Source organism: Helicobacter sp. MIT 21-1697, assembly GCF_026241255.1.
Lineage (GTDB): Bacteria > Campylobacterota > Campylobacteria > Campylobacterales > Helicobacteraceae > Helicobacter_C.
The window spans coordinates 1-57,671 of the sequence record NZ_JAPHNC010000008.1 but is presented as its reverse complement, the minus strand read 5'-3'; the positions used below and the strand labels follow the sequence as shown (position 1 = coordinate 57,671).

The 57,671-nt window shown below is 37.2% G+C and carries 61 protein-coding genes and 1 pseudogene (1 of these 62 running past the window's edge); 39 read left to right on the top strand and 23 right to left on the bottom strand.

The window, feature by feature from the left end; genetic code table 11:
* From pseC to OQH61_RS07960, 3 genes are all read left to right on the top strand, one after another.
* Window positions 1–643, top strand: the 3' portion of a protein-coding gene (gene pseC / locus OQH61_RS07970; protein ID WP_266026898.1) for a UDP-4-amino-4,6-dideoxy-N-acetyl-beta-L-altrosamine transaminase. The gene continues 536 nt to the left of window position 1, outside the view; only the last 643 of its 1,179 coding nucleotides appear in the window; its start codon lies beyond the left edge, outside the window; its stop codon occupies window positions 641–643.
* Between the two features lie 87 nt (window positions 644–730).
* Complete coding sequence (locus OQH61_RS07965; RefSeq protein WP_266026897.1) at window positions 731–2,395, top strand: hydrogenase small subunit; 1,665 nt, start codon at window positions 731–733, stop codon at window positions 2,393–2,395.
* 584 nt (window positions 2,396–2,979) lie between these two features.
* The gene (locus OQH61_RS07960) at window positions 2,980–3,144 is read left to right on the top strand and encodes a hypothetical protein (protein WP_266026896.1); all 165 of its coding nucleotides are present in this window, start codon (window positions 2,980–2,982) and stop codon (window positions 3,142–3,144) included.
* A gap of 53 nt (window positions 3,145–3,197) precedes the next feature.
* Here OQH61_RS07960 and OQH61_RS07955 read toward each other — a convergent pair whose 3' ends face one another.
* From OQH61_RS07955 to OQH61_RS07945, 3 genes are read right to left on the bottom strand one after another with little or no spacing between them, the layout of a single operon-like run.
* Window positions 3,198–3,683, bottom strand: a complete 486-nt coding sequence (locus tag OQH61_RS07955) for a phosphatidylglycerophosphatase A (RefSeq protein ID WP_266026895.1) — start codon at window positions 3,681–3,683, stop codon at window positions 3,198–3,200.
* The gene (locus OQH61_RS07950; protein ID WP_266026894.1) at window positions 3,658–4,590 is read right to left on the bottom strand and encodes a response regulator; all 933 of its coding nucleotides are present in this window, start codon (window positions 4,588–4,590) and stop codon (window positions 3,658–3,660) included. The genes OQH61_RS07955 and OQH61_RS07950 overlap by 26 nt, the downstream gene beginning before the upstream one ends.
* Before the next feature lie 47 nt (window positions 4,591–4,637).
* Window positions 4,638–5,807 (bottom strand): bifunctional 2-C-methyl-D-erythritol 4-phosphate cytidylyltransferase/2-C-methyl-D-erythritol 2,4-cyclodiphosphate synthase, encoded by a 1,170-nt coding sequence (locus tag OQH61_RS07945; protein WP_266026893.1) that lies wholly within the window; start codon window positions 5,805–5,807, stop codon window positions 4,638–4,640.
* Window positions 5,808–5,988: 181 nt separating this feature from the next.
* Here OQH61_RS07945 and thiC point away from each other — a divergent pair, with 181 nt between their 5' ends.
* A complete protein-coding gene (thiC, locus tag OQH61_RS07940; RefSeq protein ID WP_266026892.1) occupies window positions 5,989–7,362 on the top strand; it encodes a phosphomethylpyrimidine synthase ThiC in 1,374 nt (457 codons plus the stop codon).
* Between the two features lie 11 nt (window positions 7,363–7,373).
* Window positions 7,374–7,679, top strand: coding sequence for a YciI family protein (locus OQH61_RS07935; protein WP_266026891.1), 306 nt, complete (start codon window positions 7,374–7,376; stop codon window positions 7,677–7,679).
* A gap of 4 nt (window positions 7,680–7,683) precedes the next feature.
* Here the strand turns inward: OQH61_RS07935 and OQH61_RS07930 are convergent, their stop codons facing one another.
* The 7 genes from OQH61_RS07930 to OQH61_RS07900 all read right to left on the bottom strand — a co-directional run bounded on the left by OQH61_RS07930 (window position 7,684) and on the right by OQH61_RS07900 (window position 14,021).
* Complete coding sequence (locus tag OQH61_RS07930) at window positions 7,684–8,436, bottom strand: energy transducer TonB (protein ID WP_266026890.1); 753 nt, start codon at window positions 8,434–8,436, stop codon at window positions 7,684–7,686.
* Entirely contained in the window at window positions 8,436–9,323 is an 888-nt protein-coding gene (locus OQH61_RS07925) for a flagellar biosynthetic protein FliO (RefSeq protein ID WP_266026889.1), read from the bottom strand. The genes OQH61_RS07930 and OQH61_RS07925 overlap by 1 nt, the downstream gene beginning before the upstream one ends.
* A gap of 18 nt (window positions 9,324–9,341) precedes the next feature.
* Complete coding sequence (fliN, locus tag OQH61_RS07920; RefSeq protein WP_011116417.1) at window positions 9,342–9,695, bottom strand: flagellar motor switch protein FliN; 354 nt, start codon at window positions 9,693–9,695, stop codon at window positions 9,342–9,344.
* A gap of 16 nt (window positions 9,696–9,711) precedes the next feature.
* The gene (locus OQH61_RS07915; RefSeq protein WP_266026888.1) at window positions 9,712–10,116 is read right to left on the bottom strand and encodes a chemotaxis protein CheX; all 405 of its coding nucleotides are present in this window, start codon (window positions 10,114–10,116) and stop codon (window positions 9,712–9,714) included.
* Window positions 10,117–10,197: 81 nt separating this feature from the next.
* Window positions 10,198–10,872, bottom strand: a complete 675-nt coding sequence (gene nth / locus OQH61_RS07910) for an endonuclease III (RefSeq protein ID WP_266026906.1) — start codon at window positions 10,870–10,872, stop codon at window positions 10,198–10,200.
* A gap of 27 nt (window positions 10,873–10,899) precedes the next feature.
* Window positions 10,900–11,130, bottom strand: a complete 231-nt coding sequence (locus OQH61_RS07905) for a FeoA family protein (RefSeq protein ID WP_266026887.1) — start codon at window positions 11,128–11,130, stop codon at window positions 10,900–10,902.
* Between the two features lie 95 nt (window positions 11,131–11,225).
* Window positions 11,226–14,021 (bottom strand): DUF3971 domain-containing protein, encoded by a 2,796-nt coding sequence (locus tag OQH61_RS07900; protein ID WP_266026886.1) that lies wholly within the window; start codon window positions 14,019–14,021, stop codon window positions 11,226–11,228.
* A 91-nt stretch (window positions 14,022–14,112) separates the two neighbouring features.
* Between OQH61_RS07900 and mltG the strand changes: the two genes are divergently transcribed.
* The 14 genes from mltG (at window position 14,113) to OQH61_RS07830 (ending at window position 26,585) form a co-directional block, all read left to right on the top strand.
* On the top strand, window positions 14,113–15,042 hold the full coding sequence (mltG, locus tag OQH61_RS07895; RefSeq protein WP_266026885.1) for an endolytic transglycosylase MltG: 930 nt from the start codon (window positions 14,113–14,115) through the stop codon (window positions 15,040–15,042).
* A gap of 127 nt (window positions 15,043–15,169) precedes the next feature.
* Window positions 15,170–16,126: a malate dehydrogenase gene (locus OQH61_RS07890; protein ID WP_266026884.1), complete on the top strand. Its 957-nt coding sequence runs from the start codon at window positions 15,170–15,172 to the stop codon at window positions 16,124–16,126.
* Between the two features lie 36 nt (window positions 16,127–16,162).
* Window positions 16,163–16,474 carry a 4Fe-4S dicluster domain-containing protein gene (locus OQH61_RS07885; RefSeq protein ID WP_266026883.1) on the top strand — a complete coding sequence of 104 codons (312 nt, stop codon included), beginning with the start codon at window positions 16,163–16,165 and terminating at the stop codon, window positions 16,472–16,474.
* Between the two features lie 9 nt (window positions 16,475–16,483).
* Window positions 16,484–17,608: a 2-oxoglutarate synthase subunit alpha gene (locus OQH61_RS07880; RefSeq protein WP_266026882.1), complete on the top strand. Its 1,125-nt coding sequence runs from the start codon at window positions 16,484–16,486 to the stop codon at window positions 17,606–17,608.
* A gap of 1 nt (window position 17,609) precedes the next feature.
* Window positions 17,610–18,437 carry a 2-oxoglutarate ferredoxin oxidoreductase subunit beta gene (locus tag OQH61_RS07875; protein ID WP_266026881.1) on the top strand — a complete coding sequence of 276 codons (828 nt, stop codon included), beginning with the start codon at window positions 17,610–17,612 and terminating at the stop codon, window positions 18,435–18,437.
* Window position 18,438: 1 nt separating this feature from the next.
* The gene (locus OQH61_RS07870) at window positions 18,439–18,996 is read left to right on the top strand and encodes a 2-oxoacid:acceptor oxidoreductase family protein (RefSeq protein WP_266026880.1); all 558 of its coding nucleotides are present in this window, start codon (window positions 18,439–18,441) and stop codon (window positions 18,994–18,996) included.
* Between the two features lie 150 nt (window positions 18,997–19,146).
* A complete protein-coding gene (locus OQH61_RS07865) occupies window positions 19,147–19,446 on the top strand; it encodes an ATP-dependent Clp protease adaptor ClpS (RefSeq protein ID WP_034364865.1) in 300 nt (99 codons plus the stop codon).
* 13 nt (window positions 19,447–19,459) lie between these two features.
* The gene (locus tag OQH61_RS07860) at window positions 19,460–21,736 is read left to right on the top strand and encodes an AAA family ATPase (protein WP_266026879.1); all 2,277 of its coding nucleotides are present in this window, start codon (window positions 19,460–19,462) and stop codon (window positions 21,734–21,736) included.
* Window positions 21,717–22,481, top strand: coding sequence for an ATP-binding protein (locus OQH61_RS07855; RefSeq protein ID WP_266026878.1), 765 nt, complete (start codon window positions 21,717–21,719; stop codon window positions 22,479–22,481). Before OQH61_RS07860 ends, OQH61_RS07855 begins: the two co-directional genes overlap by 20 nt.
* 106 nt (window positions 22,482–22,587) lie before the next feature.
* On the top strand, window positions 22,588–23,247 hold the full coding sequence (locus OQH61_RS07850; RefSeq protein WP_266026877.1) for a DUF305 domain-containing protein: 660 nt from the start codon (window positions 22,588–22,590) through the stop codon (window positions 23,245–23,247).
* Entirely contained in the window at window positions 23,210–24,202 is a 993-nt protein-coding gene (locus tag OQH61_RS07845; RefSeq protein ID WP_266026876.1) for a S1-like domain-containing RNA-binding protein, read from the top strand. Before OQH61_RS07850 ends, OQH61_RS07845 begins: the two co-directional genes overlap by 38 nt.
* On the top strand, window positions 24,199–24,951 hold the full coding sequence (locus OQH61_RS07840) for an SDR family NAD(P)-dependent oxidoreductase (RefSeq protein WP_266026875.1): 753 nt from the start codon (window positions 24,199–24,201) through the stop codon (window positions 24,949–24,951). Before OQH61_RS07845 ends, OQH61_RS07840 begins: the two co-directional genes overlap by 4 nt.
* A gap of 62 nt (window positions 24,952–25,013) precedes the next feature.
* Window positions 25,014–26,357 carry a class II 3-deoxy-7-phosphoheptulonate synthase gene (locus OQH61_RS07835; protein ID WP_266026874.1) on the top strand — a complete coding sequence of 448 codons (1,344 nt, stop codon included), beginning with the start codon at window positions 25,014–25,016 and terminating at the stop codon, window positions 26,355–26,357.
* A gap of 63 nt (window positions 26,358–26,420) precedes the next feature.
* Complete coding sequence (locus tag OQH61_RS07830; RefSeq protein WP_266026873.1) at window positions 26,421–26,585, top strand: hypothetical protein; 165 nt, start codon at window positions 26,421–26,423, stop codon at window positions 26,583–26,585.
* Here OQH61_RS07830 and acpS read toward each other — a convergent pair.
* Genes acpS through OQH61_RS07795 form a run of 7 tightly spaced genes read right to left on the bottom strand, consistent with a single transcriptional unit; the run spans window position 26,578 to window position 31,074 of the window.
* On the bottom strand, window positions 26,578–26,940 hold the full coding sequence (gene acpS, locus OQH61_RS07825) for a holo-ACP synthase (RefSeq protein ID WP_266026872.1): 363 nt from the start codon (window positions 26,938–26,940) through the stop codon (window positions 26,578–26,580). The two genes, OQH61_RS07830 and acpS, sit on opposite strands and share 8 nt — an antisense overlap.
* A gap of 3 nt (window positions 26,941–26,943) precedes the next feature.
* Window positions 26,944–27,534 (bottom strand): flagellar basal body-associated protein FliL, encoded by a 591-nt coding sequence (gene fliL / locus OQH61_RS07820; RefSeq protein WP_266026871.1) that lies wholly within the window; start codon window positions 27,532–27,534, stop codon window positions 26,944–26,946.
* Window positions 27,535–27,536: 2 nt separating this feature from the next.
* Window positions 27,537–28,127, bottom strand: coding sequence for a 16S rRNA (guanine(966)-N(2))-methyltransferase RsmD (gene rsmD, locus OQH61_RS07815; RefSeq protein ID WP_266026870.1), 591 nt, complete (start codon window positions 28,125–28,127; stop codon window positions 27,537–27,539).
* 17 nt (window positions 28,128–28,144) lie between these two features.
* Window positions 28,145–28,588, bottom strand: coding sequence for a hypothetical protein (locus OQH61_RS07810; protein WP_266026869.1), 444 nt, complete (start codon window positions 28,586–28,588; stop codon window positions 28,145–28,147).
* Between the two features lie 55 nt (window positions 28,589–28,643).
* Window positions 28,644–30,590: a primosomal protein N' gene (locus OQH61_RS07805; RefSeq protein WP_266026867.1), complete on the bottom strand. Its 1,947-nt coding sequence runs from the start codon at window positions 30,588–30,590 to the stop codon at window positions 28,644–28,646.
* The gene (locus OQH61_RS07800) at window positions 30,587–30,853 is read right to left on the bottom strand and encodes a hypothetical protein (RefSeq protein WP_266026864.1); all 267 of its coding nucleotides are present in this window, start codon (window positions 30,851–30,853) and stop codon (window positions 30,587–30,589) included. Before OQH61_RS07800 ends, OQH61_RS07805 begins: the two co-directional genes overlap by 4 nt.
* On the bottom strand, window positions 30,853–31,074 hold the full coding sequence (locus OQH61_RS07795; RefSeq protein ID WP_266026862.1) for a hypothetical protein: 222 nt from the start codon (window positions 31,072–31,074) through the stop codon (window positions 30,853–30,855). Before OQH61_RS07795 ends, OQH61_RS07800 begins: the two co-directional genes overlap by 1 nt.
* Window positions 31,075–31,142: 68 nt before the next feature.
* Between OQH61_RS07795 and uvrB the strand changes: the two genes are divergently transcribed.
* A complete protein-coding gene (uvrB, locus tag OQH61_RS07790) occupies window positions 31,143–33,119 on the top strand; it encodes an excinuclease ABC subunit UvrB (RefSeq protein WP_266026860.1) in 1,977 nt (658 codons plus the stop codon).
* Between the two features lie 209 nt (window positions 33,120–33,328).
* Here uvrB and OQH61_RS07785 read toward each other — a convergent pair whose 3' ends face one another.
* The 5 genes from OQH61_RS07785 to OQH61_RS07765 all read right to left on the bottom strand — a co-directional run bounded on the left by OQH61_RS07785 (window position 33,329) and on the right by OQH61_RS07765 (window position 38,853).
* Window positions 33,329–34,972: a cation acetate symporter gene (locus OQH61_RS07785; RefSeq protein WP_266026858.1), complete on the bottom strand. Its 1,644-nt coding sequence runs from the start codon at window positions 34,970–34,972 to the stop codon at window positions 33,329–33,331.
* A gap of 3 nt (window positions 34,973–34,975) precedes the next feature.
* On the bottom strand, window positions 34,976–35,362 hold the full coding sequence (locus tag OQH61_RS07780) for a DUF485 domain-containing protein (RefSeq protein WP_266026856.1): 387 nt from the start codon (window positions 35,360–35,362) through the stop codon (window positions 34,976–34,978).
* Window positions 35,363–35,633: 271 nt separating this feature from the next.
* Window positions 35,634–36,230, bottom strand: a complete 597-nt coding sequence (locus OQH61_RS07775) for a peroxiredoxin (RefSeq protein WP_266026854.1) — start codon at window positions 36,228–36,230, stop codon at window positions 35,634–35,636.
* Between the two features lie 98 nt (window positions 36,231–36,328).
* Window positions 36,329–36,832, bottom strand: a complete 504-nt coding sequence (locus OQH61_RS07770; RefSeq protein ID WP_266026852.1) for a hypothetical protein — start codon at window positions 36,830–36,832, stop codon at window positions 36,329–36,331.
* Window positions 36,805–38,853, bottom strand: a complete 2,049-nt coding sequence (locus OQH61_RS07765; RefSeq protein ID WP_266026850.1) for a TonB-dependent receptor domain-containing protein — start codon at window positions 38,851–38,853, stop codon at window positions 36,805–36,807. The genes OQH61_RS07770 and OQH61_RS07765 overlap by 28 nt, the downstream gene beginning before the upstream one ends.
* A 192-nt stretch (window positions 38,854–39,045) precedes the next feature.
* Between OQH61_RS07765 and metK the strand changes: the two genes are divergently transcribed.
* Entirely contained in the window at window positions 39,046–40,206 is a 1,161-nt protein-coding gene (metK, locus tag OQH61_RS07760; protein ID WP_266026849.1) for a methionine adenosyltransferase, read from the top strand.
* Between the two features lie 9 nt (window positions 40,207–40,215).
* Here metK and der read toward each other — a convergent pair whose 3' ends face one another.
* On the bottom strand, window positions 40,216–41,820 hold the full coding sequence (gene der / locus OQH61_RS07755; RefSeq protein ID WP_266026847.1) for a ribosome biogenesis GTPase Der: 1,605 nt from the start codon (window positions 41,818–41,820) through the stop codon (window positions 40,216–40,218).
* Between the two features lie 153 nt (window positions 41,821–41,973).
* Between der and OQH61_RS07750 the strand changes: the two genes are divergently transcribed.
* The 18 genes and pseudogenes from OQH61_RS07750 to OQH61_RS07665 all read left to right on the top strand — a co-directional run.
* Entirely contained in the window at window positions 41,974–42,684 is a 711-nt protein-coding gene (locus tag OQH61_RS07750) for a hypothetical protein (RefSeq protein WP_266026845.1), read from the top strand.
* 56 nt (window positions 42,685–42,740) lie between these two features.
* Window positions 42,741–43,670, top strand: a complete 930-nt coding sequence (locus OQH61_RS07745; protein WP_266026843.1) for a ribose-phosphate pyrophosphokinase — start codon at window positions 42,741–42,743, stop codon at window positions 43,668–43,670.
* Between the two features lie 6 nt (window positions 43,671–43,676).
* Window positions 43,677–44,411 carry a sulfite exporter TauE/SafE family protein gene (locus OQH61_RS07740; RefSeq protein WP_266026841.1) on the top strand — a complete coding sequence of 245 codons (735 nt, stop codon included), beginning with the start codon at window positions 43,677–43,679 and terminating at the stop codon, window positions 44,409–44,411.
* Between the two features lie 79 nt (window positions 44,412–44,490).
* Complete coding sequence (locus OQH61_RS07735) at window positions 44,491–44,823, top strand: methyltransferase domain-containing protein (RefSeq protein ID WP_266026839.1); 333 nt, start codon at window positions 44,491–44,493, stop codon at window positions 44,821–44,823.
* Window positions 44,824–45,007: 184 nt separating this feature from the next.
* The gene (locus tag OQH61_RS07730; RefSeq protein WP_266026837.1) at window positions 45,008–45,304 is read left to right on the top strand and encodes a hypothetical protein; all 297 of its coding nucleotides are present in this window, start codon (window positions 45,008–45,010) and stop codon (window positions 45,302–45,304) included.
* A gap of 39 nt (window positions 45,305–45,343) precedes the next feature.
* On the top strand, window positions 45,344–45,889 hold the full coding sequence (gene gmhB / locus OQH61_RS07725) for a D-glycero-beta-D-manno-heptose 1,7-bisphosphate 7-phosphatase (RefSeq protein ID WP_266026836.1): 546 nt from the start codon (window positions 45,344–45,346) through the stop codon (window positions 45,887–45,889).
* Entirely contained in the window at window positions 45,886–46,893 is a 1,008-nt protein-coding gene (gene rfaD, locus OQH61_RS07720; protein WP_266026834.1) for an ADP-glyceromanno-heptose 6-epimerase, read from the top strand. Before gmhB ends, rfaD begins: the two co-directional genes overlap by 4 nt.
* Before the next feature lie 17 nt (window positions 46,894–46,910).
* Window positions 46,911–48,359: a D-glycero-beta-D-manno-heptose-7-phosphate kinase gene (gene rfaE1, locus OQH61_RS07715; RefSeq protein ID WP_266026833.1), complete on the top strand. Its 1,449-nt coding sequence runs from the start codon at window positions 46,911–46,913 to the stop codon at window positions 48,357–48,359.
* Entirely contained in the window at window positions 48,344–48,934 is a 591-nt protein-coding gene (gmhA, locus tag OQH61_RS07710) for a D-sedoheptulose 7-phosphate isomerase (protein ID WP_266026832.1), read from the top strand. The genes rfaE1 and gmhA overlap by 16 nt, the downstream gene beginning before the upstream one ends.
* Complete coding sequence (locus OQH61_RS07705; protein WP_266026831.1) at window positions 48,909–49,571, top strand: hypothetical protein; 663 nt, start codon at window positions 48,909–48,911, stop codon at window positions 49,569–49,571. Before gmhA ends, OQH61_RS07705 begins: the two co-directional genes overlap by 26 nt.
* A gap of 73 nt (window positions 49,572–49,644) precedes the next feature.
* Window positions 49,645–52,674 carry an acyl-CoA dehydratase activase gene (locus OQH61_RS07700; RefSeq protein ID WP_266026829.1) on the top strand — a complete coding sequence of 1,010 codons (3,030 nt, stop codon included), beginning with the start codon at window positions 49,645–49,647 and terminating at the stop codon, window positions 52,672–52,674.
* A gap of 21 nt (window positions 52,675–52,695) precedes the next feature.
* Window positions 52,696–54,033 carry a 2-hydroxyacyl-CoA dehydratase gene (locus tag OQH61_RS07695; protein WP_266026828.1) on the top strand — a complete coding sequence of 446 codons (1,338 nt, stop codon included), beginning with the start codon at window positions 52,696–52,698 and terminating at the stop codon, window positions 54,031–54,033.
* A gap of 94 nt (window positions 54,034–54,127) precedes the next feature.
* A complete protein-coding gene (locus tag OQH61_RS07690; protein ID WP_266026827.1) occupies window positions 54,128–54,508 on the top strand; it encodes a hypothetical protein in 381 nt (126 codons plus the stop codon).
* 190 nt (window positions 54,509–54,698) lie between these two features.
* Window positions 54,699–54,986, top strand: coding sequence for a hypothetical protein (locus OQH61_RS07685; protein WP_266026826.1), 288 nt, complete (start codon window positions 54,699–54,701; stop codon window positions 54,984–54,986).
* Window positions 54,987–55,079: 93 nt separating this feature from the next.
* A complete protein-coding gene (locus tag OQH61_RS07680; protein WP_266026824.1) occupies window positions 55,080–55,808 on the top strand; it encodes a hypothetical protein in 729 nt (242 codons plus the stop codon).
* 161 nt (window positions 55,809–55,969) lie between these two features.
* Window positions 55,970–56,701 (top strand): hypothetical protein, encoded by a 732-nt coding sequence (locus OQH61_RS07675; RefSeq protein ID WP_266026823.1) that lies wholly within the window; start codon window positions 55,970–55,972, stop codon window positions 56,699–56,701.
* Window positions 56,702–56,931: 230 nt separating this feature from the next.
* Window positions 56,932–57,231, top strand: a complete 300-nt coding sequence (locus OQH61_RS07670; RefSeq protein ID WP_266026822.1) for a hypothetical protein — start codon at window positions 56,932–56,934, stop codon at window positions 57,229–57,231.
* A gap of 17 nt (window positions 57,232–57,248) precedes the next feature.
* Window positions 57,249–57,671: pseudogene (locus tag OQH61_RS07665) on the top strand (hypothetical protein); the annotation flags it as partial.

Sequence of the window (57,671 nt, the reverse complement as noted above, 5' to 3'; positions counted from 1 at the left end):
TTCATTTGGGGGGAGTTATAATGGAGACACCATAGGCTCACTTGCTGATGCAACTATTTTTAGCTTTCACGCGCTTAAATCCATTACCACAGCAGAAGGTGGAGCATTGCTCACCAATGATGAAGAATTAGCGCACTATGCGCGCCTTTTGCTCTCTCACGGCATAGAAAAAAAATCCTTGTGGAATTATGATTGTTTGCTTGCGGGTATGAATTTTCGCCTTAGCGAAGTGGGTGCAGCACTTGGTCTTAGCCAACTTAAAAAGCTTGATGCCTTTATCACTCATCGGCATAATATCGCAACACTCTATGATGAAGCGTTTAGGGATAATGCTGATTTTGGCATTATTCCTATACCTACACATATTCGTAGCTCTCATCATCTCTATCCTATTTTGCTTTATCCACATTTATGGTGTCAAAAAGAGCATATTTTTCAACAGCTACAAGCACAAGGTTTGGGTGTGCAGGTACATTATAAGCCTATTCATCAATTTAGTCTCTACAAGAATCTTTTTGGAGACATATCCCTGCCAAATGCAGATAGATTCTATCTTAGCGAAATATCAATTCCTTGTCATCAAAGCCTTAGCACCCAACAAGCACAAAATATTATAGAGATAATTACAAAAACTTGCAAATAATACTATGACAGCAAAAACAAGGTTGTTTTTTACTTAGCTTTTAAAGAGAGTGCGTTACAATAGCTTATTTACACTATGGAGTTTGCTATGGATAAAACACAAATACTTGAACGATTAACAACACATCTCCATACCCTTAACAGCATACATAAAGAAACTCGTTGTAAGGTAAATATAGAGTGGCTCACTCGTATCTGCTCTCTTATAGGTATCCCCAAAGAAGGCGTAGAACTCTGTGCCCAAATCCTCGCTCTTAAGCCACCCACGCGGCTTGTATGGCTTCACTTGGCAGAATGCACAGGTTGTAGCAGCAGTTTTTTGCGCCTTGATAAACCAGACATAGAATCTGTCCTCCTTGAATACATCACCCTTGAATATCATGAAACGATTATGGGAGCAGTGGGCTTTAGCGCGAAAAAATCCTTACACGATGCTTTAGACAAAGAGTTTATCCTCGTTATTGAAGGTGGCATATCGCTGGGAAATAATGCACATTTTCTTACCTCTGGCGCAGATAGTATCACAGGCGAGCAAGAATGCAAAGAAGTAGCACAAAAGGCTCAAGTTATATTCGCAGTGGGCACTTGCTCAAGCTTTGGTGGAGTGCAAGCAGCATATCCCAATCCTACGCAATCCATAGGGGTAGATTCTGCTCTTGCGCAACGCATTATTAATATACCGGGCTGTCCGCCAAGTGAGGCAAATATTATCGGCAGTATCCTCTATTATATTCTTTTACAAGAGCTTCCCCCAACAGATTCTTTGCATCGTCCGATATGGAGCTATGGCAAGAATCTACACGATATGTGTGAGCGTAAGGCAAAATTTGAATCTGGCGATTTTGTGCAGAGCTTTGATGATGTGCATTTACAAGATGGTTATTGTCTCTATAAAGTCGGATGTAAGGGACCTTATGTGTTTAATAACTGCCCTAAAGTCAAATTTAATGCTAAAACAAGTTACCCTATTCAAGCAGGACACGGCTGTATTGCGTGTAGTGAGCCTGATTTTTGGGATAGTTTTGGGCGCATAGAAGAACCACTGAATAATGCAAATGCGTATCTCACGAAACAAAAGCCTCTCAAAACACTTCCTTGCACACACACTTTGATAGAATCTATACCAAAAAATACGCTGTGTCTTGAGTTTGATACACTCTCTCCCACGCGTATATATACGCACACACAATCAGCACAAGATAACCTAATCGCACTTTGCTTCCAATCTCATCTCCCTACCCTACTTATGCAAATCGCAAAAAGAAATAAGCTCGGTGCGCGACTTGTGGAAAACTATCAACAATGGCGTGTGCAACAACAACTCCCTCATATAAACACAGATGAAGATTCTCAAGGTGAGCTCTCCCGTAATGCAAGTGATATTTTAAAGCTAGTGGGTGAAATGTTTGGTAAGAGCAATCCTAACGCACTTGATACTCTCCAAAGCGCACAAAGCTATCTTTTTCCGCATATCAGTAGGCTTGATATGAAACTTAATGGCGAAGAAAGCTGCAATATTGAAATAGATAAATCTCTGCGTTTGCCTTTATGCTATCTGCTTGGAGGATTAGAAATTGAAGGTGTAGCCTATGGTGCAGTAAGTTCTATATGCGAGATATTATCTCTTGCACTTACGCAGCTTTGCACATATTATCATTTAGAGCAAGTAGTATTCAAAGGGAATCTAATACAAAATGCACTTATACAGGATAGATTTGCCACTTATCTTCCAAAGTGGATTGAAGTAGTATAGACTAGGCATAAAAGATTAATATGGGTGATAAAAGCAATTAGATTATAGAATCTTTAGCAAGAATGCTAAGGTGATAGAAATGATAAAAAACGAAGATTTAAAAATTATCTTTGAAGTAGGTAGATTATGAGTTTTATTTATTTTTATGTCTATCAAAATTATTTTATCTTACTAATGGGCTGGATATTTTATTTCTTTATGGCATTCTTTGTGATAAAACACATCAATCAAATAGCTTTTTTTATAGAATATTTGTTTGTAAAAGTTTTTTATTTGGCTGTATATGCGGAATAGTAGCTGTGTGTTTGTATTACGCAATCATTATATATACCAAAGAAGGCATAAGGGCAATTTTTTTGATTTTGCTGACATTTATAAGTGGTGGAGGAATGCAAATCTATGGAATGCTATTAAAATTTCATTTATGCAATAACACATCAGGTATTCATTTTGGATTGACACAAAATATTATTATATTTGCTATGACTTCATTGTTGATTGGATTATTGCTAGTGGATATAATGGCTTGGCTTGCTCTCCATTTGTAATACTTGGAGCAATGCTTAAAGAAAGTATTATGAATAATGGAATATTGGCGAGATAATCTTATGTATAAAACATACAAAGACTTACCGCATTTTATAACTGCCAAAACACCCAAAAAACGCTTTCATCTCGGTTGTGATTTTCTAGCAACGAGTAAGAGTTTTAAAGAGAGTGCTTTCAACTTTCACCCTGTGTTGCTCTAAGGATTGTCCCATAACAATAGGGTTTAAAAATACAAAAATAATATAACTAAAGCTTAAGCCAAAAAGGACAAAATCCTTTGAGCGATGTGAAGCACAAGCACACTCACAATCCCTGCCAAAATCCCAGCAAGCGCATCATCACCTACCACACCTAAGCCACCTTTTACCTCTTTATCAATTCTGCCAATAAAGGAGGGCTTATAAATATCAAAGATTCTAAAAAATACAAAAGCCAAAATAAGTTCCCACACGCCAAAGCCAACAATTGACATTGCGAGCCATACACCCACTAGCTCATCAATAACGATACTTTTATCATCGTGAGTTTGAGTGCGTTGCTCATAAATATCAATATGCTTTATCGCCACAAGTGCGATAAAAATGCTTAATAAAAAAAGTGTCTCTTGAGAATAATACACGATGGGCGCACCCAAGATTAGAGCTACAACACTCCCAGCTGTGCCCGGAGCCTTAGGAGAATAGCCACTATAAAATAGGCTTAAAAATAAGTCTTTAATCAATTTGATTCTCTTGTTCATTGGGATTTTGGGGAGTATTTTTATTTTTACGAATAATGCCATATTTTTTGCGCTTTTCCCACAAGCTCTTGCGACTCATACCGAGCTTTTTTGCAAGCTCAATATCAGGATAGCGACTCTCAAATTTGGTGATAATAATTTTTTCATATTCTTTCACAGAGAGAATCTCCCCGCTTAGCTCTACACTATTGGCTTGACGCGAAATATCAATCACCTGTGGAAAAGCAATTTTCTCGCTTGAGACAACTGAAACGATGACGCTATGTTTTAAAGCCATCTCCAAAAAATCTTTTCTATCGCTCTTTTTAAGCTCCTCAAGATTGGTAATGTAATATACCTCATTCTTCTTTGGTGGCACACGAAAAATACTTTTCCAAGTTTCTTCTTTGAGTGAATAAAATTGGAAATGAATATGTTTCTCACGCGCATACCGCATTGCGTAAATATCTGCGCTTCTTTGAGTATTAGTCTTAATCACAAAAGGCGGATTATACAAAAAAGGCTCGGGTGTGCCAAGCTCACGCTCTATAAAACTAAAATAGCTCCGATAAAATTTAATTTCCTCATTAATCTCACGATAAACCTTATAATGCGTGATTTTGCGCATAAGTTCATCAACAATAAAAGGTTTAACAATATAATCTGTTACGCCATTACGCAAGGGCTTAATAACGGTATCATCATTGATATATGCAATCATAAGAATCATAATAGCTTGTGGATATGTCTTGCTTAGCTCTATATAACCCTCACCAATTGTGCCAAAAGAAGCCAAAATAACATCATAATGGTCTTTTTGAACATCTCCAAGTGAATGAGCAATAACACATTCTAAATGAGAATCACTTATTTTATTAGCAATACTTTGCGCGAGATAAATTTCATTTTCAATAATTAAAACTTTCATACAAACTCCCTTTTATAATGGATTTTATACATCGTGTAGCCTCCTTATTAACATAAATTTTGTATAGGTGTATGCCAATCTGCAAACCCCATACTTACACACACCTCTACGCATATACCCTCCTTACGCCCTATAAAGCCTAATCTCTCTGTTGTAGTTGCCTTAATATTAATACGTGAGTTTGGCACTCTCAAAATATGGGCTATACATTCACGCATTGCATTCTTATAGGGAGCAATTTTAGGCGTTTGCGCTATGATACTTATATCTGCATTATAAAGTTCATAGCCCACACTTTGGGCAAAAGTATAAATGTTATCTAGCATCATTTTGGAATCTGCATTTTTATATGTCTCATCTATATCGGGAAACCACTCCCCTATATCGCCTCCGCCGATAGCTCCCAAAATCGCATCACTTAAAGCGTGTAGTGCCACATCACCATCACTATGAGCTTTAAATCCAAATGCAGATTCTATTTGTACCCCGCCAAGCCACATTTGCTTACCTTCTTCAAATTGATGCACATCTATGCCATTGCCGACAAAAATCTTTTTTGAAGGTGGAGACAAACGCGTAATATGCGCCTTCAAATCACTATCAAAAGTCAATTTATTCATTAATGTGCTTCCTTGCACAAAAGCAATTTTTTTACCAAATGCATACAAAGCAGAGCTTTCATCGCTAAAATCTTTGTTTGTATCTTTAAGGGCTTCCCTCAAATCCTCTACTCTACTTAACTGCGGCGTTTGTATGAGTTTAATATTCTCACGCTTAAGATATTCCCCCTCATAAAAACTCGTATCTGCCACCCCGACAAAAGGCACAACACAGGCTACATTTTCATCAAGTGTAGCCAACATTGCCTTAATGACAGAATCTGAACTATCCCATCGTGCCACATCACTTACAAGAACAAGGGGTGTATCAATATATTTAAGGGCATTTCTAAGGGATTGACAGCGCGTTTGCCCACCTTGCACAACTTTATAAGGACTTATATTTTGCATATAACCACAATCTTGGCTTGAAGCAGTCAAAATCACTTGTTTAAAAGAAAAATGACGCGTAAGATTGTGCGTAGCCACAAGCCATAATGGCTCTTCCCCCACACGCAACCATTGCTTTTTGCATCTAAAGTTCTGTGCATTTGAAGCACAAAATCTTGTAGAATCTCCTGCTGCCATCATAATAAGTGAAACATTATCCAAAACCAAATTCTTATCCTAAACTCTATTTTAATCGGTATTCTATCACTCTAAAACAAAAAATAAACTAAAAATTGTTACTTAAATACCCATATTATTTAACTTTTTTTAAAGAATCTAAGGTATATTTTGGAAATTTAAATAGCATAACGCAAGTTTAAAACTAAATCATATTTTTGGAGGACTTTCAATGAGAACACAATGGGTGCAACAACGCGCAAATGATAAGATTCGCACACAGCTTCATTATGCAAAAAAAGGTATGATCACAAAAGAAATGGAATATGTAGCCAATATTGAAAATATAAGCCCTGAACTTATACGACAAGAGATTGAACGTGGAAGGCTGATTATCCCAGCAAATATCAATCACACAAATCTTGAACCTATGGGAATTGGTATAGCCACACGCACTAAAATTAATTCAAATATTGGTAGTTCCTCGCTTGCAAGCTCTATTGACGAAGAAGTAGAAAAAGTCAAAGTGTCTATTAAATATGGTGCAGATACAATTATGGATTTAAGCACAGGTGGGGATTTAGATGAAATACGCACTGCAGTTATTCAAGCTTCAAGTGTGCCTATTGGAACGGTGCCAATGTATCAGATTCTCTATGATGTAAAAAATGATGTATTACAACTTGATATTGACACTATGCTTGCCGTGCTTAAAAAACAAGCCAAGCAAGGCGTGAGCTATTTCACTATTCATTGCGGATTCTTACTCTCGCATATGCCATTTGTCGCTAAGCGAAAAATGGGTATTGTCTCGCGTGGCGGTAGTCTTATGGCAAGCTGGATGATGCACTATCATAAAGAAAATCCATTCTATGAGCATTTTGATGAGATTCTTAAAATTTGCCAAGAATACGATGTATCTCTCTCACTTGGAGATTCTTTGCGTCCGGGCTGTTTGGCTGATGCAAGCGATGAGGCGCAATTTGCTGAACTTAAAGTATTGGGAGAGCTTGCCAAAAGAGCGTGGGAAGCCGATGTGCAAGTAATGATAGAAGGACCCGGACACGTGCCACTTAATCAAATTGAACGCAATGTTGAACTTCAAAAGCAATATTGTAATCAAGCGCCTTTTTATGTGCTAGGACCCTTAGTTACAGATATTGCGGCAGGATATGACCATATTGCAAGTGCTATTGGAGCGTGTGTCGCGGCGTGGAAAGGTGTGGCTATGCTTTGCTATGTAACACCAAAGGAACATCTAGGCTTACCTAATGCTAAAGATGTGCGAGAGGGTATTTTAGCCTATAAAATCGCTGCGCACGCTGCAGATATTGCTCGTGGGCGCATAGGTGCGCGTGATAGAGATGATGCAATGAGCGATGCAAGATATAGCTTTGATTGGAATAGGCAGTTTGAACTCGCCCTAGACCCAGATAGGGCGCGTGAATACCACGATGAAGCCTTGCCTCAAGAAGTATTTAAAGATGCAGAGTTTTGCTCAATGTGTGGTCCAAAATTTTGTAGCTATAAAATTTCACAAGATATTTTCAAAGCCCACGCTCATAACGAATCTGAAGATTCTCAACCTCTAGCATCAAATCAATAAGGAGCAACACAATGACACATTTATTTGTCTGCCTTGTGCATTATACAAAGCCGCTTGAAGAAGTGCTTGCAAAGTTAGAGGAACACCGAGCTTATCTCAAAAAAGGCTATGATAAGGGTATTTTACTTGCCTCTGGTCCTAGGATTCCAAAAGATGGAGGTATTATTATTGGTAAATTTTCCAACAAAAATGAAGCTTTAAGCTTTGCTGAAGCTGACCCATTTACGCAATATAATCTTGCGCAGTATGAGATTCTTGAATTTGAGCCCATACTTCACGCACAAATACTTACAGATTTTTTGCATTCATCAATGTGAGAATCTAATATCTATAGTAAGAAATGCCATAACTGACAAAAATACGAATTTTTGTTTTGCTTATGGGGCGCGGATAGTCTTTATAGGCAATTTCTATCGTGCGCTCACTATTGCGGTCTAGTAGCATATAATTTGAAGAAACAATAACCTTAAGTCCGCTAATATCGCCATTAGGGTGGAGATAAAATTCCACCGCGCTTAAACCTTCCTGCCCTAAACGTAATGCACTTGGGGGATACTGCAAATAACGTTGTGTAATGCGCCCAATATCTCGCAAATGATTCACTAAAAACTCTTGTTCAGCCAATCCATAATCGCCAAATTCAGCTCCATAAAGCTCTTCAATATCTCTTTGTGCAAAGTTATCTACACTTGGAAACTTTGCAAGAGCTTTAATATGGCTTTTAGACTTGAGAGTTTGCTGTGCTTTGCCTTTGCCATCATAAAGACTTAAAGAGCTCAAATCAAAAGGCTGCGAAGTGCTCAATGGAGCATAGGATTTGGGAATGTATGTAGGAGAATATTCCAATGGGCTTGCTGAATGCTGCTGTGTATTTTGTGTTGATTCTAACTCTCCGCCACCTACAATTTGGAATCCTGCTACTTTCATACGCGTATCAGTAGAAGTTCCTTTTTTAAACTGCATTTGTTCAAAATGCACGAGCAAAAAAACAATAATAATCATATGAATCAAAAATGATACAATAAACCATAGCCAAAGGCGCGAGGGAGAATATGTGAGCATTTTATATGTCATTACTTATCATTATGGAGATATTTAGAAAGTCGTTCTTGCTTTTGCTCTAAAAGCTTCGTAAATTGGTCATCAAAACGTAATCTTTCTTGTGTGCTAATATTTTGTGGGATAGGATAGCGGTCAATCAAAGTGGTATTTGTAGCTCCAATAAGTATCAAATACCGATAGCCATTAGATTCTATGGTCAAAATGCGATGTTTGGAATCAAGATTTTTTTGTGATACCACTTCTATTTTGGTAGGGTCAAATGCTTCTTTTTGAGAGCCAAAACGTGCAAGATAATGCCCAAACTGCTTTTTATTTATCATATATCGTTTAACAAACCATAGTACAAGCACAAGCACACTCATCACGGCTAAAACTGCGACATACCGCCAAGTATCAATTCCTATATCATTTTTAAAAGGCAAAATACTCTGTTGTTGCTTATTTTGAGATTCTAAAGATTGGGGAATCTGATCAATAATTGGCACTTGTGATTGATGCGGTTTTTCTAAGAGTTTTTCAATCTCACTTTGTGGAGGTGTGATTTTATTAAAAGTAATTTTAAATGCACGAGATGCTCTACTGACACTCACATCTATAAACTTTGTATCCCCGATACCCAATACATAAAGATCATTTTGAATATTAAAAATTTGCATTTCATTCACAAAAAAATTCTTAAAGCTTTCATTCCGCGATTTTGCTTGCAAATCAGGAAATATAACCCCTCTATATCCATTTTGTGAGCTTAAACGCGGAGGCTTATTATAAACATCATTGAGCGTGAGAATCAACTCAATCTTATTATTTTCCTGTTTTATCTCCATATTTTGCACTTGCACTTGAGCGTAAAGTATATTTGCAAAGAATATAAACAACAAGAGAAATATATTAATTCTCATTTGTCTCTCTCACTTAGTTTATTTTTTCTCACGTGTAAGATAATACACAATTGCATTAGAATCTAAAATTTCATTAATACGAATAGCAAGATTGCGTTCATAAACCATTACTTCACCCTTTCCAATCACACGTCCATTAATGAAAATCTCAACACTCTCCCCAGCAGGCTTGCCAAGGTCAATAATTGATCCTTTTTCAAAACGCAAAATCTCACCAAGTGGAATCTTTGTGCTGCCAAGCTCGGCATTAAATAATGCCTCCATATCCAAAAGCCCTGTATAGTTTTTCATCATATCTTCAAGATATGTAGCAAGTTCTATCTCTTTGGCTGAATGAATACGTTGTTTATCTAAAATACTTTCGCCTGCCATTATAACTCCCTAAAAATTAATCTACACGTCTTATATATATACTACATCGCCCATTATTAAGCCGAAAGTGTAATCCGTGGTCATAATTTTTAATCAAACGATGCCCCAAAAAATCAGGTGTAGAAATATTAAAGCTTTTACCAAGCTCCTGCGTCATTACCTTTGCTCTACCAACGGTAAGATTTGCCAACTCTTTTGCCATATCTTCTAAGGCTTGTTCATTTGGATTTTCTTCACCCAAAAACTCTGCACAAAAAATACGCAAAAAAGCCTTGTCAAAAAGCAAATATACATTATTATGTGTGCCAATCATACTAATCCTGCTTAAATACCCCTTTTTAAGCGGCATAATTGAATCGTGGGGTGTTTTATTAATGCTATTTTGCACAATGTCAAAAAAACTACGATGAATAATATCCATACCAAACCACCTTTACTTTACAAGATAATGTTGTATAGCAAGTATTATACACTATACAATTAAAATATTGAAGTTTATATTTTAAGCAGGCTTAAAATTACATTTTTTTTGACAAAATTCACTTACAAAACAATTTTCACATATCGGTTTTAAAGCCTTACAAGTATAACGACCAAAAAGCACAAAAGCTTGATGAAGAGTGCTAAGCTGTGTTTTAAAAACCTGCGTAAGCTCCTTTTCTGTCTCAAGAGCACTTTTAGCTCTGCTCAATCCCAAACGATGGGAAACACGAAATACGTGTGTATCCACTGCCATATAATTTTGCTCAAAAAATTCTATAAGCACTACATTGGCAGTTTTTTGCCCCACACCCGCAAGAGTCTTTAACTCTGCTTGTGTGGTTGGAATTTGCCCATTAAAATCATTCATTACTTGATTTGCCATTGTGAGAAGATGTTTAGCCTTATTGTTAAAAAATGAAACAGATTGAATCAAAACCTTAATATCTTCAAGATGTGCTTGACTTAAAGCTGCCACATTTGGATAGGCTTTAAATAATGCTGGTGTTACAAGATTCACACGCTTATCCGTGCATTGAGCCGAAAGCATTACGCATACAAGCAACTCGTAAATATTACGATACACGAGTTCAGTTTTTGCATTGCCATAATGTTCTAAAAATCGTGATTTAATAATCTCAATGTCTTTTTTATTATGCTTTTTGAAAACCTTTGACTTAGGTATAGGTTTTTTTATAACTTTTTGTGTTGCCACGATATGCTTTCACTTTATGGGTTCAACAATGATTAATTTTGCTTCAGAATCTCGCAAGGCTACTTGTGTGCCTTCAATCACTACTGCCACTGCCAAATGATTGATTGAATGCCTCACTACACGACATATTTTATCTTTCACTATGCCAAAAGATATAAACCTATCTTTAAGTGCGCTATCTTGTGTATCACAGCGCACTATCTTGCACTCTTCTCCAAGATTGCAATCATAAAGTGTCATATGAATCCTTTGCCCTATCTTTGTGTTTTTTTTGAAGAGTAAGATTATAACTCAAATCAGATAACAAGATTACTCCTCATTTTTATTTGTTAGTCTTACTCTATTGTATCCAACTTTTGAGGTGATTGGCTAGAATCAAACATCTCTGGTGGGATAGATTCTACACTTTCATCAAGTGCATTGGAAAGATTATTTAAAAGTTTATCTACTGGCTTTAAGATTCTACCAACCATTTCAAAGGGGCTAAGTAAAATATCTTCAACAACACTTACTTCACTCTTTGGATTATCAAGCGTGCCCTTGAGCACAATTCCCGTAGTTATCTTACCATCACTCCCTAAAATGACATAATTAAGCAATGGAATAGTATTAATAATATCTGTTAAAGTCTTAAGCGTAGAGGCTTTTAGGACTATATCAAGTGCCTGATTCTTTAATGTAACAAGTCCTCCGCCTTCCACATCAATAGAACTGCCCACCAAATGAATATTCTCAAGCACCAAATATTCATCATTGATAAGGAGATTCACTTTACCATTTTTAATCTCATAACCATTTGCGCCAAGTCCGGGTTTGCGAAAAGTAAGCAATGCAGGAATTGTATCAATAAGTGCAAGAACATTTTGCACAATAGCCAAATCTTGATAAATCGTATTTTGCATACTAATTTCACCTTTAAGCGTGCCATCGTCATAAATACCCTTAAAATTAAAAAGCCCTCCCCGAAAAATATTACGTTGCCACACACGATTAAGAAATGTAGCACTAAAATTGCTCAAGCGCAAAATTGCTCGTGAATATGCCATATCAACATTTGCCACTCCATTACCATAAGTAACATCAGCTCGTATCATTCCATCGCGCAAAGCAACAGATGCAACATCTGATGGAATCACATATTGCTTAAGATAAAAATCCATATTGCGTGTTTCAAGATAAACAATATGTGGTGAGAGTTTATTTTCGCGCTCATATCTTTGTTTTGCTTTAATAAATTCTTCTTGTTTTCTACGTTGCTCTGGAGTAAGAATCTCTTTTTTCTCATTTTCTTGATTAATCTGTGCAAGAGCGGGAATCTTGCTGGAAAAAACCTCATCAATACGCAGATTATAACCATCAAGAATAACTTTAACAATATTGCCCTCTTTGACAAACATAAATTTTTTATTTTTTGAACCAATGAATATGCCGCGCTTATCAATTACTCCTTCAAGAAAAAAATGACTTAAACGTTGAGCATTTTTATCATAAAGTGGATAAGTTAAATTATTGACTTCGGCACTTAAACGCATAGTTTCAAAATCTTTTGTCCAAAGCTTGAGCGAACCTTTTGGTATGCCAAAATATTGCAAAATAGGGGAATAGGGATAAATTTTAGCAATATCACTCAATTCAAATACACTCTCCTCCCCTATGTAAATATTCACACCAAAATCTGGCAGAGTAATAACTTTATCTTGTCCTAAATCTCCGAAAATACTTACTTTTTTAAGATTATTTTTATCAATTTTGAGAATCTCTTCGCTCAATCCTTTTTGTGATTCGTCATAAATAGCTTGAATAATGCGCCTTGTCAGTTCATCGCTTTCTTTTGATATTTGTGGTAAAGCCTTAGCTTGAGAGAGATTGTGTGATCTCAGGGCAAATTTATCAATAAGCAAATTTCCTTGTAGCTTAGAATCTTGCAGATTCCACAAAATATTAAGTATGCCTTGAATGTCATTAGCATAATTAATCTTTGTATTAAGAAGCTGGACATAAGCCCTATTGGGAGCATTAGCAAAAATAAGGTTGAAATTATCCACTATAAGCTTTTGTCCTCCTATGTCCAATGTCGTATTTGGCGTAGCAATATTGCCATTGACAAATGTATGGAGTTGCTTGTCTTTACTCTGTATGTCAATATCAAGATTCACATCTAAGACAGAATCTACACTGCGCAAAGGCACATTAATATTATAAATTTGGAGCAAATTGCTCAACTCATTATTCAACACAGCATTATGAGAGCGAATGGCAACTTGAACGCTAGGAGGTTGGGTAAAAATATTACTTATTGTAACTTCAGAGCCATCAAGATTCATATTTGTAAAAAATGGTTCTTTGAGTAAAAAAGTGAGTTTTTCATCTCGCATATATAAAATCACACGTGTTGCCTCAATAGGCTTAAGATGGGGTGCTAGATAAACTTTTGGAGATTCTATGGCTAAGTCAAGAGCAAGCGTTTTTTGGAGCTGGGGAAAAAAATGCTTATTAAGTGTGCTTTGGAATCTAAGAGAATGAAGTTTTAACACATCATAATGCACATTTTTAAACAGCCAATCATTAAGTATTGGATTATTGAGTTTTAAAATATAGGGCTTAATACTCTCAAGATTATAAAGATGAGAACTAGAAGCCTCCATATTGATTTTATGAAAATCTGTAACACCATGCACAAAAAGTGTAGGTTGCTCTGGGTCATTAGTCTGCTCTTGAGGCGAAATTGCGATCCTCATTTCAAGTGTTTTTTTAAGCGGTTGGTAAGAAAATTTTCCTTGCATTTGCAAACCAAATTGCAAAATATCAAATTGATAAATAAAGAGTTCTATAACTTTATTGTTATCTTCTACGCCCAATCTTGCGATAAGTGCAGGTGTATTAATGACATATTCTTTACCATCATAATAAACACTTCGTTGAAGCTTATCTACTAAAACAAGATTCTTAATATCAAGCTTTTCAAAATACGAAGTAACAAATAAAAACTTCTTAATCCAGCCTAATATCTCATCGGCGCTCATAGATGTATCTTTTTTATCTTGCGATTGCGAATTATCTTCAGTCTGCCACGCCGATATATCAAGTTTTTGGACTTCTAAAACCAACTTGTTATTTAATCTAAGATACAATCCCTCAATATGAGTCTTTCCAAAACTTATAGAAGGGCTATAAATACCATTGGAAAGAACCTTATATCCTATAATTGAAAGCGAAAGTAAAATGAGTAAAAAAATAACTATACTTGCAATGCTTTTGGATTTTTTTATCATTATTGTTGTAACCGTATTGTTTTATTTGCTCCACCCTGTGCAAACTGAACGCATAGTCAATCTACCCAAAGGCTCACTACCTAGAATTATAACATACTTAAATAATAACGGGCAACACCTTAATAAATTAGATGCTCTATTCATTCGTTTCTTAGGACAACCGCAAAGTGGCTATATTGATATGAAATCTGAATTGTTACCTAAAGGTGCATTTTTTAAAGCTCTTGTAAGCTCAAAAGCTGCTACTAAAGAAGTTACGCTGATTCCGGGCGAAACCTTGTATTATTTTATTCGCATACTTGCACAAAAATTTAATCTCTCTGCAGATGAACTCCAAAGTGCTTATGATAAGTATTTCCCCTATCCTGATGGGGTAATTTTCCCAGATACTTATAATCTTCCCGTTGGTATCAAGGAAGATGAAATAATGAAGATTCTCTATGAAATCTCTATGAAGCGACACGAACAAAATGCAATAAAACTACTTGGCTCTTACAATCAAGAGCAATGGTTTAAAAATGTAAGTATTGCCTCTGTGGTGCAAAAAGAAGCAGCAAATAATGAAGAAATGCCTATTGTAGCAGCCGTAGTATTTAATCGTATCAAAAAAAATATGCCCTTGCAAATGGACGGCTCACTTAATTATGGGCACTATTCACACTCTAAAGTTACACCTGAACGTATTCGCAATGATGATACGCCCTATAATACTTACAAAAACAAAGGTGTGCCGCCCTATCCTGCTGGAAGTGTAAGCTTACAAGCCATTGAGGCAGTGCTCAAACCTGCTGATGTGGATTATCTTTACTTTGTGCGAGATAGAACTACAGGCACACATAAATTTAGTAAAACTTATGAAGAACATCGTAGCTATTTCTAAGTTTTATTTGCTTTTAAGTTAAATTGTTTCATAGTTAGCAAGTTAAATTTTTTGTTTAACTTTTTAAGTATTATCTAAAAATCTCTAAAAGCTATACAAAAAATATTTTTAGTCTTTAGGAAGAAAAATGTTTGGGAAAATCGCTATCATCGGCGGCTCTGGCAATGTCGGCTCTCATATTGCATTTTTAGGTGCTATGCGACATATTGCAAGAGAGATTCTCCTTTTTAGCAATGATATTCCTCGTTGCAAAGGTGTGGGGCTTGATATTTCACAAGCTGCAGCCATTTTTGATATTCCTACTCTTATCAGGGGTTGTGATTCTTATGAAGAAATGACTGATAGTGAAGTGGTAATAATCACTGCTGGATTCCCACGCACTCCTAATATGACGCGTAATGATTTACTACTTAAAAATGCGTTTATTTTACGAGAGATTAGCTCAAATGTGGCTAGGGTTGCTCCTCAAGCACTACTGATTATTGTTTCAAACCCACTTGATGCAATGTGTCTTGTGGCAAAACATTGGAGTGGATTTGAAAAAGAACGTGTAATTGGTATGGCAGGAGTGCTTGATAGCGCACGACTTACCTATGAAAGCAAAGCAATGCTTGGAAATTTTAATAAACATATACAATCATTTGTAATAGGGGCTCATAGTGATGATATGTTACCTTTGTTGCGTTATTGCCTTTGTGAGGGTAAAAGTTTTACTGATATTTTTACCCCTCAAATGCAAGAGGAACTCATCAGAGAAACAAAAGGTGGCGGAGCTAAAATTGTAAATTATTATCAACAAGGCTCGGCATATTTTGCTCCCGCAAGTGGAGTGATAAAAATACTTGAGGCTATTGCCACCCCAAATGAAGAGACACTCGTATGTAGCGTATTTACAGAGGGTGAATATGGAATAAAAGACATTTATCTTGGGCTTCCAATTAAACTTGGCAAAAAAGGAGTGAAACACATTGTAGAATTACCATTGAATCAGCAAGAGCAGGAAATGTTAAATATTTCCACACAGGGTATCAAACAACAAGTTGAGATTCTTAAAGATAACGCATTGTTAAACAGAGAATCTTAAAGTAACACATCTATTCTAAACGAGAAAGGAAGGGAAATGGGAATCAAAAAAGCACCGCAAAATGTGCCGGTATGGGTTGATGAGACACGTTGCAAAGCGTGTGATGTATGTGTGTCGCTCTGTCCGAGTGGCGTTTTGGGTATGAAAAAAGATGAACATAAAGTTCTAGGAAAAATCATCTCTGTGGCTTATCCAGAGAGTTGTATTGGTTGTAGAGAATGCGAGCTGCATTGTCCTGATTTTGCAATTTTTGTTGCCGATAAGGAAGAATTCAAGTTCGCCAAAGTCAGCAAAGAAGCGCAAGAACGCGCTGCAAAAATCAAAGAAAACAAATTTATGGTGATATAAGGAGAGAAAATGCGTGAGCTAATTACAGGAGGAAATGAACTTGTCGCGTTAGCTGCGATAGAATCAGGTTGTCGTTTTTTTGGTGGCTATCCCATCACGCCTTCAAGTGAAATTGCGCACGAGATGAGTGTGGAACTACCAAAAATTGGAGGAAAGTTTATCCAAATGGAAGATGAAATTAGTGGCATTGCTGTGGCATTAGGAGCATCAATGAGTGGTGTCAAAGCGATGACTGCTACTTCTGGACCGGGCATATCGCTTAAATCTGAACAAATTGGTTATGGCTTTATGGCTGAAATTCCTCTTGTGGTAGTTGATGTAATGCGTGGAGGACCTTCCACAGGATTGCCTACACGTGTATCGCAAGGTGATATTAACCAAACTAAATCTCCCAGCCACGGCGATTTTTGCTCAATCGCACTTGCAGTAGGGAATCTTCAAGAGGCTTATACACAAACTATTCGTGCATTTAATCTTGCAGAAAAGTATATGACACCTGTTTTCTTGCTTCTTGATGAAACAATAGGACATATGCACGGCAAAACGCTCATTCCTGATTTCAAAGATATTAAACCTACAATCTACAATCGCGAAGAATTTAAAGGCGACCCAAAAGATTATCAGCCTTATGGTGTTGCACAAGATAAACCTGCTGTGCTTAATCCGTTCTTCAAGGGCTACAAATACCATATCACAGGACTTCATCACGGAGCAAGCGGATTCCCAACTGAAGATGAAAAGCTATCGCAAAACCTTATTGATAGACTTTTTAATAAGATTGAATCTCATATTGATGATATTGTGGAGTATGAAGAATATGAGATAAATGATGCAGAGATTCTTATTATTGCCTATGGTTCTGTTTCGCTTTCTGTAAAAGAGGCTATTCATACTCTAAGAAAACAAGGTGTAAAAGTAGGGCTTTTCCGTCCTATCACAATGTGGCCTAGCCCCGCAAAACAACTTAAGGCACTAGGCAAAAAATTTGAGAAAATTCTTATGATTGAGCTCAATAAGGGACAATACAGACAAGAGGTGGAACGTATTATGCAAAAAGATATTGCTTTTCTAGGCAAGGCTAATGGACGCAGTATTTCACCCACAGAGATTATCACAACAATCAAGGAGATGTAAAATGGCTTTTAATTACGAAGAATATTTACGAATGGATAAAATGCCAACACTTTGGTGTTGGGGCTGCGGCGATGGTGTTATCTTAAAAAGCGTAATACGCGCTATTGATGCACTTGGCTGGAATATGAATGATGTATGTATTGTAAGCGGGATTGGTTGCTCGGGAAGATTCTCTTCATATGTGAATTGCAACACTGTGCATACCACACACGGCAGAACAATGGCATATGCTACGGGCATTAAGCTTGCCAACCCCGATAAAAAAGTAGTTGTTATCTCTGGTGATGGAGATTCTATGGCTATTGGTGGAAATCACACAATTCACGCTTGTCGGCGCAATATTGACCTTAACCTTGTGATGATTAATAACTTCATCTATGGGCTTACTAATTCTCAAACTTCACCTACTACACCTAAAGATTTTTGGACAGTTACAGCACAATATGGCAATATTGACCCTAATTTTGACCCTTGTGAAGTGGCAAGTGCAGCAGGAGCAAGTTTTGTTGCGCGTGAAAGCGTGCTCACTCCCAAAAAACTTGAAAAAGTCCTTATGGAAGGTTTTACCCATAAAGGATTTAGTTTTTTTGATATTCATAGTAATTGTCATATCAATCTTGGGCGCAAGAATAAAATGGGTGAAGCAACATCTATGCTTAAATGGATAGAATCTCGTCTTGTGTCTAAAAATAAATTTGACACGCTCTCACCTGAAGAACGCGCAGGTAAGTTCCCTACAGGAATCCTCAAGCATCAAACAGATAGAGTTGAATATTGTCAAGCATACGAAGATGTAATTAAAAAAGCTCAAGCTAAAGGGGGACATTAAAATGATGCATCAGTTACGATTTACAGGCGTAGGAGGACAAGGTGTGCTTTTGGCAGGAGAGATTCTCGCTGAAGCGCAAATTAAAGATAAAGGTTATGGAGTAAAAGCTGCAACCTACACAAGTCAAGTGCGTGGAGGACCAACAAAAGTAGATATTCTACTGAGCAATGAAGAAATCCTTTATCCTTATGCAAATGAAGGTGAAATTGAGTTTATGCTCTCCACAGCACAAGTGAGTTATGATTCTTTTAAAAATGGTGTAAAAGAAGGTGGTATCATCGTTGTTGAGCCAAATCTCGTGCGACCAAGCGAAGAAGATAGAAAAAAATTTAAAATTTATGAGATTCCTATCATCACTATCGCAAAAGAAGAAGTGGGCAATGTCGTAACGCAATCTGTTGTAGCACTTGCTATTACGACCACCTTTACTCAATGTGTAGATAGAAATCTTGTATTCCAAACGATGATAGAAAAAGTGCCAGCTAAAGTTCAAGAAGCAAATAAAAAAGCTTTTGAGCTTGGTGAAAAATATGCCAAGGAAGCTAAAATACACTCATAGGTGATATTGAGAGAGTAAAAATATGCTCTCTCATCTCCAACGATACTTTCATCTTTCTTTTTCTCTTGCTTGCTTACCCTTGATATTCTTTACATTGTTGTATTATTTTTGATAGAATCTCTAAAATATTTTACTTCATAAAGGATTCTCTTGGCGCATACAGCATTTGAAACAAGCTTAGATACTCTGCTTGAAGAACCAAAAATGTATCGTGTTTTGCTTTTAAATGATGATTGGACAGCAATGGATTTTGTAGCACGCATTCTTATGGAGGTGTTTGATAAAACTTCTGATGAAGCCACGGCAATTACGCTTAAAATTCATAATGATGGAAAAGGGGTATGCGGTATCTATACCTATGATATTGCCGAACTTAAAATGCAAATTGTAAGTCAAATGGCAAAACAGCACGGATACCCTTTACGCGTTATTACAGAGGAAATGCCTTAATTAGGGAGTGTCAATGATAGGACAAAATCTTACACTTGTATTTAATGAATCTATTGATATTGCACGCGAAATGCGACATAATATCCTTACAACAGAGCATCTTTTTCTTGCTACCTTAAATAACACGCAAGGTATGTCTATTTTAAAAAAATGTGGGGGCAATATCCAAGAAATGCGCCGAATGACAAACCTGTATTTACAAAAATATGTCCCTTTTTCTCACGAGCTTACTAAAAATCCAAAGCAAACACCAGCACTTGATAGAATCATTGAAGCAATGGTAAAACACGCACAAAGTAGTAATCGCCAAAACATAGATGTAGGCGATTTACTCGCCTCAATTATGGAAGAAAATCAAAGTTTTAGCACACAGATTCTTAAATCACAAGGCATAGATAGATTAAGTGTATTAGAAATCATTACTCACCAAGAACAAGAGCAAGACATATACCAAGAGCATAAAGAATCATCACAGGATACAAATGAGAGCTATTTAAACAAATACACGAAAAATCTTTCTATTCTTGCCAAAGAAGGAAAGATTGACCCTGTAATTGGACGAGAGGAAGAAATTTGGCGCGTAAGCGAAATTCTCACTCGGCGCAAAAAAAATAATCCTATCCTCGTAGGAGAGCCCGGTGTAGGAAAAACTGCGATAGCTGAAGGTTTAGCACTTGAGATTTATCACAAACGACTCCCAAAAGTACTACATAATGCACAAATTTTTGCTCTTGATGTGGGCGCGATGATTTCAGGGAGCAAATATCGTGGCGATTTTGAAAAACGTCTCAAAGGCGTACTGAAAGAAATAACACAAACACCTCATAGTGTGCTTTTTATTGATGAGATTCATACCATTGTAGGTGCAGGAGCGACTTCAGGTTCAAATCTCGATGCATCAAACCTCCTTAAGCCCGCCCTTGCTAATGGTTCATTGCGATGTATTGGAGCAACTACATTTGCCGAGTTTAAAACACATTTTGACAAAGATAAAGCTTTATCACGTCGCTTTAGCAAGATAGAAGTCAAAGAACCGAGCCTAGAGGATTGTTATAAAATTATTGAGGGTTTAGCTCCTATTTATGAATCTTATCATCATATTAAATATACCAAAAATGCCCTCAAAGCGTGTGTAGATTTATCTGCAAGGTATGTAAGCGATAAATTCCTCCCTGATAAAGCCATTGATTTACTTGATGAAGTGGGAGCAAATATGAGAATCTATCACAACAAAATAGATTCTACCCCAACTATCACAATCAAAGATATAGAATCTATTCTTAGCAAAAGCGTGCATATTCCTAAAAGCTCTATAAGCAAAGATGAGGGAAAATCTCTGCAAAATCTCTCCATTAAACTTAAAGAGCGGATTTTCGCACAAGATAAGGCTATTGATGATCTAAGCAATGTCATTAAAACAAACAAGGCAGGCTTAAGTGAGGGTAACAAGCCTATTGGTAGCTTTGTATTTGCTGGACCAAGCGGTGTGGGGAAAACAGAACTTGCAAAAGAGTTAGCACGCATACTTGGTATTGGCTTTGTAAAATTTGATATGAGCGAATATATGGAACCTCACTCTATCTCACGCCTTATTGGAGCGCCTGCTGGATATGTAGGCTTTGAACAAGGAGGGTTGCTTGTAGATGCAGTGCGCAAAACCCCTCATTGTGTCTTATTATTTGATGAAATAGAAAAAGCTCATCACGATATTTATAATATTCTATTACAGATTCTTGATGCGGCAAGCTTAACAGATAATGCAGGAAACAGGGCAGATTTTAAAAATGTAATTGTTATTATGACAAGCAATGCAGGAAGTCAAGAAACGAACACTCTTGGATTTAATGCCAATACACAAAGTAAAAATCACACAGCAATCAAATCACTCTTTTCACCTGAATTGCGTAGTCGCATTGATAGAATCATTGCATTTAATCCGCTTGGCTTTGAACAATACAAGCTTATTGCGCAAAAATACATTAATGACCTTGCTACTTCACTTAAAGCACGGCATATTCACCTTAAGATAGATTCCAAAGCACTCAATTACCTTGCTTCACAAAGTATGGACAAAGCACTTGGTGCGCGTGAAATGAAAAAAATTATAGACAGCCAAATTAAACTCGCTCTCAGCGATGAAATACTCTTTGGCGCACTCAAAAAGGGAGGAAGTGCTAAAATTACTCTTACTCCATTGCCAACACCTCATATCACGCTTGAGTGCAATAAATTAACATCGCACAAAAATACTTCAAAACGCACAACAAACAATGCTACCAAAGCTCTTTGATTTTTCTTGGGAAGAACATCTTGCCTGTGTGTATCGCCCTGCATTTGAAAACTTAAATGGATATTTTAAACCTATTGTAGATTTTAAGCGATGCACTCAACTTATCGGTTTAGAAAAAGAAATAAGTGCCTTAAAAAATAATACATTTGCCTTTATGCGGGGAGAAAAAGCTTCTCACGCTTTATTATGGGGAGCTAGAGGTTGTGGTAAAAGTTCTTCAATTCACTTTGTATTAAGCCATTTGCTCTCCCCCACTTCACTTTTACGCATCATAGAGATCAATAAAGAATCTTTAGGCATTATGCCTATGGTGCAAGATTGTGTGCGAGAATTACCCTATAAATTTATTATTGTATGTGATGATTTATGTTTTACTCCTTATGAAGAACATTACAAGTCGCTCAAAACACTTCTTGAAGGCTCTTTTGAAAATAAAGCACACAATATCCTTTTTTATACCACTTCAAATCACCGCCATCTCATTACAGAATCTTACCCTCAAGACACTCTTCATCTTAATGATGCTCAAGATGAGATTCTCTCACTAAGCGATAGGTTTGGACTTGTGTTAGGATTTTATGCTCCTAGTCGTGCTGAATTTATAGAGATTCTAAAAACACTTCTTGACAAGCCTTTTGATGAAAGCCTCAAGCAAAAAGCATTGCAATTTAGTGCTATCAAAGGCTCGTGCAGCCCACGAATCGCCCAAGAATTCTGCACACTCTATCGCAATGGGATTGTTTAAAATAAGCTACTTCTCTCTTCAATGCAAATCATCTCTTATATTTACACAAATAACAAATAACTTTGTTATAGTTGTTTTTGTATAAGAGTATTATAAGGAGTATATTATGAAAAATATAACTTTATCAAACCTTTTACCGAATCTAGTGGCGAGTATAAGCTTAATAAGTGCTGCTGCCATAGCAGAAGAAACTATACATTCAACTCACACTCACGAATATAAAACAAATTCCACTATTTCAGAAATAATCATAAATTCAATGCATAAGCCTATGATGGATACAGCATTTGTAGAAAGTGATAATATAGATTTAAATTATCTTTCAAATATGATTCCTCATCATCAAGGTGCGATTGATGCTTCGCAAATGCTTTTAAAATATTCTCATAATCAAAAAGTAAGAGCTCAAGCTCAAGCAATTATTAAAGAACAAAATGCGGAAATTCAAGAGTTTCAAGCCCTTCTCCCACAGCTACAAGAACAAAAAAAGCTTTATAGCCCCAAAGAAATAACACTCTTTAATAATCAAGCCAAAACAGATATGGACACTATGATGAAGGCTATGAGTGAAATTAAGCTTAGCAATCAAATTGACCGCGATTTCCTTGAGGGTATGATTCCTCATCATCAAGGTGCGATTGATGCTTCAAAACAAATTTTGATATACACACAAAATGAAGATATAAAAAACATTGCCAAACGCATTATTCAATCTCAAGGAAAAGAAATTGAGACATTCCAAGCCATTCTCAAAACAATCCGCTGAAGTGAAAAATGTAAGAGTGAATAAAACTCTTGCACACACTAAGCTTATACAACACACAAAAGCAATACAAATAGGCAAAATCCAAAGGTTACGCATTATACGTTTAAGTAAATATGGAGCATATCTTGGCGGATTACCACAAGATTCTCTACAAAATATAGAATCTGCGACACCCATTTTCACAGAAGTGCTTTTACCCAATAAATTTCTCCCTGCACAAAGTGCAATCAATGATGAATTAGAAGTATTTGTGCTTACAGATTCAGATGACCGAGTTGTTGCTACCACACAAACTCCAAAAGCACAATATGGCGATATAGCAGAGCTTGAAGTAATAGATTTTGCACCTTTTGGTTGCTTTTTAGATATAGGTGTTGATAAGCATATTTTTATGCCAACTCAAAACCCTAGACACTTTAAATTACATCAAAAAGTAATCGTGGCAATTACACTTGATAAGCAATCGCGCCTACTTGCCAAAACGAATATCAAATCCTATCTCAAACCCGCACCAAAACTATCAACACACAAAAAAATAAAGGCACTTGTCTTTGAACAAACACCCTTAGGCTTTGGTTGTGTGGTAGAAAATGCTTATTATGGCTTGCTTTATCACAATGAATTACCACAAGGAATTGTATTAAATGTAGGCACACACATTGAGGTGTATATTAAAAATGCCTCATCGTATTCACACCAACGTTCCGATGGCAAACTTGACCTCACACTCAATCCGCCACACACTCAAGAACAAAAGCAATTTTTGCTCAATTGTATGCCTTTAGCGCTTGATTTTTCTGCCTCACCTCAAAAAGTTTTTCATACTCTACAAATGAGCAAAAAACTTTTTAAACGTCTTATTAATGAGCTCACAAGAGAGGGTGAGATTAAGTTTATAAGCCATAAGCGTATGTTTGAACGCATTCACAAACCTCAAGAAAAGGAGACTTTATGACTGCACTCATCACTGGAGCATCATCTGGTTTTGGTAAAGCAATTGCTGAGCTTTTTGTCCGCAATGGGCACAAAGTAATTATTCTCGCACGAAGAGGAGAGCGAATAAATGCGATTCAAAACGAACTTGGCATATTATGTGAAAAAATTATATGTGATGTGCGAGATACACAAAAAATAGAATCTGCGCTCAAATTACTTCCTCAAGAATTTCAAAATATTGATGTGCTTATCAATAATGCAGGTTTGGCACTTGGCTTAAGCAGCGCAGATAAAGCAGATATTGCTGATTGGGAACAAATGGTAGAGGTAAATATCCTAGCTCTTATCAAGCTTACACATCTTATTTTGCCTCAAATGGTAGCTCAAGGCTATGGACATATTATTAATATTGGCTCAATCGCAGGCACTTATTCCTATCCGGGTGGTAATGTATATGGTGCGACAAAGGCTTTTGTAAAACGATTTAGTCTCAATCTTCGTGCTGATTTGTATGATAAAAATATCCGTATAAGCGACATTGAGCCGGGCTTATGTGGTGGAAGTGAATTTTCACAAGTGCGCTTTAAGGGCGATGAAAACAAGGCAAAAAGCGTATATGAAGGCACAACACCGCTTATGCCTGAAGATATTGCTCAAAGTGTATTATGGGTTGCTTCACTACCACAGCACATTAATATCAATACGCTTGAAATAATGCCCACAATCCAAGCTCCAGCAGCGCTCAATGTATATAAAAATATAAAATAGCAAAAAGTATGGTAGAATCTCATCTTTTTTAAGTTTTATACACAATAATAAAGGAGGATATTATGCAGTGGCACGCAAAAAGTTGGAGAAATAAACCCATTAAGCAGCACCCTGTCTATAAAAATCAACAGCTTTTAGAATCTGTGGAAATGCAGCTTAAATCTTATCCACCGCTTGTCTTTGCAGGTGAAGCGCGTGTATTGCAAGAACGTCTAGCTCAAGTATGCAAAGGAGAGGCATTTTTATTGCAAGGTGGGGATTGTGCGGAGAGTTTTTCGCAATTTAACGCCATTAATATTCGCGATTTATTTAAAGTTATCATTCAAATGGGTGCAATCCTTACCTTTGGTGCTTCGTGTCCAATAGTCAAAGTTGGACGCATCGCAGGACAATTTGCCAAACCTCGCTCAAGTGATACAGAATCAAATGGACATCTTGAACTCCCAAGTTATCGTGGCGATATGATTAATGATATGGCATTCACACAACAAGCGCGAGAACACGACCCAAATCGCCTTATTCAAGCCTATAATCAAAGTGCAGCTACACTCAATCTTTTACGCGCATTTGCACAAGGAGGTTTTGCTGATCTTAATCAAGTGCATAAATGGAATCTTAGTTTTGTCAAAAATAATACATTTGGACAAAAATACGAAGAGCTTGCCTCTCGTATCACTCAAGCGCTTGATTTTATGAAAGCCTGTGGCATTGATTCTGAACATTCCCCCACATTGCGTGAGACAGAATTTTACACCTCGCACGAAGCCCTTGTGCTTCATTATGAGGAACAACTTTGCCGACAAGATTCTCTCACAGGGGATTGGTATGATTGCTCCGCACATATGTTATGGATTGGAGAACGCACAAGAGGGCTTGATGAAGCACATATTGAGTTTTTGCGCGGAGTAAAGAATCCTGTGGGCGTAAAAATTGGACCAAATGCTACAAAAGATGACATTATGGGTATTTGCGATAAGCTTAACCCGCTTAATCAAAGTGGCAGACTAAATCTCATTGTGCGTATGGGGGCTGATAAAATTAAAAGCAACTTCCCTCAATTATTAGATTCTATCAATGCTGAAGGACGCGAGATTCTATGGAGCTGCGATCCTATGCACGGCAATACAATCAAAACAAATAATGGTTACAAAACGCGTGTATTTGATAGTGTGCTTGATGAAGTGAAAAGCTTTTTTGAAATACATAAAGCCTATGGAAGCTATGCTGGAGGAGTGCATTTAGAAATGACAGGAGCAGATGTAACAGAATGTATTGGCGGCTCACAAGCAATTACCGAAGAAGGGTTAGTTTGCAATTATAATACTCAATGCGATCCACGACTCAATGCGATCCAAGCGCTTGAAATGGCTTTTCTTATCGCAGATATGATTAAAAATCGCTCATAAAACTCCATAAAAGCATTCATTAAACTTTAAAATGATAGAATCAATTTTATTTTGGAGGATGGAATGGGGAAGATATTAGTTTTTATTGTCATTACTTTTGGTATGCTATCTCATAGTTTCGCAGATGAAATAACTAAAAATTACGACAAAACATACATAGAGAAAGCAAATGTTTTAAGTGATGTTGCTTGGATTAAACAAAGACCAAAGAAGCCTAAGCCTAAATAATAACTACTACAGCAATCGCAAATCCTCCATCGTGGCTGATACTTAGTGCAATATTTTTTATATTAAAATCACTTATTTTTTCGGATACAAGATGAATGCTAGGCACATTTGTGCTACTTTTGCTTATGTGCATATCCAAAAAGCTTAGCTTACTTCCTATACCCACGCCCAATGCTTTAGAACACGCCTCTTTTGCTGCCCAAAATCCAGCTACACGAGGAATATTTATAGTTTCATTGGCATTTATGCACAGAGCTATCTCTTTTTCGCAAAGAAAACGCTCCAGTGCAGCTGTGCCAAATTTTTCTACAAATTTCTGCATACGAGCAATACTAATAATATCAATCCCTATCAATCACTAACTCACCACAAACTCAACAAAAAATATATCACTCACCTGTCCATCAATCAAAAATTCATTAAGACGTTTTACAATCTCATCTTTGACACGATTTTTCCCTTTCACTGTGGCAACATCTTCAATAGATTTTGAAGAGAGAATCTCAATAATGGTATCTTGCACCATAGGCAATTTTTTATCTAACTCTGCCTTAGTGGCATTTGCTTTCAGTTCATCTTTATCAAGCTCAAATTGCACACTTGTTTTAAGATAACGTTTGCCTGTTTGTGTCATTAAATTCACCGTAAAAGGGAGGGGACCTTCTGCAGGGTAAATCAAGCCCGGAGCAAATTTATCTGTGCTACGCACCGAAACTGTGTTGCCTACAATGATTTTTGCAGCTTGTTGTGAAGGCGCACTAGCTTGAGTTTGAGTAACTTCTGCTGGTTTTTGTTCGTGCTCCTCCTCATCGTGCCCTCCACTTGTCATCACCAACACCATAACACCTACCAATAAAAGAAGCACTACCACAATGCCAATAACAACAAATAAAATTGCTTTGCTCTTTTTATCTCCACCACTTTCTGCTGCTTTTTCTTCTTCTGCCATAATTAATCCTTTAATGTGTAATAAGTCAGGCTGCTTTTACCAAATTGACGCGTTTTAAGCAGTATATATTCCCCAACAATAAAAGGCATATTATACCCACTCCAATGTTCAAAAACAATAAAATGCACATTACATCGTCCAAGATTTTCTACCATTATCAAAAGACGCTCATAAATATCCTCCATACCTTCTCTAATACAAAAGGGTGGGTCAAGATATAAAATCACATTTTCTTTCAGAGTAATCCATCTATGAAAACTTTGTGTAAAAAAATCGGTATTGTAGGCATAAAATTTTAGTGCTGTTTCTCTTTTTTGTGCAAATGTGAGATTTTGCAACAAGATATTATAGGCTCTTTTATCTATCTCATAAAATATTGCCTCACTTGCACCACGAGAAAGTGCTTCAATCCCCATTGAACCACAACCTCCAAATGCTTCAACAAATACACACTCCACAATATTTGTGCTCATTGTGTTAAAAAAAGATTCTCGCACAATAGATTTTGTTGGACGCGTGCTTTCTTGATTATTCCACACTAAAGGTAGATTCTTGAGTTTTCCTGCTTGAATGTGAAATCTTGCAATGTTCATTGTTGATTGCTTGTTCATTATTGTGTATGTTTAAGAAGGGTAAGAATCTTCTGTGTAAGCTCCTTTGCGCTCTCTTGACAGAGTTGCTCAATTTGGCTTTCAAGTTGTTTTGGAATCTTGGGCTGTGGATAACTAGGTGGCGACATAGGCGGCTCAAAGGCTTCTGGTAAAGTCTGTGTCTCTTGTAAATGTGTTGATTGATGAGATATATCTACTGCTTGAGATTGAATCTTCTCATAAAAAGCCTGTATATCTTCAGATAGACTTTGTTGTGTAAAAGGTTTGCGAATATGCGAATGCACATCATCACTTACAAGACATACTGCTTTAGTGTAGTGTTTCTGATTTATATCATCAGTGATGATAAAATCACATTCACTCTCACTACTTAAATAATCTTTTAAAAAAAAACTCAAGCTGTTTTGCACTAATGGTGAAAAACAAGATATGGCAATTTTCATTTACTCTCCTTTTATTCTGTATCTTACACAATATTTTATTATAGCTAAACTACCTCTACACTATATTTAAAGGGTCAATATCAATTTCATACATACGCTTTAATTCTTGATGAATATGGGCATTGAGATAATGCAATACCTCTAAAAGTGCGCGCGTAGAAGATGAGCGAAGCAATAATACAAAGCGATATTTATTATAAAGTCGCTCTACCAATGCTTTGCAATCTCCCACAATCTCTACCTCGCCCAAACCACTTTTTAAAAGTATGTCTCGCACATTTTGCATAGCATTCAACGCTTTAGATTCTATCTTATGCGAAAAAGTAAGTGTAGCCAACCTCTGATAAGGTGGATAAAGATGTGGGCGGTTGCGCAATTCATAATGTAAAAAATCCTCATAATCTCCTAAAAACTGCTCCAAAAACATACCATTAGCACTTTGAACATATACTTCACCATCATATTTACGCCCGCTGCGCCCTGCGATTTGGTGCAATAAACTTATCGCCCGTTCATTGCAGCGATAATCACTTCCTTTGAGCACATAATCAATACCTAGTATTATCGCAAGATTCACACGATGATAGTCGTGTCCTTTGCTTAACATTTGCGTGCCAACAAGCACATCAATCTTGCCATCATTAAATTTTTGCAGTATTGTCTTTAATTTTGTATGCGTAGTGATATTATCCCTATCAAAAAGTGTAATTTTTGCATTCGGAAGTGCATTTTGTAAGGCTTGTGCAACTTGAGCAGTGCCAATACGATGAGAGCACAAACTCTCGCTCTTGCATTGAGGACATATTGAAGGAATAGGTGTGCTCCAATGACAATAGTGACAAATAAGTGCATTTTTATCAAGATGTAAAGACATATTCACTGAACAAAATGCACATTCTACCCCGCTTCCACATTCGCTACATACAAGCATCTTATAATGCGCACGCGTAGGGATAAATACAATGGCTTGCTCATTATGTTCAAGTTTTTCTTTGATTTTTACTACAAGTTCTTCATCAATAGGTGCAGATTCTGTTTGTGTATGTGCTATTTGTGCATTTTGAGCAACAATACGAATAGATTTATGTGAAGTAAAATATCGTCCTTTCAAGCGATATACACTACCTTGTTTGCTCGCATTATGATAGCTTACCACGCTTGGTGTTGCCGAACCTAAAACAACCTTGATATGTGTTTTGCTCCCAAGATAAAGTGCCATATCACGCGCATTATAATGCGGTGAGCTTTGAGATTTATAAGCATCATCGTGTTCTTCATCAACAATAATTAGCCCAAGCTCTCTTATAGGCAAAAATAACGCACTCCTTGCTCCTGCAATTATGCGTATCGTGCCATTATATAAAGCAAGAAGAAGTTTTCTTTTTTGTGCAGGAGTGATTTTACTATGCCAGATTCCTACTACATCGCCAAATACTTCCCTAAGACGAGATTCTATTTGGGGAGTAAGCGCAATTTCTGGCATTAAAAAAAGTGCATTTTGGGCTTTGGCAAGCGTATGGGCGATGAGATGAATATATATTTCTGTTTTTCCGCTTCCTGTATCGCCAAAAAGTAAAGGATTAGTATGAGATGATAAAAATGTGAGAGCTTCATTTTGTGCTTTGCTTAAAGTTTTAAGTTCAAAGGCTAACCTTGCAAGATTCTCATTTTCTTTTTGCTTATCCTTGTTTTCCTCATTCTTAACCTCCTCACCGCTACACTCTTGGGGGATAAAAAGCCCGTAACTTTCCCCTAAACCTACGCAGTAATATTGTGCAACAAATGAAGCTAAAAGTATCTGATGAGGCAAAAAACAATCTATCATTTTATGTGCGATTTTGCATTCAAAAGAAGGTTTATCAAGCGATTGTAATATGACACCAAGATAAGCTTTGCCACGCACAACAATAGAACAAATGCTCTCTTTGGCACATTCCTCTGCGCACTCATAAACAAGTGGTGGAGATTTTAGTCCAATCGGAGCTATAAGGTAATAATTCACAGATTCCCTATGGCGTGAATCTCCACACTTGTATGCGGAGTAGGCATCTCTACATTTTCAAGACTTTTATAGAGATTTTCAAGTGATTGGCAGATAAGGGCATATTCTTGAGCCTTAGTGATATAGAGTTTCAAGAGGGTGAGTGGCTCAATTTTTTGGGCAGAGAGCTCTTTAAGTTTCTCTCTCACCTCATCGTGTAAGCAATCAAGGGAAATCATATAACGTTTGCCATTCAGCACTATTTCAAGGCTTTCGTGCGTCATTATTTGAGCCCTTCATCAATTTTAGCAAAAAGGTTTTCAAAGCCTCTGTCTTTAGAGGCAATTTCTTCATATAAGTTAGAGATTTGGCTGTCTTTAGCTTCATTTTGTGCTTTGAGCGAAGAAATTTCAAGATGTAAAGATTCTATTTCTTCTTTTTGATGGGCAATTTTTGAGAGCATTTCTTCAATTTTTTGGGAGAGTTTTTCCATTACGCTACTCATTTTACAATCCTTTGGTTGTGAAAAATAGATTATAATTTTAACACAAAATCTCAAGGAGTGTGGATAAAATGGGAAAATTTATCTTAGATTCTCAATTTGCGCCCGCAGGAGACCAACCCCAAGCCATTAAACACATCACACAATTTATTCGTAATGGTGCGCAATACACCACACTTGTGGGTGTTACAGGAAGTGGTAAAACTTACACGATGGCAAATATCATCGCTCATCTGAATATCCCCACACTCATTATGACACATAATAAAACCCTTGCAGCACAACTTTACAGCGAATTTCGTGGTTTCTTCCCTAAAAATCACGTTGAATACTTTATCTCACATTTTGATTATTACCAGCCAGAAGCCTATATACCCCGCCGCGATTTGTTTATTGAAAAAGATTCTAGTATCAATGAAGATTTGGAGCGACTGCGTCTCTCGGCTACAACCTCACTTTTAGCCTATGATGATATTATTGTCGTAGCAAGTGTATCGGCAAACTATGGTTTAGGAAACCCAGCGGAATATCTTACGATGATTCACAAATTTGAAATCGGACAAGAAGAACCTCAAAAATCACTTCTTTTAAAACTTGTAGATATGGGCTATACGCGCAATGACACCATTTTTGAACGTGGAAACTTCCGTGTAAATGGGGAAGTCATTGATATTTTTCCTGCATATAATGAAAGAGAGTTTATCCGCATTGAGTTTTTTGGCGATGAAATTGAACGTATGAGCGTATTTGATTCGCTAGAACGCACAGCCCTTACGCAATTAGAATCTTTTGTCCTCTATGCAGCAAATCAATTTATCGTAGGCGCACAAAGGCTTGAGAGAGCGATTAAAGATATAGAATCTGAACTTGAGTATCGCCTTGAGGAATTTATTGCGCAAGATAAACATATTGAATATCAACGGCTTAAAACCCGCACAGAGTTTGATTTAGAAATGATAAAAGAATCAGGGATTTGCAAAGGGATTGAAAATTATGCGCGTCATCTCACAGGCAAGAAGGCAGGTGAGACGCCTTATTCACTCCTTGATTATTTTGAGCAAAAGGGTAAGCCTTATCTTCTCATCGTTGATGAATCTCACGTGAGTTTGCCACAATTTGGCGGTATGTATGCAGGAGATAGAAGTCGCAAAGAAGTGCTTGTAGAATATGGATTCCGTTTGCCAAGCGCACTTGATAATCGTCCCTTGCGCTTTGATGAATTTATCACAAAAGCACCTCATTTTCTTTTTGTCTCCGCTACACCTGCACAGAGAGAATTAGAGCTTAGTCAAGCACATATTGCAGAACAAATTATTCGCCCCACAGGGCTACTTGACCCTCTCTATGAAGTGCGAGATACTGATAATGCTGTGCTTGATTTATATGATGAAATTAAAGCAAGAATTGCTAAAAATCAACGTGTGCTTATCACTACGCTGACAAAAAAAATGGCAGAAGAGCTAAGCAAATATTACGCAGAATTTGGCATAAAAGTGCGCTATATGCACAGCGATATTGACGCTATTGAACGCAATCACCTCATACGCGCCCTAAGACTTGGAGAGTTTGATGTGCTTATTGGTATCAATCTCTTGCGTGAGGGGCTTGATTTGCCCGAAGTAAGCTTGATTGCCATTATGGACGCAGATAAAGAGGGATTTTTGCGCTCTGAAACAAGCCTTATACAAACAATGGGTAGAGCTGCGCGTAATGTGGAGGGAAAAGTGATTTTATATGCCAAAAAAATCACAAGCTCAATGCAAAGAGCCTTTGAGATTACAGATTATCGCCGCGCCAAGCAAGAAGCATTTAATAAACAACACAACATTACGCCAAAATCTGTGCAAAGAAATGTAGAACAAGAGCTTAAAATAGAATCTAGTGGTTTAAGTAGGCTCTATGAAAAAGGAAGTAAAAAGATTCCAAAAAGTGAGCGCGAAAGTATTATTAAAGATCTCAATGTCAAAATGCACCAAGCAGCTAAAGCACTTGAGTTTGAGGAAGCAGCAAGATTAAGAGATGAAATTGCTAGAATCCGCACGATGTAAAAACTTTCTACTGAAATTTATGTAACAAAAAGTGCCAGATTCAAAAAAACGCTATGAGCTTTTACTTGCTTTTTGTGTTTATTGATATTCACCAACAGCTTATAAAGCTTAATGCTAAAAATACCAATATATAGCCAAGCTCCCATAAGGGAGCTTTAAACTCTCATTCATTTCTCAATAAAGATTCTTTCTCGCCTTATTTTCTACACTTAATGTGCCACAGCCTCACTTGCGCCTATACCACTTTGTGCGCGGAAATCCTGTGCTTCAAAACCTGCTCTATCAAGTTTTGCTCGTTTGGAATTATCCAATTTTGAAATAATAAAAATTGCGATAAAAGTAAGTGGCATAGTGAAAATTGCAGGGTGGTCATAGGGGAAAATTGCACTCTTAAAGCCAAAGCTCTTCACCCAAATACTAGGACTTAGAATCACAAGAGTAAGCACAACTACAAGTCCTAATAATCCGCCCCAAAATGCGCCTTTTGTTGTGAGATTTTTCCAATAAATACACAAAAGCAAAATAGGAAAATTCACACTTGCAGCAATAGCAAAAGCAAGTCCAACGGTAAAAGCAACATTTTGTTTTTCAAAAACAATGCCAAGTGCAATCGCACACACACCAATACAAATTGTAGCGATTTTAGTTACTCTCATTTCAAGTGTAGGGTCGCATTTCCCATCTTTGCATACATTTACAAACAAATCGTGGCTAATCGCTCCTGCTCCAGAGATTGCCAATCCTGAAACAACCGCCAAAATCGTAGCAAATGCCACTGCCGAAATAAAGCCCAAAAACAAGTCTCCACCAAGCACGGCTGCGAGATTCACAGCAACCATATTTGTAGGACCATTATAGCTACCATCGGGATTTGTAAATTCTGGCTGCCCATATAAAAGCGCTATTGCACCAAAACCAATGATAAAAGTAAGAATATAAAAATATCCTATTAAGCCGGTAGCATAAAATACTGATTTTCTTGCTTCCTTAGCGTCTTTAACCGTGAAAAAACGCATTAAAATATGAGGCAATCCCGCTGTGCCAAACATCAATGCAAGTCCCAAAGAAACTGCTGAAATTGTATCAGGCAAAAATGTTCCGGGCGACATAATGGCTTCACCTTTTGGGTGATGAGTAATTGCCTTAGAGAAATAATTATGCAAATCAAATTTTGTCAAATACAAAATCATAATTGCCATAAAACTCGCACCTGCTAAAAGCAAAATCGCTTTAATAATTTGCACCCAAGTTGTTGCGTGCATTCCACCAAAAACGACATAGCAAATCATTAAGATTCCCACAAGCACTACTGCCACGCCATAAGGCAAACCAAAAAGCACCTGTATGAGCTGCCCTGCTCCAACCATTTGCGCAATCAAATAAAACACGATAACGCTTAAGGCTGAAATAGCTGAAATAATACGAATGGGCTTTGCATCTAAGCGATAAGCTGTAATATCGGCAAAAGTGAATTTACCAAGATTGCGGAATTTTTCAGCTATTAAAAACAAAATGATAGGCCACCCTACTAAGAATCCAATAGAATAAATCAACCCATCAAAACCATTTGTAAAAACCAAAGCTGTAATACCCAAAAAGCTTGCTGCGCTCATATAATCGCCCGCAATAGCTATGCCATTTTGCATACCTGTAATATTCCCACCTGCAGTATAGAATCCACTTGCTGATTGACTCTTTTTATTAGAGAGATAAGTAATAAATAAAGTCGCAAGCACAAAGGCTAAAAACATACCTATTGCCATAGGATTAAGGTCTGATTTTGCACCGCCAAAATCAATAGATGCGCCAAAAAGCGAATTTACGCTCAATAAACTTAAAATAAGCTTTTTCATTGATTATTCCTCCTTTTTTGCTCTATGGATTTGCCCATATTCTTTATAGTCAATCTCACCGCTCTTAAGCGATTCAATCACATTGTTTTCCTGTAATTGCTCAAGTATTTCACTCTGATCTTTATCAAAATAAGTATTTGCTAAGAATGTATAAAGTCCCGTAGCGATAATACAGAGTGCAATGAGAAAGATTCCTGCAAGAATACCAAGCGTAATGGAGCTAGGTCCTAAACGATAGCCTAGCACTTCAGGGAAAAGTCCCACTCCCAATACAAAGACATAATAACACACCAAAATGATGAGTGATAGAATAAGCGAAATTTTGTTTCTAAAAGAAATAAAATTGCTAAACCTTACAAGAGCTTTTTGCTGCTTTTCAGATAGTTTCATACTCTCCTCCTTAATTTATTTTTGTTAGCCTTGTTGCTCAATACTCTGTGCAATAAGGTAACATATATTTATACTAAAAAAATATATGCAACAAAAAGTAATTATTGGATAAAACTTTATTGAAAAATAGAAAAATTGTAACACAATATTTTTATATTCTATTTGAGATTTTGAATAAGAGTAAGAAAAAAAGAATGATAAAAAATGGAGAAATAAAAGAATAAAAGTAGCTTAGCTACCCTCGCACAAAGTGCAAGGTAAGCCTCATATCTTAGAGCTTATTGGCATTTTTAGCAAGGTATTCTGCTACGCCTTTAGCATTAGCTTTCATACCCTCATCGCCCTTGTTCCAACCTGCAGGACACACTTCGCCGTGCTCTTCAACAAACAACATCGCATCTACCATACGAATCATTTCATCAACATTGCGTCCAAGTGGGAGGTCATTAATCACTGCGTGGCGCACTACTTTATTTTTATCAATAAGGAAGCTACCACGAAGTGCAACTGCACCATTAAAAAGCACATCATAATCACGAGAGATTTGTTTTGTAATATCAGATACCATAGGAAATGTTACTGCACCAATCCCTCCTTCATTTATGGGCACATTTCTCCACGCAAAATGCACTTCTTTAGAATCAATAGATACCCCAATCACTTTTACTCCACGCGCTTCAAAATCTTTCACGCGTTTATCAAAAGCAATAATCTCGCTTGGACATACAAAAGTAAAATCCTTAGGCCAAAAAAATACAACTGCACCATTTTTGCCGATGTTTTTATAGAGGTTAAAACTATCCTCAAAAGTCCCATCTGCCTTAATCGCTTCTGCTGTAAAATCTGGTGCTGGCTTTGTAACTAACATATTTAACTCCTAATAAAAAATATTAATAACAAATTGTTATTGAAATGCTATTGTAATATGCACAAGTAACTCAATAGTAACAAGAGGTAATTATTTTATCAAATATTCCTATTAATAATACTAGAATACCTAATATCACTATTCATAATCCAATACTGCCTACCATTCCATACTATCTTTTTATAATAGTTTGAATAAGTAAAATCTAATAACTCATAATTGTAGAATATATACTTGTAGAATTCCTCGTATAATTCTTGTTTTGCATTCCTACCTTTGACTAAATATTGATGCACTCCACCAAAGCTAGGCTTACTTGTGATAAAATTGAGATTCTCTATCTCTTGCATTATAGATTCTTTATCTCTTGTATTCTTATCAGGCAATACATAATCAATAGGAGCTAAACCTACATTTTCTCGCATACCATTAATTATTCTTAAAAACTCTTCTTTATCAAAATCAATTTTAAAGGTTAGCATATCAAATAATACACTACTGCCCAAATTCAAATAATCGTGATTCTCTAGTTTGAATTTTAATCGTGCTTTTGTCATTGGGTTTCGTGTTGTGCTTAAAAATACACTCTTATTTTTGCCCATATACTTCGTCCGGGTTCATAGATTCTCTGTGTGGGAATGATATTTAACGCACCAATATCTATGCCATTTTTAGACAAATGATACGCATAGAGCGTATTTGTGAGATTATCCACTCCTGCAAGAAGCATAAAATATTTACTCTTATAGCCACCATACAGATTTAAAAGCGCAAAACCCTTAGAGTTACCATAATCGCGTCCTATCACATTACCATAATTCAACGCATAGCGGTGTTGTGCCGCATTTGCTATGACATCAAGGCGCAAAAGCCAATTACCGCTTTCATAAAAGCTTGAGACTTGCGCTTGAAGCGGCGCTACTTGTGGGAGTGGCGAATGAGATTGCAAGCCTTGTTGGCTACTTAGATTCATACCATAAGTATAAGCAAGAGAGCTATAAAAATGCAAAACCTCCCAAGCAATAGCCTCCGCCTCAATCTCTCCACCCATAAGCATAGCATTAGTATTAAAAGCCGCTACATTTGTTTGCGTATAATCTAACACTATATAATTTGCAATATGCGAAGCATAAGTTGAAATCTTACCCTTAAACACATTATCTTGATAGGTAAGCCCTATATCAAGTTGGACATTTGTTTCAGGCTTGAGTGCCATTCCTCCTGTCTTATTTACTTCCCAAAAATCAGCTCCTCTTTGTGCTGTGCCAACACCCACATAAAATGTAGATTTATCCAAATAATGCTCATAACGCACAAAGGCACTTGCGAGGTTATTTTTATCCTCTGCTGCACTCTGCATTGTTCCTCGTTGCTTTCGCTCTGTTGTCAAATAATCATATCTTGCACCAAAAGCTATGCCAAAGTTTGATTGTGAATGATACTGCCCTTGCGTGAAAAACCCAAGGTTTGTAAAAGTAAAATTTGGATTATATTTTTGGGAAAGCACATTATTGGCATCTTGTAAAGCCCCTCCACCACCCATACGAATCTCGTGCGCATCGTGGTTATAATTACTCCCTACATACAGCTCCACGCTCTCCCCAAAATAGAATCTCCCCTCTACCCTCCCGCCTGTATTGGTGCGTTTTGGGTTACTCATATTGTAAAGATTCCCATTTGGCATAGCTTTTGGGGGGCGATGTGAAAAATTATCCATAATATGATCTATGGCATTATGCCAAAGCCGCACATCAAGCCTATCAAAAGTATCATTAATATGCTGCTGCAAGGCAAGATTATAGGATATTCTATCAAATGTCCTCGCGTCCATTGCTCTATCTGCATAAGAAGCCCAGCCTCGCCCCACATCAATATCAAACTCAATCGCTGTGCTTGAAGTAGGCGTGAGTGTGCCTATAATGCTTGCGGATTCTCTATTGTAAGCCGAATGCACGATTGCGTTATCTCCAGCGCGATAATCTGCAGATTCATAATGTGAAACTATCGCCTGCAAAGAGCCATACTTCCCTCCAGCCAAAGCATTTACATTCATATCAAAACGATGAAAACTCCCATACATTGCACTTGCATCAGCATTAAAACTTCCTTTCTCAAGCCTTAGTATATCGCGTTCAAACAACAAACCACCGCTTATAAGTGCGCCATATCGCACATCTTGAGGACCTTTAAGAAAGGTAATAGAATTGTAATTTTCTGGAAAAATATAAGTCGTAGTTGTATCCATACGCCCACCACACGCGCCATTGAGCACGCCACTATTTAAGAAAATAGGCAATCTTGAAGCAGCTGATGAGCGGAATATTACCTCGCTTCCTCCACCACCTTTGCGCGTCATAGAGAATCCGGGTATTTGCAGCATTGATTTGGCTATATCACCGCTGTGCAAAATCGTATCTTTGCCCTGCCAAGTGATATTTGTTGTAGATTGTAAATCTTTGCTAAAAACCGCCTTGACCACAGATTTGGGCAATACGCGTTTATTTTCAATTATGCCTCCGCTTGTGTTTGCTCGCTCACTCGCAGCAGATTCTGATAAAGTATCTGCACAAACAAAAGTCCCTAACAACATAGCTGCTCCCATAGAAGCATAAATCTTGCTCATAAACACTCCCCTGCCCCTGCCAAAATTTCTTGCCATTATTACAAAAAAAAAAAAAATCAAGCTTTATTTTCTAAAAATATTCATATTTTGAGAAAATTTGATGTAAAACTTGCACAAAATGCAAATTACAATATGTAAGTTTAAAATTTTGTGTTAGCATTTTACATAAAATTCAAAATACAAGGTGAGTTTATGAAAAAATCGTTTCTTTTCACTTCAGAATCTGTAACCGAGGGACACCCAGATAAAATGGCTGACCAAATCAGCGATGCTGTGCTTGATTATATCATTGAGCGTGATAAAAACGCGCGTGTAGCGTGTGAAACACTTGTGAGCAATGGTTTTTGCGTGATTGCAGGTGAGCTCAAAACAAGTGTATATGCGCCTATGCAAGAAATTGCACGCAAAGTAGTGCAAGAAATCGGCTACACAGACGCGCTTTATGGCTTTGATTATCGCTCTGCAGCGGTGCTTAATGGCATTGGTGAGCAAAGCCCAGATATTAATCAAGGTGTAGATAGAGAAGATGGCGAAATTGGTGCAGGCGACCAAGGGCTTATGTTTGGCTATGCGTGCAAAGAAACGCCCTCGCTTATGCCTTTGCCCATTTGGCTCTCTCATCGCCTCACAGAGGGTTTAGCACAAAAAAGAAAAGACGGCACATTGCCCTTTTTGCGCCCTGATGGTAAATCACAAGTAACAGTGCGCTATGAAGATGGCAAACCTGTGAGCATTGATACGATTGTTATCTCTACTCAACATAGCCCAGAGACGCAACAAAGCCATTTGAAAGATGCTGTGATTGAAGAAATCGTGCAAAAAGTGCTTCCAAAAGAATATTTAAACGATAATATTCGCTATTTTGTCAATCCCACAGGCAAATTTGTCATTGGCGGACCACAAGGCGATGCAGGTTTAACAGGGCGTAAGATTATTGTAGATACTTATGGTGGAAGTTGCCCACACGGCGGGGGAGCATTCAGTGGCAAAGATCCAAGCAAAGTAGATAGAAGTGCCGCTTATGCAGCGCGTTATGTCGCTAAGAATCTTGTAGCAAGCGGAGTATGCGATAAAGCCATTGTGCAAGTAGCCTATGCTATTGGTGTAGTAGAGCCTGTTTCAATTCTTGTAGATACACAAGGCACAGGAAAGGTTGAAGATTCTAAGCTCACGCAATGTGTGCAAAAGGTATTCCGCCTCACACCAAAAGGGATTATAGAATCCTTAGACTTACTCCGCCCAATTTATCGCAAAACTGCAGCTTATGGACATTTCGGGCGAGAATTGAGCGAATTTTCTTGGGAGAGAACTGATAAAGTTGAAGCAATTAAAGATTTTTGCGGCATAAAATAAATATGAAACTCACACAAAGCGCGTATTCTTGCTTTTTGTGGTTCTTGCCTCTTGCTTAGCTCTGTCTTTGCTCTTTTTATTCAACTTAGAATCTTTGGATACACTCTTAGGTGTTTTTCTCCCACTTTGTGTGTGCTTTGCATACTTAGATTCTATATTTTTAGATTGTGCCTCATCATATTGCATTTTCTCGCCTTGTGTTATTTCTACATTATGTTCAATAGAATCTGCTTTAGTATTTTTGCCTCTCACGCTTAATACAATGGGCACACCCTCAAAATCAAATTGCTCTCGCAACGCATTTATCAAATACCGCTTGTAGCTAAAATGCAAACTTTCTGGGCGATTGCTCACAAGGGTGATTTGCGGCGGGTGTGTGGCATATTGCGTAGCATAATAAATCTTAACAATCTTGCCGTGCTCACTTGGGATATGATGATGTGCCACTGCTTGAGCGATGACATCATTAAGAGCACTTGTGGGGATTCTAAAGCAAAAGCGCTCATACACTTTAAGAATCTCTTTTTTAAGTTTATCAATATTTCGCCCATTAAGCGCACTTAGTGTCATCACAGGCGCGAAAGCAAGAAAAGGGAATCTATGCTTAAATTCTTTGATAACCTCTTTGTATTCCTTATGTTTTTTATCCCATTTATTGAGCACAACAATCACACCCAAAGCGTGTTTAGGGATAAGAGAGCTGATTTTTTCATCTAGCTCAACAAAACTCTCGCTCGCATCAAGGACTAAAATCGCGATGTGGCTTTGAGCAAGAGCTTTGTTTGTGCGCATAAGGGCGAATTTTTCAATGCCCCAAATCTTACTCGCGCGTCTAATCCCTGCCGTATCTACAAATCTCACTCTTTTGCCCTCTATGTCCATTTCATCATCTACCGGATCAATAGTCGTCCCTGCCACCTCACTTACTACGCTTCTTTCTTTACCCAAAAGTGCATTTAAAATAGAGCTTTTGCCGACATTTACACGCCCGATAATCCCAACAGCGATACTTTCATCACTTTGCTTTGGTTGAGATTCTAAAATACCCAAAAACTCTTCCAAACTCTCATCAAGTTCATCTTCACCCATTTGCATTCGGAGATTTTCACTTAAACTTTGCTCTTTGGCAAGGGCAAGGCATTCAAAAATCACTTCTAGCAAAATGCTTAACCCGCGATTATGATGCACGGAGATAAAGCACATCTGCTCCGCACCAAAACAAGCAAAATCCCACGCACGCGCTTTGATTTTATCATTATCAACTTTATTGATAACAAGCACGAGCGGTTTTTTGGTTTTTTGAATCGCTCTAAAATAAGCAATATCATCATCTTGAGGTATGAGATTCCCATCAACCATATATAACACTAAATCCGCCTCTTGCCCTGCTTTGAGGGAGTTTTGAGATACTTTAGCAAATAAGCCCTCTGCTTTGTCAATCCCGCCTGTATCAAGTAGCTCCACTCTCACGCCGCTTATAGCAAAATGTGCCTTTTTCACATCGCGCGTTGTGCCACTCACATCTGAAGTGATAGCCAAATGCTCCTTGATGAGCCGATTAAAAAGGGAGCTTTTGCCGACATTGGGTTTGCCTAAAATTGCGATTGTTTTCATTTTGGATTCTCTATTGCATAAAATATTTTGTCATTCATCTTAGCCAAAGTTGGATTAAAGTTGGATTTTAAAGGCTTTTTATAATTCTTTAATAAAATATTTTTCTAACGATATTTACATAAACTAGATTCAGATTGATAATGAAGGAAACAAATGAGAGAATCTCTACATCTGACTATCTACTGCATATATTTTGGACTAAGCACACTTATCATAGGCTGTGCTAAAACACATATATCCTTAGAAAATCAGTCCTCTAAGACACTTGCTCAAACAGAAAATACCAAATCCGACTCTCAATCTCAAACAAAATCAAAATTTGAAGAAGTCTATGTCAATGAGGGCGTAGTCTTTATACTTAAAGAAAATGATGCAAATATCGCACTTTATGGTGAATCTTACGCCCTTTTGCCTCGCTCTAAAGCTCTTAAAGCATTTCTTAATCAACAACAATCAATGTTTGATATGCGCACACTTCGCTCCAATAAGAGTATGACACAAATTTATAATCAAGGTAAAAATATTCTTTTTTATTATTCTAGCAATAAAGGTTCAAATCTCTATAATAGAATCGCTCCCAAACGCTTTAAACTCACACTTGAAGAATTAAGTGATGAAAGCAAAGAACCCAATGAAATCATACAAGTATATAGAATCCACAATTTCAATGAGGCTATTTTAAATGCGCCTTGTATCATTGTCCAAAGTAATCAATTTATCCGCGATAGGGCGCGAAGTGAAATGCTTATTAATCTTGATACACATATTAACGCCAAGCTTTTAACTCAAGAGCAAACACAACTTTTTTTAGAATGCTCCATAGAAGAAAATAAAGATATTTCAAACCAAATAAGCCAAATATAAAATGACATTATCTATAATACAAAACATTTAACTTTACTTTTTAAAGGCTATTGTTTATGCGAGGTTTCAAAATCTTTAGTGGTTCAGCCCATACACTCTTTAGCAATGAAGTTGCCAAATGCCTTGATATTTCCCTTTCTAAAACAACAATCAACCGCTTTAGTGATGGTGAGATTAATGTGCAAATTGGAGAATCTGTGCGGGGTAAAGATATTTTCATTATTCAGCCCACTTGTGCTCCAGCTAATGATCATTTAATGGAACTTCTTATTATGACCGATGCGCTCAAGCGCAGTGGTGCAAAGAATATTAATGCGGTGATTCCATATTTTGGCTATGCAAGACAAGATAGAAAAGTTGTTCCACGCGTGCCAATTAGTGCTAAGCTTGTAGCAAACCTCATAGAGCAAAGCGGGATTCATCGCGTGGTTACAATGGATTTACACGCAGAGCAGATTCAAGGATTTTTTGATATACCTGTGGATAATCTCTATGGTTCTATCGTTTTTCGTGATTATTTAAGAGCTAAGTCTTTTAAAAACCCCATTGTTGCTTCACCTGATATTGGAGGTGTGGCGAGAGCTCGCCATTTTGCCAATAAAATCGGAATGGATTTAGTTATTGTAGATAAAAAGCGCGAGAGAGCAAATGAAAGTGAGGTGATGAATATCATCGGCGATGTTGATGGTAAAGATGTGATTCTCATAGATGATATGATTGATACTGCAGGGACAATGTGCAAAGCCGCTGATGTGCTCAAATCTCGTGGTGCAAGTAGTGTCATTGCGCTAGGCACACACCCTGTGCTTAGTGGTCCTGCATTTGAGAGGATTGCCAAAAGTGCGCTTGATGAAGTTGTGGTAACAAACTCTATTCCTCTGCGCGTGGCACACCCAAAAATTAAAGTTTTAAGTGTCGCGCCACTTTTTGCCGAAGTCATACGCAGAATCTGCCATAATGAGAGTGTTAATTCACTCTTTTTCTAAATCATTATGGAACATATAGAAATTATAAGCCTTTTGAGCATTGCTTTTTTTGCCTCATTTGGACATTGCATAGGTATGTGTGGCGGTATAGTATTAGCATATAGCGCACTTTATGTGCCCACACAAGATTCCCAAGCAACCACAACTTCACACGCTTTGCAAAAACCACAAACCTTTCTCTCCTCATTCATCGCTCAAATACCCTATCATTTGCTCTATCATTGTGGCAAAACTACGACTTATGCCATACTTGGATTCTTAGCTGGAAGCCTAGGTTATATTGCTGCACCCAATAATGAAATAAAATATATAATAATGCTTATTGTAGGCGCATTTCTTATTATTTTTGGCATAGCAATAGCGTGGTTGCCTAAAATTACGCACTTTTTCCATACACCGCTTCCTTTTAAATCACTGAGCAAAATAATGCGTTTTTTGCTCACAAAAGGTTCAGTATGGCGGCTTTATGCGCTTGGTTTGTGTAATGGACTGCTCCCTTGTGGCATAGTCTATTATTTCTTGCTCACCGCTGCTGTTTCAGGCAATGGTATCAATGGCGCAATCATAATGTGTCTTTTTGGCATAGCTGCTGCACCTGCATTATTTGCGCTAGGACTTATAAGCGCAAAAATACAACATAAGCGCATATTATTCTTACGACTTGGAGGATTGGGTATGGTAGGCTTTGGCTGCTATGAAATATATAAAGCTTTGAGGGCTTTAGGGTTTATAAGCGCTTGATTTATCACAAAATATTTGACTTTATGAAATTATGCTATAATCTCCGCATTCTCTTATATCTTTGAACGAAGGAAACGCAATGTCGGCTACTCAAATCACTTATGATAATGCATTTTATGAAAAACAAATGCAAGGAAGCTACACTTCAGCGCAAGAGATATTAGGTTATCTTAACACTTTATTACCTCAACCTCACTCTGTTATTGATGTAGGCTGTGGTGTAGGCACTTGGCTTAGAGTATGGCAAGAATCCTATGCAGACATTAGCATTTATGGTATTGATGGTAATAATGTTGATTCGCATCTTTATCAAATTCCTTTACAATCTTATCAACAAGTTGATTTAACCCAAAATGCGCATACACTTATAAAAAATCTTTCTTATAAAGCATTGAACGGGGGGGGGGGATAATAAGCCTTTTTGCCTTGCGCAATCTCTTGAAGTAGCTGAACATCTGCAAGAAAAAGACGCACAAAATTTTATCACTCTCCTCACTTCACTCTCTGATATTGTGCTTTTCTCTGCGGCAATCCCTTTTCAAGGCGGCTATCATCATATCAATGAACAACCCCCATCATATTGGGCAACACTTTTTATGCAATATGATTTTTTATGTTTTGATATTCTACGACACCCATTATGGGAAAATCAAAAAATAGAAAGCTGGTATCGTCAAAATATATTTTTATATATTCATAAAAGTAAAGCACATTTGCTTACACAACAAGGTTTCAAACCAACCTCAAACCCTCAACATCTTGTGATTCCCGAACTCTTTGCAATGTATGCTTGTGGATATGCTTCTCTCCATAGCAGACTTGAGAAAAAATGGAGTGAAAAATGTAAAAAGTTTTTGCGCAAAATATATAAAATGCTGACAAAAAATAAATAAAATTTGCTATAAATACTCTATAACTTTAAAGGAGAGTGTATGCAAAAATGTGCGTTTTTTGATAGAGATGGAGTAATCAATCAAGACAATGGTTATGTCTATAAAATTGAAGATTTTATCTTTTGCGATGGGCTTTTTGGATTGCTAGAGACGCTTAAAGCACAACATTACCTCTTGCTAGTTATTACCAACCAATCTGGCATTGCGCGAGGCTTTTATAGTGAATCTGATTTGAATACACTTCATTGCTCTATGCAAGAGCAACTCAAAGCACAGCTTGGCTTTGGTTTTGATAGAATCTATTATTGCCCTCATTTACCAAGTGAAAATTGTGATTGTCGTAAGCCCAAAATAGGTATGATTCAAGCAGCTTGCAAGGATTTTGATATTGATTTAGCACATTCATTTTTTGTAGGCGATAAAATCACAGATATGCAATGTGCGCAAAGTGCAAACATTAATGGGAAATTTTTACTAGCAGATACACAAGTCAATGATAATTCGTTGAAAAATGTGCAAAAGATTGCAACTTTACATCAACTCCATAGTATAATAAGGAATCTCACTTTTAAGGAGCAAGAATGAAATACATTTATGATGACCTTGCAGAGAAAAAAATACTCATTACAGGTGGGGCTGGATTCATTGGGAGCAATCTCGCCTTTTATTTTCAAAAACATCACCCGCTTGCTCAAGTCTATGTATTTGATAAATTTCGCAACGATGAGACTTTCCCTAGTGGTAACCCAACAACACTTGGGCATTTTAAGAATCTTATTGGCTTTAAAGACAAAGTAATTGTTGGTGATATTAACAATCCGAGTGATTTGCAAAAGCTCAAATCTTATGATTTTGATATTATCTTTCATCAAGCTGCCATTTCTGACACCACAGTGCTTAATCAAGAACTTGTGATGAAAACCAATCACGAATCATTCTTGCGCTTACTTGATATAGCCACTCAATCTCAAGCTATGGTTATCTATGCTTCATCAGCTGGAACTTATGGTAATTCTCCCGCACCTAATAATGTGGGAAGTGGCGAAGTGCCTGAAAATATTTATGGATATTCCAAACTCTGTATGGACGAAAGTGTGAGGAGGATTCTTGCTTCAAATCCAAGTTATCCCATTATTGGGCTAAGATATTTCAATGTATATGGAGAGAGGGAATTTTATAAAGGCAAAACTGCCTCAATGATTTTGCAACTTGGACTCCAAGCACTTAAACACAAAAAAGTGAGGCTCTTTAAATATGGCGAACAAAAACGAGATTTTGTCTATATCAAAGATGTGATTCAGGCAAATATCAAAGCCATAGAATCTATGCAAAGTGGCATTTATAATGTCGGTAGCGGTGAAGCAAGAAGTTTTAATGATATTATTGAATGCCTTAAAACAGGAGTTGGGGACTTTGAAGTAGAATATTTTGACAATCCCTATGCGTTTTTCCAAACCCATACACAAGCTGATATTACTTCTACAAAAGAACATCTCTCTTATATGCCACGTTTTAACCTTGAAGAAGGTATAAAATCATATCTTAAAGAAATTAAAGCAATCTTTGAACGCGAAAATCCAAAAATGTAATTTAAGGATAAAGAGCAATGTTTGGTTTAGAATCTAAAAGTCCTAGAATCCTTGTTATTGGTGATTTAATGATAGACCATTATGTATGGGGAAGCTGTGAGCGTATCTCACCTGAAGCACCTGTGCAAGTGGTAGATGTCAAAAATGAAAATAATCGTCTAGGCGGAGCGTGCAATGTTGTACATAATCTCGTTGCCTTGAACGCACAAGTCTTTGTATGTGGCGTTGTAGGCAATGATGATGCAGGAATATGGCTTGGCGAGACATTAGAATCTATGGGGGTGGATATTTCTTATCTTTTTGTAGATACTTCGCGTCCTACGACTAAAAAAACGCGTATTATCATCGCTAATCAACAAGTCTTACGCGTAGATAGAGAGAGTAAAATGCCCATAGATATTCATCTTCACAGCAAAATTATAGACAACCTCTATGCAGTGCTTAATGAAGTGGATTGTATCATTATTTCTGATTATGGCAAGGGATTATTAAATAATGAACTCACGCGTTTTGTCATTGATTATGCAAAAAGCAAATCTAAACCTGTGCTTTGCGACCCTAAAGGCAAAGATTATAGCAAATACACAGGTGCTACACTCCTCACGCCTAACAAAAAAGAAGCTGAACTTGCCACAGGTATTACTATTTGCGATAAAGATTCGCTTATCAAAGCAGGAATGGCACTTAAAAATCAATGTCAGCTTGATATCTCACTCATTACACTTAGTGAAGATGGAATTGCTATATTTGATGATAATCAAATACATATTATCCCTACTCGTGCAAAAGAAGTGTATGATGTTACAGGTGCAGGAGACACGGTGATTGCGGCACTTAGCTTTGCCCTAAGTAGTGGTTGTGATATTTTTCAAGCGTGTGAGTTTGCCAATGTCGCAGCAGCAGTTGTAGTAGGAAAAGTCGGAAGCGCAGTAGCTACCCATAGCGAGATTTTACAATACGCCCATACACAACCCTCTAACTTACAACAACATATAGAATCTAAAATCATCTCCCAAGAAAGCTTATTTGAATTACTTAAAGATTTACAGCAAAGCAAAATCATTTTTACAAATGGCTGCTTTGATATTTTGCATATAGGGCATTTAAACTATCTTAACAAAGCACGGGATTTAGGTGATATTTTGATTGTGGGATTAAATGATGATGATTCTATAAAGCGACTTAAAGGAAAAGAGCGCCCCATCAACACTTTAAATAATCGCGCCCTTATGCTTGCTGGCTTAGAATGCGTAGATTATGTGGTGAGCTTTTGCCAAGACACACCTTTAGAACTCATTAAGGCTATTCAACCCGATGTGCTTGTTAAGGGTGGCGATTATCACAATAAAGAAGTTGTTGGAAGCGAATATGCTAAAGAAGTGGTGCTTATTGATTTTATTGAAGGGCATTCTACTTCAAATATTATAGAATCTATCCAAAGGAGCAAAGTATGCAAACATTCATAGAATCCGAATTTAACGCTCATCTACAAAGCGCACAAAAGGTTTTTACTCTCACCCCTGCAATACAAAAAGCAGCAAATATTCTTATTGGGTCTCTTAAAAATGGGGGCAAGATTCTCATTTGTGGCAATGGTGGCAGTGCAGCTGACGCACAACACTTTGCTGCCGAACTTACAGGACGTTATAAAAGAGAACGAAAAGGTTTAGCAGGTATTGCTTTAAGTGTAGATACTTCCGCGCTTACAGCCATTGGCAATGACTACGGCTTTGAACATATATTTTCACGACAAGTAGAATCTCTTGCACAAAAGGGCGATGTATTCTTTGGTATCTCCACAAGTGGCAATTCTCATAATGTGCTTAAAGCCGCACAAATAGCACGCGATATGGGCTGCTCTGTTATCGGACTTAGTGGGCGAGATGGGGGCAAATTAAACACACTTTGTGATATTAATCTTATTATGCCAGATAATGACACGCCTAGAATCCAAGAATTGCACATTTTAGTTATTCATATTTTATGTGATATTATAGAAAGTCAATGTGGTGAAAATGGCAGCACAAATGTTATTGCCTAAAACTTTTCAATCTCTCCAAGACACACAAAAAGACATTATCAAAGATACACTTTTTGATATGCTCCATAGTGATGGTATTAGTGTCTCATCACTAGATTTAATCTTTGGGCATTATTTTATATATGTTCTATTAGGCGATGGGGTGCTTATGCCTGTATTTTTGTATGAAAAGCGCATTAGTTATAAACAATCTCAAACAAAAGGTTTGCCTCGTCTGCATTTTTGTCAATGCAGTGAGATTCAAAACGACTTTAACGCAGTAAATAAGCACCACACGCTCACTCATCGTCATTACGCCGCCAAGATTGCAAAACACAATGCTTTTAGCTTGAGTATCAAACAAGGAATAAGCGAAGTGGGACTATATAATGACTATCCACTTGAACTCTGCCCATTATGTAGTGATATTTTAAGCCAAATGAGAGAAGGACAAATCATTGATAGCACCTTAAGTGTATATATTTTTAAGAATCAATATTTAGAACTTTTAGAAGCAAATCCCACCTTGCGACAAAAAGAAATGATTGCTTTGCAAGTTGCCAATCTTGAATGCTATAAATGCAAAAAACATATTGGTATAGACTCGCCAATGTGGATACAGATTCATAATAATACATTAAAAATTTGTTGTTGCTAATGCATCCTTTTTCTTTTTTTTGATACAATATTATTTTATGCCTGAATTTTGTTATTTTATTTAAGGGGTTTTTATGAGTTTAACACTAGGGATTGATATTGGAAGCACCACAGCAAAAGTTGCTCTTATGGACGAAGATAACATCATTTTTCAAGTATATGAACGACATTATTCAAAAGTGCGCGAAAAAGCTATACAAATCGTGCATAAAATTGCACAAATTATTGGCGATAGAGAATTTAAAGTCGCCATTTCAGGCTCTGCTGGATTTGGTATTTGCAAAGTTACAGGGATTGATTTCGTGCAAGAAGTATTTGCCACAGCTGGTGCAGTGCGTCATCTTGTGCCAGATGCCGATGCAGTTATTGAGCTTGGCGGAGAAGATGCAAAAATTATATTCCTCACAGGCGGGACTGAAGAGCGTATGAATGGCTCTTGTGCTGGTGGAACAGGTGCGTTTATTGACCAAATGGTAACTCTACTTGCGATTACACCCGAAGAATTTGATGAGATTTCACTCAAATGCCAAAAACTCTATCCCATAGCATCTCGTTGTGGCGTATTTGCCAAAACTGATGTGCAGCCGCTCCTTAATCAAGGCGTGAATAAAGAAGATATTACTGCGAGTATTTTTCAGGCTGTGGTAGATCAAACCATTACGGGCTTGGCGCAAGGACGCAAGATTGAGGGGAAGATTCTCTTTCTTGGAGGACCACTCTTTTACTACAAAGGCTTACAAGAGCGATTTGCAAAAACTTTAAAACTTGATAAAGAACACGCCATTTTCCCTGATTTTGCCCAATATGCAGTAGCGATTGGTGTCTCACTCCAAGCACGCGAATTGACAAAAACTTACACTTGTGAATCACTCATTGCTACACTTGAAGAAAGCAAAAACACCGCTTCAAGCAATAAATACCTTGAGCCGCTTTTTGCTTCAGAATCTGATTACAATGACTTTATCGCGCGGCACGAAAGCGCAAGTGTGGAAGAAATAGACATTGAACAAGCTTATAGGGCAAATAATCATCAAAAAATTGATGTGTATATCGGCATAGATTGCGGAAGCACTACAACTAAGCTTGTTATGCTTGATAGCCACAATGCCATTGTGTATCAGTATTACAATTCCAACAAAGGCAATCCCGTAGAAGTCATATCAACGCAACTTAGCTTTATTTATGAACATTTTGGCGATAAAATCAATATCAAAGGAAGTGCAGTTACAGGCTATGGCGAAGAGCTTATAAAAGCTGCTTTTACTTTAGATGCTGGACTTGTAGAGACAATGGCACATCTTAAAGCTGCTAAATACTTCAATCCCAAAGTAGATTTCATCATTGATATTGGCGGACAGGATATGAAATGCTTTTATATCAAAAACCAAACCATAGATTCTATAATGCTTAATGAAGCGTGTAGCTCTGGCTGTGGAAGCTTTATTGAAACCTTTGCAAAATCTATGGGATATGATATACAAACCTTTTCAAAGCTCGGCTTAGAATCCAAGCAACCTGTGGAACTTGGAAGTCGCTGCACTGTGTTTATGAATAGCTCGGTTAAAGAAGCACAAAAAGAGGGTGCAAGTATTGAGGATATTAGTGCTGGGCTTTCTATGAGTGTCGTGAAAAATGCGATTTATAAAGTCATACGCGCCCGAGATGCAGATGATTTAGGTAAGCAAATTGTTGTGCAAGGTGGCACATTCCTTAACAATGCGGTGCTTAGAAGCTTTGAAAAAGAAATTGGCAGAGAGGTTATTCGCCCTAAAATCAGCGGACTTATGGGGGCTTTTGGTGCAGCGTTATATGCAAAAGACTTAAACTTAGGACATTCAAACACGATGAAGCAAGAAGAACTAGCCACCTTCAAACACACTGCAACTGCAAGTGTATGTAAAATCTGCGGAAATAACTGCCATTTAACCATTAATCGCTTTGGCGAGGGCAAAAAATTCATATCAGGCAATCGCTGTGATAAACCACTAGGCTTTAAAAAACTCCTCTTTTTGCCTAATCTGTATGATTATAAACTCAATAAAATTAAATCGCTATGTGCGTATGAAAATATGGACAAATCCCGCCTCACAAAGGGAAAAATCGGTATTCCTTTAGGGCTTAATATGTATGAGAATCTGCCTTTTTGGCATACATTGCTTAGTGAGCTAGGCTATGAGGTGGTAGTCTCTGATGTTACCACACGCAAAACCTTTGCTTTAGGGCAATATAGTATCCCAAGCGACACGGTGTGCTATCCTGCGAAGCTCCTGCACGGACATATTGAGAATCTCCTTAAAAAAGGAGTGGATAAAATCTTTTATCCTTGTATGAGTTATAGTTTCGCAGGTGATGAAAAACATAAAGATTCAAGCACAAATAATTATAACTGCCCTGTGGTAGCTTATTACCCAGAGCTGCTTAATGCAAATGTTGATAAATTACGCGAAGTGAGCTTTTTTTATCCATATTTTGGTTTGCACAAAAAAGATGATTTTAGAAAAAAAGGATTTGAATTTTTCAAAAAAGAATTAGGCGCAGATAAAAAATCATTCCTCAAAGCCGTAGAAAAAGCCTATGAAGTGCGCGATGAATGGTTAAGTGATGTAAAACTACAAGGCGAAAAGGCTTTAGCCTACGCACGAGCAAACAAACTCAAGGCTATCGTGCTATGTGGGCGTCCTTATCATATTGACCCAGAAATCAATCACGGCATTGATAAGCTCATTAATTCTTTAGGGCTTGTCGTGCTAAGTGAAGATAGTGTAGGGCATTTAGCAGATGCAGGAGAGCTGCATATCCTTAATCAATGGAGTTATCATTCACGACTTTATAACGCAGCAGCCTTTGTGAGTGCTGATGAGAATCTTGAGCTTGTGCAGCTTGTAAGCTTTGGCTGCGGGATAGATTCTATTACCACAGATGAAGTGCGCGAGATTTTAGAATCTCACGGGAAATTCTACACACAACTTAAAATTGATGAAATCAGCAATCTAGGTGCAGTAAAAATCAGAATCCGCTCTCTGCTTGGAGCAATGGAAGAAAAACAAGCGCAAAAAAATGCAAAAAATTTGATGCAATCAGCTCCAATACTTGAAAATGCTTAAATTTATTTAGAAAGGAATCCTATGACGCAAAAAATGACACCAAATATCAATTCTTGGCAAATGCCAGATTCTCAATCATTGATTATCAAGCCAGAAAATAAACGCGAACTTAAACGCGTGCCTTTTACCGCAGAAATGAAGCAAACGCATACGATTCTTGTGCCGATGATGTTACCTGTGCATTTTGAATTGCTTGTCAATATCTTACGCTTACACGGCTATAATGCCGAGCTTTTGCATAATGATGGCAAAGGCGTTGTAGATGAGGGCTTACGCAATGTGCATAATGACACTTGTTATCCTGCTTTGCTTGTAATTGGGCAGATGATTGACGCGCTTAAAAGTGGCAAATGGGATTTGCAAAAAGTCGCTCTGCTGATAACACAAACAGGCGGAGGTTGTCGCGCGAGTAATTATATTTATCTTTTGCGAAAGGCTCTGAACAAAGCAGGATTTGGGAATATTCCTGTTATCTCTCTTAATTTTAGCGGATTAGAATCTGATCAAGGCTTTAGCGTTACGCGTCCGATGTTGCAAAATCTCCTTAACGCCATTGTTTATGGGGATTTGATAATGCACATTGCTAATCAATGTCGCCCTTATGAGAAAAACAAAGGTGATACTGACGCGATGGTAGATAAATGGGTGCGCCGCATTACGAGTGAGGGCACAAACGAGGGCTTAAGAAAATATAGTGTGCTCAAAAAAGATATGAAACTTATCCTTGATGATTTCGCCTCTATCCCTAGAGAGACGAAGCAAAAGGTGCGCGTGGGCATTGTGGGCGAGATTTATATCAAATTTTCTCCACTTGGGAATAATAACCTTGAAGATTTCCTTTTGGCAGAAGATTGCGAAGTTGTGATTCCGGGCTTTATGGATTTTTGTTTGTATTGTATCAATGATACGATTGTAGATGGCAAAATGTATGGTGGCACACTGATGCAAGCGCTCATTTATCGCATAGTGTATTGGTTTTTTGCGAGCAAGCAAATTGATACGATTAAAGCCATTCAAAAGCACGGCGTCTTTAGAGCGCCTACTGCGTTTAAACACACAAAAAAAGTAGCGCAAGGTTATGTATCTCAAGGTATGAATATGGGTGAGGGGTGGTTGCTTACTGCTGAAATGCTTGAGCTTATTGAGCAAGGTGTAGAAAATATCGTCTGCACCCAACCTTTTGGCTGCCTCCCTAATCACATCGTAGGGCGCGGTATGATGAAAACTATCAAAGAGCGCAATCCTCAAAGCAACATCGTCTCTATTGATTATGACCCGAGTGCGACAAAAGTCAATCAAGAAAATCGTATTAAGCTAATGCTTAGCAATGCCAAAAAGGCACACGCTGCACAAGCATAGCAGATAAGATTCTATAATGCTTTAGAAAGTTTTATATTTCTTTGTGTTTATAGAATCTTAACATATCATAAAAATCAGTATGAGGTTGTACCAAATGACATTCATTGTAGAACAACTATGTATATGGCTCTTTTTCTTGATTATGCTCTGTGTGAATTATCTCCTTTTTTGTTTTAAATATTTACATAAATATGAGTTTTGGGCTGTATTACTTGGCTATGTGTGTGGCATAGCAGTGATTTTGTGGGGTATGTCTTTGCAATCACCTTTTGTGAATATCAGCTTTGTCTTTACTTCTTTAGGCATACATATTTGGGTGCTGCTAAGCCTTGCGCTCTATGCGATTTTTGTATGTTTTCTGTGCTTTAAGGTGATGAAAGTCAAAAATGAACACACATATTTCTATGCCTTTATGGGCTTACTAGGCATTTTAGTTGTGTTCAATGTAGCGGGTGAAGCCTTTGTAGGAATGTGATGTGATATGATTGTGTATAATGTAATACATAAATGAGTGTTACAAATTGAAATTAGTTCTATATTCATATTTCTTGATTTAATAAATTTTTAAATATTCATTTTATAAAATATTTGCGACTTTACTTTAAGCTTGAATAAAGCCAAAGTAAAGTCATTAATCATAAATTTATTTTTAAAAGGAGTTCATTATGAACAAAACAAGTTTAACTTTAATTTTATGTTTATCTTTGGGTTTAAGCCCATTATGTGCAGTTGAATCTGCTCAAAACAAGAGTGTGCAAAATGTAGCTTTATCAAAAGCCGATACAGAGTTTCTCTTTAACACTCAAGCAAATACAAAGAATCTTAATGTAGAAGCTTTGAGTGATGAGGAAATGAAAAATACGCAAGGTGAGTTTTGGGAAATAGTAGGTGTAGTTATTGCTGGCGGAAATTGGCTATATGATGTAGGGCACAATAACGGCTGGTGGAAATAAACTTTTTGGCAGGTGTATATAGCACCTGCTCAACTTTAAATATTTATACATTACAAATTTCATACTCAAATCATAATCTTCAAAGGAGCTCAAATGTTTTATAAAAAAATTCTTGCTTTATTTTGCTTATTTTTTGCCTCCTATGCCAATGCTGCGCAATGCCAAGAGAGTAAATGTTGGCTTGGGCATTTTGGTATAGGTGGAGCGTATTATGACTTTGGCAGTGCAGATATTTCAAGCTATGGTGCATATATTTCATTAGAGGGCAAAAGTGTGTATTATCAAAGGTTTCAATTTGCTATGGGTGGGCGTATAGGTGGAGGCTTAACGCAAAGCAGTAGTATCCCTTTTATAGAATCCAAAGCTCCACTTTTTATCTTTGATGCCTATGTAAAAATTGGTGCAAATATCGCTACTAAAAGCACACCACTTTTTGTTAATCTCGTGATTGAAGCAGATGACCATAATGGTAATATTGCTTCTCATAATGGTATTGATAGAAGCCTTATTTTGCTTGGTGGTGAGCTAGAGGGTGCTATGGCAATAAGTCCTCTTACACAGCTTGATTATTCACTTGGTTATGCTTGGGTGGGTTCTGGGCAGTATGTTGTCAATGATATTAAGTCAAAAGTCAATAATTATAGTGATGAAATCAATGCGAGCATAGGATTTACGCGCAATATATCAGATAATACAGGCTTTTATGCAAGACTTAGGGGCAAATATCAAAACTTGCAAAAAGCTCTTTATCAAAATGTGCAGCAATTTCCTGCTTCTCATAACTTCGTAGCTATGCTTGAGATAGGTTTTAAGGGTTTGTAACTTGAGCAGAGTAAATAACATTAATCCTTAACTCAATCAAGGAATCTTCAATGAAAAAGACAAGTTTGATTCTCATTTCACACTTAGGCTTAGCCTTGAGTCCGCTGTGTGCAGCAAAGCGTAAATGCAAAGATTGGAAAGTAGAGGTAAAATTATAGTCTATGCGGATAGTCCTTGCTCTTGCCCTTATGCTTTGCAATGTTTGTGCCTATACTTGTTATAGCACACATTGCGAGGATATACGAGTGGGATTGGGGGCACATCACAGCAAAACCTACAACACAGGCGTATATCTCTCCGGATATGCTGCCTACCACAAGGGAATCTTTTATATCGCAGGGGGCGTAATCATAGGACAAGTAAGCCCTACCTTGACACCCACAACAGATTTAAACACATATAACCAAAATGATACCTCTCTTTTCACTGCCATAACCCCACACATTGGTGTAAAACTCGGTGGCGAAAATCCGCTTTTTGTTTATATTCAAGCGCAGTGGGAACGATATGGAATCGGCGAATACAACGATACAAGCCTCAATGTAAGCCAACTCTTCATAGGTCCTGCTATGGCTTATTATGCAAACATAAGTGATAGCATAGTGCTAGAGGTGGGAGTGGGAATGGGCGCAAATATCCTGCGAGACTACATCAATGAAAGCGTCAATAAAGGCTTTGAGAGAGAAACAAGCCATATTGACAGAAGCTATCGCGTTGATACTTTTCTAGGTATGCGCTTTAAACGAGGGGAGACTTACCATAAAAAGAGTGATATATATGTGCGACTTAATGCCATTGCTTATCATAACGCGACAACCTCTACTCTGCCTCCGCGCAGAGACTACGCTTTTATGCTTGAATGCGGCATAAGCCTTGAAAACTTATTGGGTTAAATCGTAACATTTTATGAGATTCTATAATGCCTTAGGGAAATTTATAATGCTTTCTTTTTTTAGAATCTTCATAATATTTATATATTTATCCGACTTCTCAATATTACAAAAATTATTTTTTCAATAATTTAATAAAACTTTAAACTTTGTTTTATAGAATGTGAAATGTCCTTAAGCTTTGAAAGAATATTTTGAAGTTTAAGGACAAATTCACAATAAAGGATTTGGTTATGAAAAAACACATCATAACATTGGCTTTATGCCTTGGAATCAGTTTAAGTCCGCTATGTGCAGTTGAATCTACTCACAAAAAGAGTGTGCAAAATGTAGCTTTATCAAAAGCTGATAAAGAGTTTCTCTTTAACACTCAAGCACAAAACATTAATAACATTAATGTAGAAGCCTTGAGTGATGAGGAAATGGCAGAGACAGAGGGTGAGGGAGTTATCCTTACTGCTATAAAAGTAGGATACACAGCTTATCAGGTATATGATATTGGCAAAAAAATTAAAAAATGGTTTAAATGGTAATATCCGAGAGGTGAGCAATGAAATATTTACGCAAAATATTCTTAAGCTTTTCTCTCTTTGGTGCAGTATGTGCATTTGCAGATGATTATCATATAGCAAGAATTGGCTTAGGTGGCATATATAGCCTCCAACAGCCAAGCGGGGAAAAAGACATTACCAATACAGGTGGTTACCTTGCCCTATGGGGTATGGATACCTATGCCAATGAAAGAATTTTGCTCCAATTTGGACTTGATATTGGTTTGGGTAAGACTAAAAGAGATGGGGCTAAAAACGATACATTTGTAATGGATGATTTGCGCATAAGTGCTGGGGTCAATCTCCTCACTCAAAATATCCCACTTTATCTTAGTGTAGGTTATGCTTGGGATAGTTTTAATTCTGGTTCTGGTATTGTAGGAGCTCAATTAGGCAGTAAAGATGATGATGTTCTTGAAAAC

What these genes read in the sequence shown, in the direction of transcription:
- OQH61_RS07965 (WP_266026897.1), top strand. Translation starts at nt 731, where the DNA reads ATGGATAAAACACAAATACTTGAACGATTAACAACACATCTCCATACC.
- OQH61_RS07960 (WP_266026896.1), top strand. Translation starts at nt 2,980, where the DNA reads ATGGAATATTGGCGAGATAATCTTATGTATAAAACATACAAAGACTTA.
- OQH61_RS07955 (WP_266026895.1), bottom strand. Translation starts at nt 3,683, where the DNA reads ATGAACAAGAGAATCAAATTGATTAAAGACTTATTTTTAAGCCTATTT.
- OQH61_RS07950 (WP_266026894.1), bottom strand. Translation starts at nt 4,590, where the DNA reads ATGAAAGTTTTAATTATTGAAAATGAAATTTATCTCGCGCAAAGTATT.
- thiC (WP_266026892.1), top strand. Translation starts at nt 5,989, where the DNA reads ATGAGAACACAATGGGTGCAACAACGCGCAAATGATAAGATTCGCACA.
- OQH61_RS07935 (WP_266026891.1), top strand. Translation starts at nt 7,374, where the DNA reads ATGACACATTTATTTGTCTGCCTTGTGCATTATACAAAGCCGCTTGAA.
- OQH61_RS07930 (WP_266026890.1), bottom strand. Translation starts at nt 8,436, where the DNA reads ATGACATATAAAATGCTCACATATTCTCCCTCGCGCCTTTGGCTATGG.
- OQH61_RS07925 (WP_266026889.1), bottom strand. Translation starts at nt 9,323, where the DNA reads ATGAGAATTAATATATTTCTCTTGTTGTTTATATTCTTTGCAAATATA.
- fliN (WP_011116417.1), bottom strand. Translation starts at nt 9,695, where the DNA reads ATGGCAGGCGAAAGTATTTTAGATAAACAACGTATTCATTCAGCCAAA.
- OQH61_RS07915 (WP_266026888.1), bottom strand. Translation starts at nt 10,116, where the DNA reads ATGGATATTATTCATCGTAGTTTTTTTGACATTGTGCAAAATAGCATT.
- OQH61_RS07905 (WP_266026887.1), bottom strand. Translation starts at nt 11,130, where the DNA reads ATGACACTTTATGATTGCAATCTTGGAGAAGAGTGCAAGATAGTGCGC.
- mltG (WP_266026885.1), top strand. Translation starts at nt 14,113, where the DNA reads ATGAGTAAAAAAATAACTATACTTGCAATGCTTTTGGATTTTTTTATC.
- OQH61_RS07890 (WP_266026884.1), top strand. Translation starts at nt 15,170, where the DNA reads ATGTTTGGGAAAATCGCTATCATCGGCGGCTCTGGCAATGTCGGCTCT.
- OQH61_RS07885 (WP_266026883.1), top strand. Translation starts at nt 16,163, where the DNA reads ATGGGAATCAAAAAAGCACCGCAAAATGTGCCGGTATGGGTTGATGAG.
- OQH61_RS07880 (WP_266026882.1), top strand. Translation starts at nt 16,484, where the DNA reads ATGCGTGAGCTAATTACAGGAGGAAATGAACTTGTCGCGTTAGCTGCG.
- OQH61_RS07875 (WP_266026881.1), top strand. Translation starts at nt 17,610, where the DNA reads ATGGCTTTTAATTACGAAGAATATTTACGAATGGATAAAATGCCAACA.
- OQH61_RS07870 (WP_266026880.1), top strand. Translation starts at nt 18,439, where the DNA reads ATGATGCATCAGTTACGATTTACAGGCGTAGGAGGACAAGGTGTGCTT.
- OQH61_RS07860 (WP_266026879.1), top strand. Translation starts at nt 19,460, where the DNA reads ATGATAGGACAAAATCTTACACTTGTATTTAATGAATCTATTGATATT.
- OQH61_RS07855 (WP_266026878.1), top strand. Translation starts at nt 21,717, where the DNA reads ATGCTACCAAAGCTCTTTGATTTTTCTTGGGAAGAACATCTTGCCTGT.
- OQH61_RS07850 (WP_266026877.1), top strand. Translation starts at nt 22,588, where the DNA reads ATGAAAAATATAACTTTATCAAACCTTTTACCGAATCTAGTGGCGAGT.
- OQH61_RS07840 (WP_266026875.1), top strand. Translation starts at nt 24,199, where the DNA reads ATGACTGCACTCATCACTGGAGCATCATCTGGTTTTGGTAAAGCAATT.
- OQH61_RS07835 (WP_266026874.1), top strand. Translation starts at nt 25,014, where the DNA reads ATGCAGTGGCACGCAAAAAGTTGGAGAAATAAACCCATTAAGCAGCAC.
- OQH61_RS07830 (WP_266026873.1), top strand. Translation starts at nt 26,421, where the DNA reads ATGGGGAAGATATTAGTTTTTATTGTCATTACTTTTGGTATGCTATCT.
- fliL (WP_266026871.1), bottom strand. Translation starts at nt 27,534, where the DNA reads ATGGCAGAAGAAGAAAAAGCAGCAGAAAGTGGTGGAGATAAAAAGAGC.
- rsmD (WP_266026870.1), bottom strand. Translation starts at nt 28,127, where the DNA reads ATGAACATTGCAAGATTTCACATTCAAGCAGGAAAACTCAAGAATCTA.
- OQH61_RS07810 (WP_266026869.1), bottom strand. Translation starts at nt 28,588, where the DNA reads ATGAAAATTGCCATATCTTGTTTTTCACCATTAGTGCAAAACAGCTTG.
- OQH61_RS07800 (WP_266026864.1), bottom strand. Translation starts at nt 30,853, where the DNA reads ATGACGCACGAAAGCCTTGAAATAGTGCTGAATGGCAAACGTTATATG.
- OQH61_RS07795 (WP_266026862.1), bottom strand. Translation starts at nt 31,074, where the DNA reads ATGAGTAGCGTAATGGAAAAACTCTCCCAAAAAATTGAAGAAATGCTC.
- uvrB (WP_266026860.1), top strand. Translation starts at nt 31,143, where the DNA reads ATGGGAAAATTTATCTTAGATTCTCAATTTGCGCCCGCAGGAGACCAA.
- OQH61_RS07785 (WP_266026858.1), bottom strand. Translation starts at nt 34,972, where the DNA reads ATGAAAAAGCTTATTTTAAGTTTATTGAGCGTAAATTCGCTTTTTGGC.
- OQH61_RS07780 (WP_266026856.1), bottom strand. Translation starts at nt 35,362, where the DNA reads ATGAAACTATCTGAAAAGCAGCAAAAAGCTCTTGTAAGGTTTAGCAAT.
- OQH61_RS07775 (WP_266026854.1), bottom strand. Translation starts at nt 36,230, where the DNA reads ATGTTAGTTACAAAGCCAGCACCAGATTTTACAGCAGAAGCGATTAAG.
- OQH61_RS07770 (WP_266026852.1), bottom strand. Translation starts at nt 36,832, where the DNA reads ATGGGCAAAAATAAGAGTGTATTTTTAAGCACAACACGAAACCCAATG.
- OQH61_RS07765 (WP_266026850.1), bottom strand. Translation starts at nt 38,853, where the DNA reads ATGAGCAAGATTTATGCTTCTATGGGAGCAGCTATGTTGTTAGGGACT.
- metK (WP_266026849.1), top strand. Translation starts at nt 39,046, where the DNA reads ATGAAAAAATCGTTTCTTTTCACTTCAGAATCTGTAACCGAGGGACAC.
- der (WP_266026847.1), bottom strand. Translation starts at nt 41,820, where the DNA reads ATGAAAACAATCGCAATTTTAGGCAAACCCAATGTCGGCAAAAGCTCC.
- OQH61_RS07750 (WP_266026845.1), top strand. Translation starts at nt 41,974, where the DNA reads ATGAGAGAATCTCTACATCTGACTATCTACTGCATATATTTTGGACTA.
- OQH61_RS07745 (WP_266026843.1), top strand. Translation starts at nt 42,741, where the DNA reads ATGCGAGGTTTCAAAATCTTTAGTGGTTCAGCCCATACACTCTTTAGC.
- OQH61_RS07740 (WP_266026841.1), top strand. Translation starts at nt 43,677, where the DNA reads ATGGAACATATAGAAATTATAAGCCTTTTGAGCATTGCTTTTTTTGCC.
- OQH61_RS07735 (WP_266026839.1), top strand. Translation starts at nt 44,491, where the DNA reads ATGTCGGCTACTCAAATCACTTATGATAATGCATTTTATGAAAAACAA.
- OQH61_RS07730 (WP_266026837.1), top strand. Translation starts at nt 45,008, where the DNA reads ATGCAATATGATTTTTTATGTTTTGATATTCTACGACACCCATTATGG.
- gmhB (WP_266026836.1), top strand. Translation starts at nt 45,344, where the DNA reads ATGCAAAAATGTGCGTTTTTTGATAGAGATGGAGTAATCAATCAAGAC.
- rfaD (WP_266026834.1), top strand. Translation starts at nt 45,886, where the DNA reads ATGAAATACATTTATGATGACCTTGCAGAGAAAAAAATACTCATTACA.
- rfaE1 (WP_266026833.1), top strand. Translation starts at nt 46,911, where the DNA reads ATGTTTGGTTTAGAATCTAAAAGTCCTAGAATCCTTGTTATTGGTGAT.
- gmhA (WP_266026832.1), top strand. Translation starts at nt 48,344, where the DNA reads ATGCAAACATTCATAGAATCCGAATTTAACGCTCATCTACAAAGCGCA.
- OQH61_RS07705 (WP_266026831.1), top strand. Translation starts at nt 48,909, where the DNA reads ATGGCAGCACAAATGTTATTGCCTAAAACTTTTCAATCTCTCCAAGAC.
- OQH61_RS07700 (WP_266026829.1), top strand. Translation starts at nt 49,645, where the DNA reads ATGAGTTTAACACTAGGGATTGATATTGGAAGCACCACAGCAAAAGTT.
- OQH61_RS07695 (WP_266026828.1), top strand. Translation starts at nt 52,696, where the DNA reads ATGACGCAAAAAATGACACCAAATATCAATTCTTGGCAAATGCCAGAT.
- OQH61_RS07690 (WP_266026827.1), top strand. Translation starts at nt 54,128, where the DNA reads ATGACATTCATTGTAGAACAACTATGTATATGGCTCTTTTTCTTGATT.
- OQH61_RS07685 (WP_266026826.1), top strand. Translation starts at nt 54,699, where the DNA reads ATGAACAAAACAAGTTTAACTTTAATTTTATGTTTATCTTTGGGTTTA.
- OQH61_RS07680 (WP_266026824.1), top strand. Translation starts at nt 55,080, where the DNA reads ATGTTTTATAAAAAAATTCTTGCTTTATTTTGCTTATTTTTTGCCTCC.
- OQH61_RS07675 (WP_266026823.1), top strand. Translation starts at nt 55,970, where the DNA reads ATGCGGATAGTCCTTGCTCTTGCCCTTATGCTTTGCAATGTTTGTGCC.
- OQH61_RS07670 (WP_266026822.1), top strand. Translation starts at nt 56,932, where the DNA reads ATGAAAAAACACATCATAACATTGGCTTTATGCCTTGGAATCAGTTTA.